At 67.3% G+C, this 57,002-nt stretch carries 53 protein-coding genes (2 of these 53 cut by a window edge); 34 read left to right on the top strand and 19 right to left on the bottom strand.

Going from position 1 to position 57,002, the window contains the following annotated elements:
• The 4 genes from hxsB to VQH23_RS13705 form a co-directional block, all read left to right on the top strand.
• Positions 1-389 carry the 3' portion of a His-Xaa-Ser system radical SAM maturase HxsB gene (gene hxsB, locus VQH23_RS13720; RefSeq protein WP_338661296.1) on the top strand. 1,069 nt of this gene lie to the left of the window's left edge, so only the last 389 of its 1,458 coding nucleotides appear in the window; its start codon lies beyond the left edge, outside the window; its stop codon occupies positions 387-389.
• Positions 386-1,576, top strand: coding sequence for a His-Xaa-Ser system radical SAM maturase HxsC (gene hxsC, locus VQH23_RS13715; protein ID WP_338661295.1), 1,191 nt, complete (start codon positions 386-388; stop codon positions 1,574-1,576). The genes hxsB and hxsC overlap by 4 nt, the downstream gene beginning before the upstream one ends.
• 227 nt (positions 1,577-1,803) lie before the next feature.
• On the top strand, positions 1,804-1,956 hold the full coding sequence (locus VQH23_RS13710; protein ID WP_338661294.1) for a hypothetical protein: 153 nt from the start codon (positions 1,804-1,806) through the stop codon (positions 1,954-1,956).
• 103 nt (positions 1,957-2,059) lie between these two features.
• Positions 2,060-2,569 carry an SHOCT domain-containing protein gene (locus VQH23_RS13705; RefSeq protein ID WP_338661293.1) on the top strand — a complete coding sequence of 170 codons (510 nt, stop codon included), beginning with the start codon at positions 2,060-2,062 and terminating at the stop codon, positions 2,567-2,569.
• Between the two features lie 220 nt (positions 2,570-2,789).
• Here VQH23_RS13705 and VQH23_RS26615 read toward each other — a convergent pair whose 3' ends face one another.
• Positions 2,790-3,476, bottom strand: coding sequence for a DUF4236 domain-containing protein (locus VQH23_RS26615; protein WP_408904208.1), 687 nt, complete (start codon positions 3,474-3,476; stop codon positions 2,790-2,792).
• 175 nt (positions 3,477-3,651) lie between these two features.
• On the opposite strand from VQH23_RS26615, the gene VQH23_RS13700 reads away from it, so the two are divergent.
• The 3 genes from VQH23_RS13700 to VQH23_RS13690 are packed head-to-tail and all read left to right on the top strand — an operon-like array spanning position 3,652 to position 7,621.
• Positions 3,652-4,329, top strand: a complete 678-nt coding sequence (locus VQH23_RS13700) for a VWA domain-containing protein (RefSeq protein ID WP_338661292.1) — start codon at positions 3,652-3,654, stop codon at positions 4,327-4,329.
• Positions 4,326-5,132 (top strand): PP2C family serine/threonine-protein phosphatase, encoded by an 807-nt coding sequence (locus tag VQH23_RS13695; RefSeq protein ID WP_338661291.1) that lies wholly within the window; start codon positions 4,326-4,328, stop codon positions 5,130-5,132. The genes VQH23_RS13700 and VQH23_RS13695 overlap by 4 nt, the downstream gene beginning before the upstream one ends.
• Positions 5,129-7,621, top strand: coding sequence for an SH3 domain-containing protein (locus VQH23_RS13690; protein ID WP_338661290.1), 2,493 nt, complete (start codon positions 5,129-5,131; stop codon positions 7,619-7,621). The genes VQH23_RS13695 and VQH23_RS13690 overlap by 4 nt, the downstream gene beginning before the upstream one ends.
• A gap of 46 nt (positions 7,622-7,667) precedes the next feature.
• Here VQH23_RS13690 and VQH23_RS13685 read toward each other — a convergent pair whose 3' ends face one another.
• On the bottom strand, positions 7,668-8,240 hold the full coding sequence (locus VQH23_RS13685) for a hypothetical protein (protein WP_338661289.1): 573 nt from the start codon (positions 8,238-8,240) through the stop codon (positions 7,668-7,670).
• A 225-nt stretch (positions 8,241-8,465) separates the two neighbouring features.
• Between VQH23_RS13685 and VQH23_RS13680 the strand changes: the two genes are divergently transcribed.
• Entirely contained in the window at positions 8,466-9,182 is a 717-nt protein-coding gene (locus VQH23_RS13680) for a hypothetical protein (protein ID WP_338661288.1), read from the top strand.
• A 149-nt stretch (positions 9,183-9,331) separates the two neighbouring features.
• Here VQH23_RS13680 and VQH23_RS13675 read toward each other — a convergent pair whose 3' ends face one another.
• From VQH23_RS13675 to VQH23_RS13660, 4 genes are all read right to left on the bottom strand, one after another.
• Entirely contained in the window at positions 9,332-9,778 is a 447-nt protein-coding gene (locus VQH23_RS13675; RefSeq protein ID WP_338661287.1) for a CsbD family protein, read from the bottom strand.
• A gap of 407 nt (positions 9,779-10,185) precedes the next feature.
• Positions 10,186-12,165, bottom strand: coding sequence for a nuclease-related domain-containing protein (locus VQH23_RS13670; protein WP_338661286.1), 1,980 nt, complete (start codon positions 12,163-12,165; stop codon positions 10,186-10,188).
• A 626-nt stretch (positions 12,166-12,791) separates the two neighbouring features.
• Entirely contained in the window at positions 12,792-13,292 is a 501-nt protein-coding gene (locus tag VQH23_RS13665) for a lipocalin-like domain-containing protein (protein ID WP_338661285.1), read from the bottom strand.
• A complete protein-coding gene (locus tag VQH23_RS13660; RefSeq protein ID WP_338661284.1) occupies positions 13,289-14,152 on the bottom strand; it encodes an SDR family oxidoreductase in 864 nt (287 codons plus the stop codon). The genes VQH23_RS13665 and VQH23_RS13660 overlap by 4 nt, the downstream gene beginning before the upstream one ends.
• Positions 14,153-14,250: 98 nt before the next feature.
• Here VQH23_RS13660 and VQH23_RS13655 point away from each other — a divergent pair, with 98 nt between their 5' ends.
• From VQH23_RS13655 to VQH23_RS13640, 4 genes are all read left to right on the top strand, one after another.
• Entirely contained in the window at positions 14,251-15,168 is a 918-nt protein-coding gene (locus VQH23_RS13655) for a LysR family transcriptional regulator (protein ID WP_338661283.1), read from the top strand.
• A 247-nt stretch (positions 15,169-15,415) separates the two neighbouring features.
• Positions 15,416-15,823 carry a hypothetical protein gene (locus VQH23_RS13650; RefSeq protein ID WP_338661282.1) on the top strand — a complete coding sequence of 136 codons (408 nt, stop codon included), beginning with the start codon at positions 15,416-15,418 and terminating at the stop codon, positions 15,821-15,823.
• A gap of 541 nt (positions 15,824-16,364) precedes the next feature.
• Entirely contained in the window at positions 16,365-16,916 is a 552-nt protein-coding gene (locus VQH23_RS13645) for a hypothetical protein (RefSeq protein ID WP_338661281.1), read from the top strand.
• A 589-nt stretch (positions 16,917-17,505) separates the two neighbouring features.
• Positions 17,506-19,407, top strand: a complete 1,902-nt coding sequence (locus VQH23_RS13640) for a hypothetical protein (RefSeq protein ID WP_338661280.1) — start codon at positions 17,506-17,508, stop codon at positions 19,405-19,407.
• A 30-nt stretch (positions 19,408-19,437) separates the two neighbouring features.
• Here VQH23_RS13640 and VQH23_RS13635 read toward each other — a convergent pair whose 3' ends face one another.
• Positions 19,438-20,664 (bottom strand): DUF3644 domain-containing protein, encoded by a 1,227-nt coding sequence (locus tag VQH23_RS13635; protein ID WP_338661279.1) that lies wholly within the window; start codon positions 20,662-20,664, stop codon positions 19,438-19,440.
• A gap of 136 nt (positions 20,665-20,800) precedes the next feature.
• On the opposite strand from VQH23_RS13635, the gene VQH23_RS13630 reads away from it, so the two are divergent.
• Positions 20,801-21,919, top strand: a complete 1,119-nt coding sequence (locus tag VQH23_RS13630) for a DUF4062 domain-containing protein (RefSeq protein ID WP_338661278.1) — start codon at positions 20,801-20,803, stop codon at positions 21,917-21,919.
• Between the two features lie 142 nt (positions 21,920-22,061).
• On the opposite strand, the gene VQH23_RS13625 is transcribed toward VQH23_RS13630, so the two are convergent.
• Complete coding sequence (locus VQH23_RS13625) at positions 22,062-23,684, bottom strand: amidase (RefSeq protein ID WP_338661277.1); 1,623 nt, start codon at positions 23,682-23,684, stop codon at positions 22,062-22,064.
• Between the two features lie 46 nt (positions 23,685-23,730).
• Positions 23,731-24,705, bottom strand: a complete 975-nt coding sequence (locus tag VQH23_RS13620; RefSeq protein WP_338661276.1) for a tripartite tricarboxylate transporter substrate binding protein — start codon at positions 24,703-24,705, stop codon at positions 23,731-23,733.
• Positions 24,706-24,849: 144 nt separating this feature from the next.
• On the opposite strand from VQH23_RS13620, the gene VQH23_RS13615 reads away from it, so the two are divergent.
• A complete protein-coding gene (locus VQH23_RS13615) occupies positions 24,850-25,746 on the top strand; it encodes a LysR family transcriptional regulator (protein ID WP_338666101.1) in 897 nt (298 codons plus the stop codon).
• Positions 25,747-25,923: 177 nt separating this feature from the next.
• On the opposite strand, the gene VQH23_RS13610 is transcribed toward VQH23_RS13615, so the two are convergent.
• From VQH23_RS13610 to VQH23_RS13575, 8 genes are all read right to left on the bottom strand, one after another.
• A complete protein-coding gene (locus VQH23_RS13610) occupies positions 25,924-27,138 on the bottom strand; it encodes an MFS transporter (protein ID WP_338661275.1) in 1,215 nt (404 codons plus the stop codon).
• A 23-nt stretch (positions 27,139-27,161) separates the two neighbouring features.
• Positions 27,162-28,058, bottom strand: a complete 897-nt coding sequence (locus tag VQH23_RS13605; RefSeq protein ID WP_338661274.1) for a LysR family transcriptional regulator — start codon at positions 28,056-28,058, stop codon at positions 27,162-27,164.
• A gap of 83 nt (positions 28,059-28,141) precedes the next feature.
• A complete protein-coding gene (locus VQH23_RS13600; RefSeq protein WP_338661273.1) occupies positions 28,142-30,229 on the bottom strand; it encodes a 3-hydroxyacyl-CoA dehydrogenase NAD-binding domain-containing protein in 2,088 nt (695 codons plus the stop codon).
• 87 nt (positions 30,230-30,316) lie between these two features.
• Positions 30,317-30,970 (bottom strand): 3-oxoacid CoA-transferase subunit B, encoded by a 654-nt coding sequence (locus VQH23_RS13595; protein ID WP_338661272.1) that lies wholly within the window; start codon positions 30,968-30,970, stop codon positions 30,317-30,319.
• Positions 30,970-31,638 carry a 3-oxoacid CoA-transferase subunit A gene (locus VQH23_RS13590; RefSeq protein ID WP_338661271.1) on the bottom strand — a complete coding sequence of 223 codons (669 nt, stop codon included), beginning with the start codon at positions 31,636-31,638 and terminating at the stop codon, positions 30,970-30,972. The genes VQH23_RS13595 and VQH23_RS13590 overlap by 1 nt, the downstream gene beginning before the upstream one ends.
• 21 nt (positions 31,639-31,659) lie before the next feature.
• Entirely contained in the window at positions 31,660-32,823 is a 1,164-nt protein-coding gene (locus VQH23_RS13585; RefSeq protein WP_338661270.1) for a thiolase, read from the bottom strand.
• The gene (locus VQH23_RS13580; RefSeq protein WP_338661269.1) at positions 32,820-33,200 is read right to left on the bottom strand and encodes an OB-fold domain-containing protein; all 381 of its coding nucleotides are present in this window, start codon (positions 33,198-33,200) and stop codon (positions 32,820-32,822) included. The genes VQH23_RS13585 and VQH23_RS13580 overlap by 4 nt, the downstream gene beginning before the upstream one ends.
• Positions 33,201-33,208: 8 nt before the next feature.
• The gene (locus tag VQH23_RS13575) at positions 33,209-34,078 is read right to left on the bottom strand and encodes a tripartite tricarboxylate transporter substrate binding protein (RefSeq protein ID WP_338661268.1); all 870 of its coding nucleotides are present in this window, start codon (positions 34,076-34,078) and stop codon (positions 33,209-33,211) included.
• A 344-nt stretch (positions 34,079-34,422) separates the two neighbouring features.
• Between VQH23_RS13575 and VQH23_RS13570 the strand changes: the two genes are divergently transcribed.
• The 6 genes from VQH23_RS13570 to VQH23_RS13550 all read left to right on the top strand — a co-directional run bounded on the left by VQH23_RS13570 (position 34,423) and on the right by VQH23_RS13550 (position 38,407).
• Positions 34,423-35,637, top strand: a complete 1,215-nt coding sequence (locus VQH23_RS13570) for a CaiB/BaiF CoA-transferase family protein (protein ID WP_338661267.1) — start codon at positions 34,423-34,425, stop codon at positions 35,635-35,637.
• A 29-nt stretch (positions 35,638-35,666) separates the two neighbouring features.
• On the top strand, positions 35,667-36,461 hold the full coding sequence (locus tag VQH23_RS13565; protein ID WP_338661266.1) for an enoyl-CoA hydratase: 795 nt from the start codon (positions 35,667-35,669) through the stop codon (positions 36,459-36,461).
• Positions 36,458-37,426, top strand: a complete 969-nt coding sequence (locus tag VQH23_RS13560) for a tripartite tricarboxylate transporter substrate-binding protein (protein ID WP_338661265.1) — start codon at positions 36,458-36,460, stop codon at positions 37,424-37,426. Before VQH23_RS13565 ends, VQH23_RS13560 begins: the two co-directional genes overlap by 4 nt.
• Positions 37,427-37,524: 98 nt before the next feature.
• Positions 37,525-37,992, top strand: a complete 468-nt coding sequence (locus VQH23_RS13555; RefSeq protein ID WP_338661264.1) for a MaoC family dehydratase N-terminal domain-containing protein — start codon at positions 37,525-37,527, stop codon at positions 37,990-37,992.
• Between the two features lie 12 nt (positions 37,993-38,004).
• On the top strand, positions 38,005-38,274 hold the full coding sequence (locus VQH23_RS26610; protein ID WP_408904205.1) for a MaoC/PaaZ C-terminal domain-containing protein: 270 nt from the start codon (positions 38,005-38,007) through the stop codon (positions 38,272-38,274).
• A 1-nt stretch (position 38,275) separates the two neighbouring features.
• Complete coding sequence (locus VQH23_RS13550; protein WP_338661263.1) at positions 38,276-38,407, top strand: hypothetical protein; 132 nt, start codon at positions 38,276-38,278, stop codon at positions 38,405-38,407.
• 511 nt (positions 38,408-38,918) lie between these two features.
• On the opposite strand, the gene VQH23_RS13545 is transcribed toward VQH23_RS13550, so the two are convergent.
• Entirely contained in the window at positions 38,919-39,872 is a 954-nt protein-coding gene (locus VQH23_RS13545) for a LysR substrate-binding domain-containing protein (protein WP_338661262.1), read from the bottom strand.
• A 143-nt stretch (positions 39,873-40,015) separates the two neighbouring features.
• Between VQH23_RS13545 and VQH23_RS13540 the strand changes: the two genes are divergently transcribed.
• The 6 genes from VQH23_RS13540 to VQH23_RS13515 all read left to right on the top strand — a co-directional run bounded on the left by VQH23_RS13540 (position 40,016) and on the right by VQH23_RS13515 (position 45,310).
• A complete protein-coding gene (locus tag VQH23_RS13540) occupies positions 40,016-40,987 on the top strand; it encodes a tripartite tricarboxylate transporter substrate binding protein (protein ID WP_338661261.1) in 972 nt (323 codons plus the stop codon).
• Between the two features lie 89 nt (positions 40,988-41,076).
• On the top strand, positions 41,077-42,045 hold the full coding sequence (locus VQH23_RS13535) for a tripartite tricarboxylate transporter substrate binding protein (protein WP_338661260.1): 969 nt from the start codon (positions 41,077-41,079) through the stop codon (positions 42,043-42,045).
• Positions 42,042-42,539 (top strand): MaoC family dehydratase, encoded by a 498-nt coding sequence (locus VQH23_RS13530; RefSeq protein WP_338661259.1) that lies wholly within the window; start codon positions 42,042-42,044, stop codon positions 42,537-42,539. The genes VQH23_RS13535 and VQH23_RS13530 overlap by 4 nt, the downstream gene beginning before the upstream one ends.
• A 55-nt stretch (positions 42,540-42,594) precedes the next feature.
• Positions 42,595-43,803: a CoA transferase gene (locus VQH23_RS13525; RefSeq protein ID WP_338661258.1), complete on the top strand. Its 1,209-nt coding sequence runs from the start codon at positions 42,595-42,597 to the stop codon at positions 43,801-43,803.
• Complete coding sequence (locus VQH23_RS13520) at positions 43,800-44,573, top strand: enoyl-CoA hydratase/isomerase family protein (RefSeq protein WP_338661257.1); 774 nt, start codon at positions 43,800-43,802, stop codon at positions 44,571-44,573. The genes VQH23_RS13525 and VQH23_RS13520 overlap by 4 nt, the downstream gene beginning before the upstream one ends.
• 254 nt (positions 44,574-44,827) lie before the next feature.
• A complete protein-coding gene (locus tag VQH23_RS13515) occupies positions 44,828-45,310 on the top strand; it encodes a hypothetical protein (protein WP_338661256.1) in 483 nt (160 codons plus the stop codon).
• Positions 45,311-45,431: 121 nt separating this feature from the next.
• Here the strand turns inward: VQH23_RS13515 and VQH23_RS13510 are convergent, their stop codons facing one another.
• Positions 45,432-46,562 (bottom strand): MFS transporter, encoded by a 1,131-nt coding sequence (locus VQH23_RS13510; RefSeq protein ID WP_338661255.1) that lies wholly within the window; start codon positions 46,560-46,562, stop codon positions 45,432-45,434.
• Positions 46,563-46,950: 388 nt separating this feature from the next.
• Between VQH23_RS13510 and VQH23_RS13505 the strand changes: the two genes are divergently transcribed.
• The 8 genes from VQH23_RS13505 to VQH23_RS13470 form a co-directional block, all read left to right on the top strand.
• The gene (locus VQH23_RS13505) at positions 46,951-47,289 is read left to right on the top strand and encodes a DUF6634 family protein (RefSeq protein WP_338661254.1); all 339 of its coding nucleotides are present in this window, start codon (positions 46,951-46,953) and stop codon (positions 47,287-47,289) included.
• A 163-nt stretch (positions 47,290-47,452) separates the two neighbouring features.
• Complete coding sequence (locus VQH23_RS13500) at positions 47,453-49,558, top strand: AAA family ATPase (RefSeq protein ID WP_338661253.1); 2,106 nt, start codon at positions 47,453-47,455, stop codon at positions 49,556-49,558.
• Positions 49,555-49,788, top strand: a complete 234-nt coding sequence (locus tag VQH23_RS13495) for a hypothetical protein (protein ID WP_338661252.1) — start codon at positions 49,555-49,557, stop codon at positions 49,786-49,788. Before VQH23_RS13500 ends, VQH23_RS13495 begins: the two co-directional genes overlap by 4 nt.
• A 1,662-nt stretch (positions 49,789-51,450) precedes the next feature.
• Positions 51,451-52,449: a nucleotidyl transferase AbiEii/AbiGii toxin family protein gene (locus VQH23_RS13490; RefSeq protein ID WP_338661251.1), complete on the top strand. Its 999-nt coding sequence runs from the start codon at positions 51,451-51,453 to the stop codon at positions 52,447-52,449.
• Between the two features lie 310 nt (positions 52,450-52,759).
• Entirely contained in the window at positions 52,760-53,524 is a 765-nt protein-coding gene (locus VQH23_RS13485; RefSeq protein ID WP_338661250.1) for a hypothetical protein, read from the top strand.
• Positions 53,525-53,750: 226 nt separating this feature from the next.
• Entirely contained in the window at positions 53,751-54,356 is a 606-nt protein-coding gene (locus VQH23_RS13480) for a hypothetical protein (protein ID WP_338661249.1), read from the top strand.
• A complete protein-coding gene (locus VQH23_RS13475; protein ID WP_338661248.1) occupies positions 54,353-56,494 on the top strand; it encodes a transposase family protein in 2,142 nt (713 codons plus the stop codon). Before VQH23_RS13480 ends, VQH23_RS13475 begins: the two co-directional genes overlap by 4 nt.
• A protein-coding gene (locus VQH23_RS13470) for a TniB family NTP-binding protein (RefSeq protein ID WP_338661247.1) crosses the window boundary here: on the top strand, positions 56,494-57,002 show its 5' portion. Its footprint extends 457 nt past the window's final position; only the first 509 of its 966 coding nucleotides appear in the window; its start codon is at positions 56,494-56,496; the stop codon falls past the right edge of the window. Before VQH23_RS13475 ends, VQH23_RS13470 begins: the two co-directional genes overlap by 1 nt.

Genomic DNA, 57,002 nt, shown 5'->3' with positions numbered 1-57,002 from the left:
GCATCGGCATCGGCGCCCTTGTCTACAACTACGACGGCAAGGTCTTCGCGTCCGACGAGGGGCGCATGCTGGCCGAGATGGGAGACCGCACCTTTGAACTGGGGAAGCTGGGTGAAACCGACTACGCCTCCCTCGTGACCTCGGAGCGGTTGATCGACCTTGTCGGCGGTACCCTCTCCCAGACCTCGCCCGAGTGTGCCACCTGCGCCTATGAAGCCCATTGCGGCGCGGACCCCGTCTACCATCACGCAACCCAGGGCGACGCGGTCGGAATCAAGCCGCTATCGGGCTTCTGCGCCCGGCAGAAAGGCATCCTCCGTCTCCTCCTCGAGATCTTGGATCGCGGCGGGAAGGACGCCGCTGTCCTTCGGAGCTGGGTGTCCCGATGACTCCGCTTGCGCTACATGGAACTGGTCGATCGAACGGCTTCGCCGAAAGCTCCCGTCGGACGCTGCTGCGCCTTCGCCACCCCGGCGATGCTCCCACCCATGGAGCCGATTCAGCTCTGGTTCAGTCAGCCGAGCAGGCGGTGCTCGCCTCGTCGCAAGGCTTCGAGACATCGGTCGCGATTGACCTCGAGGAACGCGGATCCGGTGATAACGGGCGTCGTCTCTTCCTCGATGGCCGTTTCTCGCATCTATCTCCGGGCGACATCCTCGCACTCGATGTTCCTACTGGCCGTGTGCGTGTCCTGTGGCGCGCCAAGTCGCGGCATAATGCCTTCCTTGTCACGGAGCGCTGCGATCACCTCTGCCTTATGTGCTCGCAACCGCCTCGGAACGTGGATGATGGCTGGATCATCGACGAGATCCGCGACTGCCTGCCCCTGATCGATCCGGCGACGCAGACGGTCGGCTTCACGGGAGGCGAGACCCTGCTGGAAGCTGACCGCTTCATCTCCCTCCTAGGTGAGGTCGGCCGCGTCCTGCCGCGAGCGGGCGTGCACGTGCTGACGAACGGGCGTGCCTTCTCCCGCGCGGAGGTGGTCAAGGCCTGGGCGGCTCTCCGGCACCCCGATCTGTGGGCGGGTATCCCAATCTACTCGGCAGTGGACACGATCCACGATCATGTCGTCCAGTCCCGGGGCGCCTTCGACGAGACGGTCCTGGGGGTGCTTCGGATGAAGGACGCAGGCCAGCGCGTCGAAATCCGGGTCGTGCTCCATGCCCTTACCGCGCCACGCCTCGCGGAGACATGCGCATGGCTCGCACGGAACCTTCCGTTCGTCGATCACGTCGCCCTCATGGGGATGGAGGACACTGGCTTCGCGCTCGCGAACCATGCACGGCTCTGGATGGATCCGCTCGACTACGGACCTGCACTGACGGACGGCGTCGCAGTCCTGACCGAGGCCGGGATCCGAACTTCCATCTACAACCTGCCGCTCTGCGTCCTTCCCCAGCCGGTCCGGCCCTGGGCTGTTCGCTCCATCTCCGATTGGAAGAACGATCGGCCGGAGGTTTGCTCTCCCTGCACCGCGGCCGAACGTTGTGCAGGCTTCTTCACAACGGGGAAGACCAAGTTCAGTCGAGGTATCCAGCCCATCGTCAGTCAGGTGACTTCTTTTGTTTCGTGAAGAACGGCGAGGGCCAGCAACTGGTCGCAATGCGGGCAGGATCCGAATCCATGACTGGAAAGCGGTGTTCGTAACGTCTTGCTCGGACCGGCTCGGCTTGGCGCTGTATTCGGCGAGATAGCCTCAAGCAGCCCTGGTGCCTTGCAAGATGCTGCCAGCCCTCGCGGCCGGATCCGCTGCTGGCAGCAGAACGGGAGAGGGACCTCTGTAAGGGAAATGAATCGGCCGTGCTGCTGCTGCGCGACGCCCTCAATGGAGAAGGTAGCAACGTTGAGGATATCCTCGGCAACGTGGTCATCGTGGCCGCGGTGGACGAGGCTCTCGACCTGCTACTTTATGGTCCAGCAGTAATGGGGAGCGTCGCGAATGGCGTCATCTAGCGCACCATTGCAGCCGCAGCCACGATGGGCCGAATTGCGCGACGTCGAACCCATCGAGCCGCATGGCATTCGACGCGATCATATTCAGGGAGGAGGGAGCATAATGCTGGGTTCGCACAACACCCATCTCGAGCATTTCCTTCGCAACAAGGCGAAGGACGGGGAGAAGGCCCTAGCCACAATGCCAGGCTGGATTGGCGATGTGATGGGACAGGGCAAGAATACCCAGCATAACGGAGCATTCCTGCTTACCGATCAGCGGGTAGCTTTTGTGAGGAAAGGATTCTTTGGGGAGGTGTTCGAGACCATTCCCCTGGACAAAATCACATCGGTCGAGACGCGCTCCTTTATGGGGCACAGGGTGCTCACCTGTCATACTTCCCACGACGAGCTGCGCTTCAAGTCATTCGAGGCGAAGGCAGTTTTTGATGAGGTCCACCGCATGGTCGAGGATCTCCGGCAACCCAAAGCAACCACGCCAACTTCGGCACCGCCGTCAGGCCTAACCACTGACCTTCCAAGTCAGATTCAGCAACTCGCTAATCTTCGGGCTGCAGGCGTGTTGACCGACGACGAGTTCGAGCGCGCGAAGGCTCGCCTTCTCGGCGGCTAAGCTCACGATCTTTCGGGGGCGACCTCCTCACGCTTCAGATGCATGTTCGGAAGATGCCTCCGTATTGCTGAGACGAGGACGCCGCGCCCGAATGATTGGACCATCGGGGCGGTCCGCCGTCTCGTAACGACGAACCTCGTCCTGGCTGTTCGCCCTGCCGCCGTACGAAGCCGTTACTTGCTCAACGCGTCTCGCCACCTCCTATCATGGTCACCGGCCTCTAGCGAAGGATGGAACTATGCACCCATCCCAGGATCTCGCCACCCGGGTCGGCTACCCGTCGCCAGCTTCCCTCCTGGCCCACTACCTGCAGCCGGGCACCAGCATCGAGGACGCGGACGATCGATCCGGACATGGACGCCGACGACCGGACGTTGGCGCCGGTTGTCGTGATGACCTCCCCCGGCGAGGGAGAACTCGGGGGCGCGGGCGAAGGAGCAACCCTCCCTGTTGCCGCGGCAGCGGGAGTCACCGTGGCGGGGATCGACGGTGTCGCCGAGCGCTGGACCTCTGGGGCGCGGTAGCCCGACTGGACCGCCGTGGCCGGAGCCTGAGATGGCAGGTGCTCGGGCTTCAGCACGATGTAGGTGACCAGCGCCGCCACCCCGACCAGGGCATAGACGCCGACCGGGCTTCGCCTGGTCGATGGTGGGGAGGGCGGGGGAGGCGCGGCCACCTGAGGTGTGGCCCGCACCGCCACGGCAGGCTTGGCAGGCCGAGTTCGAGGCATATGGGTCCTGTAGGTCAGTCCCGTCCCGAACAAGTTGTAGGTGGTGGTGTAGCCACGCTTGCTGACGTTGACCCGTGCGCCACGGCCGCCGAAGGACCAACTCGTGATGCCCTTCGATCCCACGTTCACCCGTACCCCGGGCAGGATCTTGAACGACTTCCTGAAGCGCCAGCCCATACGGTTCCTCCGTTGCGAGGTCAGCACGTGCCCCTGGGCGTGACAAGAAGGGCCGCGGTCCGGCGCTCCGCGATGTGACACCCCGGTCCTCTGGAGATCACCCGCCGTTCCACTGCCGACTTATTGCGGAGGTGCGTCGAGCGTCTATCCTGCCCGTCCCCCGGCAGGATTCCCCATGAGCTTCTCGGACCAGATCCCCTTCGTCCCCCCCAGCCTGATCGAGAATCCCGAGCCGAGGTGCCCCTGCCTCCTGCTCCTCGACACCTCCGGCTCCATGAACGGCAGGCCGATCACGGCCCTGAACGACGGCCTCAGGACCTTCAAGGAGGAACTCACCGGCGACGCCATGGCCTCCCAGCGGGTGGAGGTCGCCATGATGACCTTCGGGCCGGTCAACGTGCTCTCGGACTTCGAGACCGCCGACCTCTTCCAGCCGCCCACCCTGCACGCCGGGGGCGACACCCCCATGGGGTCGGCCATCATGCAGGGCCTCGACATGCTCGAGACCCGCAAGGCCGTCTACAAGCAGGCGGGCGTGGCCTACTACCGTCCCTGGGTCTTCCTGATCACCGACGGGGCGCCGACGGACCACTACGCCGCAGCCGCCGAGCGCGTGCGCCAGGGCGACAGCCCAGAGCGGAAGGCCTTCTCCTTCTTCGCGGTTGGCGTCGAGGGTGCCGACATGGGCAAGCTCGGGCAGATCTGCAGCCCGAACCGTCCGCCCCTGAAGCTCCAGGGCCTCAGCTTCCGCGAGCTGTTCACCTGGCTGTCCAGCTCCCTCGGCGGTGTCGCGCGGTCCCAGCCGGGCCAGCTCGTCGCCCTGCCGCCGCCCTCCGGGTGGTCCGCGGTGTGACCACCGGGCGGAACTGGCGGACCGCCTACGCCTCCTCGATCGGCACCTCGCACCAGAAGAACGGCACCCCCTGCCAAGACGCAGGGGGCTGCCGCGTGGTGACGGGGGCCGACGGGACGGAGGTCCTGGTCGTCGCAGTGAGCGACGGGGCGGGCACGGCCAAGCGGTCCGATGTCGGGTCAGCGCTGGTCGTGGAGAGCTTCCTGGGGCGGTTCGCGGAGGCCGCGGCGGCGTCGCCCGACCTAAAGGCCATCGACCGCGACTTCGTGGACGAGTGGTTCGACGACGTCAGGGACGCGATCGGTGCCCGTGCCGCCCAGGATGGTGCCGAGCCGAACGACTACGCCTGTACCCTGCTCGGCGCCGTGGTCGGTCCTGACGCGGCGGCCTACGTCCAGATCGGGGACGGCGCCATCGTGGTCTCCAGCGATGAGGCTTCCGGGTACTCCTGGATCTTCTGGCCCCAGCACGGCGAGTACGCGAACAGCACGTACTTCATCACCCAGGACGGGGCGGAGCGCGTCCTACAGTTCGACGTCCAGCCCGCCATGGACGAGATCGCCCTGTTCTCGGATGGCATCGAGCGCCTCGTGCTCGACATGTCGGCCAGGACCGTCCACGGCCCGGCCTTCCGGCCCATCTTCGAGTGGCTGGCAGGCACCGAGCCGGACAGGTCAGGAGCACCGGCACCGGGGCTGGTGGCCTATCTCGGGTCGGACCACGTCAACCGCCGGACGGACGACGACAAGACCCTGGTCATGGCCACCCGGGCACTGCCGCCCGCCAAGGCCGCCACCGCGTGACACCGGGCCGCCTGCTCGATGCCCGGGGCAATCCCATCACCCTGGGCAAGGAACTCGGCCGCGGTGGCGAGGGGGCCGTCTTCGACGTCGTCGGCCAGCCTGACGCGGTCGCCAAGGTCTACCTCAAACCGCCCAGTAGCCAGCACGCGGCCAAGCTCTCCGCCATGGCAGGGATGGCGACCCCTCCGCTCCTGAAGATCGCTGCATGGCCAACAGGCACCCTGCACGACCCGTCGGGAACGGTCGCGGGCTTCACCATGCCCAAGGTCGGCGGACATGAGCCGGTCTTCAAGCTGTACGGTCCCAAGCTCCGCCTGCAGGAGTTCCCGACCGCCGACTGGCGATTCCTGATCCACGCGGCCGCCAACACCGCGCGCTCCTTCTCGACCGTGCATGCGGCGGGGCTGGTCATCGGCGACGTGAACCACGGCAACCTAGTCGTCGGTCAGGACGCCACGGTGCGGATGATCGACTGCGACAGCTTCCAGGTCACCCAGGGCGGGAAGACGTGGTACTGCGAGGTGGGCGTCGGCACACACCAGCCGCCGGAGATGCAGGCCCGCACCAGCTACGCCGGGGTGACCAGGACGCCGAACCAGGACAGCTTCGGCCTGGCCGTCATCATCTTCCAGCTGCTCTGCATCGCCCGCCACCCCTTCGCGGGCCGCTACAAGGGGGCTGGCGAGCCTCCCTCGATCGAAGACGCCATCCAGGCATCTCGCTACGCATACTCGCGGGACCGGTCCCGGACGGCCATGGAGCCTCCTCCGGGCAGCCTACCGATCGATGCGCTGACGCCGACCATCCAGGACCTGTTCGAGAAGGCCTTTGCCCCCGAGGCGGTCCGCGGCGGGCGCCCCGACGCGGACCGCTGGGTGACCGCCCTGGGCGAACTGGCGTCCGACCTGAAGTCATGCGCTGCCAATGGTGCCCATTTCTACCGGAAGGGCCTGAGCGCCTGCCCCTGGTGCGCCATCGAGAATGCCAGCGGGATCACGCTGTTCCCCGTCGTGTTCAAGCCCGGGGCGACGGTCGGCGCCACCGGCATGGCCGCCCTCTGGCAGCAGGTGTCGAATGTCCCTGATCCGCCATCCCTGGGACATTGTCCACCTCCACCCGGCGCAGCCCCGTCTCCATCCAGTCCGGCCCAGGCACTGGCTGGAGTCGGGGGCAGCCTCAAGACGGCGGCCTGGGCGTCCGTCGGCGGGAGCCTGCTCGCCGCCCTCACCATCGCGCCTCCCGATCTCCGCGCCCTGATGGTGCCCGCCATCGGCGTGCTGGCCTTCATCATCCACCGCAATGGCGGGACGACCCGCCAGAACCCGTTCCAGCAGAAGCTGACTGCCGTGAAGCGGGACTGGGAAGCGCTCCAGCGGGCCTGGATCGCTCCCCTTCCGGGACCGGGTGCTGCCGAGATCCGGGCAGGCCTGCAGCGCCTCAAGGCGCAGCACGATGCCCTGCCGGACGAGCGGGCCAGGCGCCTGCAGAAGCTGAACGAGCAGCGGCGGCAGAAGCAGCTCGAGGACCACCTCGACCACTTCTCGCTGGCCAACGCCAAGGTGCCGGGGATCGGTCCGACGCGGGTGGCCACCCTGGCCAGCCACGGCATCGACACGGCGAGCGACATCGTCAGCCAGCGTCTGCTCGCCGTGCCCGGGTTCGGCCCCGCGACAGTCTCGAAGCTCCTGGCCTGGCGCAAGATGCACGAAATGACCTTCCGCTTCGACCCGAGCCGGGGCGTGTCCCCGTCCGAGATCGCCGTGGTCGAGCGCGACATCGCCACGCAGAGGACGAAGCTGGAGCGGGAGGTCGCGACAGGACTGGCCCGCTTGCGGGCAGCGGTGGCCTCCCACACGACCAGACGGCAGGCCCTCGAAGGACGGGCAGCGGAACTGCGCCCACAGTACGCCCAGGCCTTGGCCGACGCTGCCGTCGTGCCCGAGGATCGGACGACCCACAAGCGGCTGCTCGCCATGTCCGGGGCGGCTGCCGCCCTGGCGCTCGTCACGGGAATCGGAGGGTCGCCATCCACCTCCGGCTACAGTCCACCCCAGGTGGCGACGGTCAGGCCAGCGGCCCCCGTCGCGATGCCATCGCCCTCGCCGCCGCCTTCAGCACCCACTCAGCAGCTTCAGGTCGCGCGTCCCGCTCCGGTGGAACGCGCGCCCCAGGTGACGGAGCCTGCGCGCCCCGCGCAGCCATGGAGGACCGAGCCGGTCGAGGCACCTCCGCCTGTGGCCGGTCCCCCTGTTCCTCAGATCTCCAACCCGGCATCGGCGGCGTCGAGGCCGGGGAATGCCGTCGAGCACGTCGTCATGAAGCAGGCCGGATATGTCCGGGCGGGATCGAGCGGGACGGCAGCCGTGGTTCGGACCGCGCCGAGTGGGGCCAGGTTACGGGTCTTCTCCCGGAGCAGTGGATGGGTCCAGGTCGGAGAGGAAGAACCGTGGGGATGGGTGTACTCGGGCCTCGTCGACGCCGCTCCCTAGATAGCGTCGACGACGCTGACGATGCCATCAGGAAGCCGGTGGCGTCTCAGTTCGGTGCTGCATCCGGCGGCAGCGCGACAGACAGCCTGATGCCTCGCAGGATCCCTGCATCTCCAGCGGAAGGGTCGGCTGGCAGCACCAGGACAGGGGAAGCCTCGCCCATCCCAGCCAGCACCTCCGGCAAGGCGATGGCCGCGATCAGACCCCTCGCGTAGCGGATCTCCTCGTCCTCCTCCTGGATGCCCGCGCCGAACGCCAACGTTGCGGCTCCACGTAGCTCGGGTACGGCCGTCGGGTCCGAGGCGACCTCGAAGCCTCGAATGGACAGGCTGGCCCCCTTCTTCTCGGCGACCCAACCGACGCTACCGGCGTCGTTCTCCCGCCGGGCCTCGATCCAGAACAGCGGCGGCAGGACGTCCAGCACAGCAGGTGAGCGCGATACATCAGAGGTGCCCAGCCCGCGTGCCAAGGCAGCAATCTCGTCGTCGACTGCCACTGCAGGCGCCCCTTCCGAACGCAGACGCCGTGCAGCACGCCGGACATCCATCGGCGCATGCTCGCCGACCATGGCGGACAGGAGGCTGCCCTCGGGAAACGTCGGTCTCGGTGCCGTCCGCATCGTGTCTCTCCTCCATCACCTCTACCAGCGACGATGCATGTGGCTGAGACCGGAGAACGAGATTCTGTCAACAGTGCTGAGCGGTTGGGCCTGGCTGGGCCGACCCCAACAGCACTGTTGTGCACCCCAAGAATGTGGATATTAGAGGCGTCGGCCCCCGTTCAGCGGGGTTCCGACGGCTGAGGTTCGGACCTCCCGTCGTGCACGTACACGAGGAGATCCATCATGATCCGCTTGCTTTCCGCTCCGCCGCCCGATCCGCGCGTCGCCCTCACGCCCCCGGTGCTTCCGACTGCTCCGCGCAGCGCCGCCACGATCCAGACGGATCCCGGCGGGATGCGCGCAAGCCGGAAGACGAAGGCCGCCGTGGCCGACATCGCCGAGCACCTGTATCCGGCCATGCGCTGCACCGAATGGTGGTGTGACGAGGAGCAGGCCCGCTGCGTCTGGTCCTCGGCGACGGCAGCCGAGCTTCTGCGCCGCCGCGGTCTCCGTGCACGTGTCGTGTACGGTGCGTGCCTGGTCGTCCTGCTCGACGCCGATGGGAAGCCGATCTGGCGTGCGGGAAACCTCGGCCTCGGCCTGCCCGACCCCCGTATCGACCACCCGGGGCTGCATGCCATGGTCGAGATCGCCGACGCGAACGGTCCGCTGCTGCTGGATCTCAATCTCTGGCAGACGCAGCGGCCCCGCTTCCCCGAGATGCCGGACGGAGCGCTTGTCGGCAAGGATCTCGATCGGCGGATCGATGCTTATCCCGCGTACCGTGTGAGCGGGGTCCTTCCGCGTGACGCCCACGGCTATCGGGTGCACCTGCTGACCGTCCCCAGCCGTCCCTGGAAGCGCGGAGACTACGGAGACCTGCAGCACGGCCGTGCCACCAAGGTGGCCGACATCGTTGAGGTGCGTATCCGGGCGGCCTGGAATGCACAGGCGGCGTAGCGCCGACGATCGGCGCCCGCCTAGTCTGCCTGACGAGGACATACGGCAGACCAGTCCAGCAGAATCCCGGATCGGCCCCGCTTAGGGCGGAGACCTGATCCGGGTTGTCTAGCCGTGAGCCTTTACCCTGATCGGGAGAATGCCTCGCCTCAGGTCCAGTCGCGGCGGTACCAGGGCTTCGGTTCGGGCGCGGTGACACGGCCGATAAGGAAGCACAGCACGCCAACGAGGCCGACCGTTACGAGCGGGTAGCCGCGCACCACGCTGGACGCGCTCTCCGCGCCCGAGGCGACCACGTCCCGCGCATGGCTGCCGTACTCGGATGCCTTCCGGCCAACCTGATCCAGCAGCGGACCGGCGCCTCCTTCCATGGCGCGGCTGGCGCGCTGGCCCAGGTCGGAGACCTTCTCCGACACAGCCTCGGCGGCGTCGCTCGCCGCGTCCCTGGCGCCGCCGACCGTGTTGCGGACCGTGCCGACCACCTTGTCCTTGGTGCCCTCGGCCTGGAGCTTGGCATCACCCGTGACGTCGCCCGCGGCCGACTTCACGGTGCCCACGGCCTTGTCGGCCATGCCGCCGATACGATCCTCGTCCATACTCCCGGTCTCCCATCCATCCTCGACAGCAGGTGGCCACGATCGGCCGAGGCACCCGCCAGCCGCTGCGCGGCTGCCTCCCGCGAGCGCATATCGGCCGCACAAGTTGCCTCAGTCGTCTTGGCTGGGTCTGGCCGAGAGCAGACTGGCCGCTTCGTCGCGTATGAAAGACCGAAGCGGACTCGAGCGGCCAAAAGCACTTCGACATCCTTCCACCCGACGCCGTCGTGCGGAGGTAATGTCGACAGGCTCGAAGGCAGGCGTTCGGCCAGAAGCAGCTGCACATTATGCAGCCGAGCCGCATTCCGAGCCGAAGCTCTCACCATACCTTTCGAGTCAGACCTCGTATGTCGTCTAGTTTCAGCCTCGCTTTTCCGCGGGGATCACTGGCGAAGTGAATGGCGAGTTCACGTCGGCGTCTCCGGCTCGTTCTTAATGCCTTCCTCGATATTTTTTCTCTCCTTGAGGATCTGCGCATCCACCTTCGCCAATTGATCCTGGACGGCCTGTCCAGATCCACCGAGCGCCTCGGCCATACTCGCGACATCGGCTGGCCGCCGCCTAAGGAGAGTGTCGACGGCCATCGTCGCCTCGTCGAGCGGGAAAGCTACCTGTTCTAACTCTAGATGGTGCGAGACAACGCGGAATTGGGCTGGCTCTTCCAACTGGGCGATCAGATCTTTTGGCGCCGGACGATCGCCGGACCATATAGGGGCGACGCTAACGCGGTTCTGCAATCTGATATTGTCTGGGAACTGGTGGGTATGAGACACCCTGAACCATCCGTCCTCGAAGAACCGTGTCAGGGCCGACCAGTCGTAGACGTAGATGCCGTCAATGCCGCCTGGGATGCAGTAGGTCTCGTTCTCCAGGATGCAGTGGATGACCTCCTTCCCGGCCGCATTAGCACCGAAGGTGCCGATGAGGATATCCGGCCATTTAGCAAGCGCGTTCCGCAGCCTTTCAACCTGTTTTATGTCGGAGACGATTTCCTGGAAGAAGTGGTGAGCCTGGATCGGATCGTTACCGGATAGGCCGTGGTTCTTACACTCGAAGTGAAAGATGTGGTCACCCCAGGGGAACACAACGTCATAGTCGTATTCCTCGCCGCCACGCTTGACCTTGATATTCCTCGCGTCGAAGCCCTTCCCTTTAAGGAAGGTTAGTACGCGTTTCTCAAACGCGGCGCCCTTGCGCCGGAGCTGGACCTTTCTAGAAGCAAGCAGTGACGGGACAATCTTGGCCATGCGAGGGGCTGACAGCGCTGGGCCAATGAGCAGCCAGTCTGTAGCGGTACGCACGATGGGCGCGTCAAAGAGATCGCGCGAGGAACGGCCGAAACTGACCGCGTCGAGAAAAGTTGCGGCTTCGGAAGAAGAAAGGGACGCGCGCGTAAGTATATCGGTCAAGGTCTCTTCTGGCACGCGGATGAGCTTGGGAGGCGTGCTCTCGGTAAGAGCCGAGGCGAGAGAGGCTAAACAAGCGTAGCCGCGGACCCACTGGACGAGCCGGAGACCACCCGGACGCTCGGTGTCGCCAACAATTTCGTAGCCGACTGTATCACTGAGCGAGAGACTGTTGGTCAACTCTTCGGATGAGATCCATTCGGTGGGGGCTGCGGCAATTGTCCCCTCGATACCCTTGCAGACGTTGGAGAGGTCGGAAGTGTTATGAAGTGCCGCGATCGCGATAGCTTCCCGGTCGATTGTTCTGGCATTGGCGATGTAGTCCAGCGTATCGCGACTTGGCTCCCGCTCATAAACGAGCTTGATTGATGGCGGGGCCTCGCTGGGGAGGTTTCCGCCCTCGAGAACTTCGATATCGGTGAGGCCGTAGCGGGCAGTCTCGTGCATCCTCGTCCACCTGATCCAGGAGGCCGAAAGCGCTTCACTCTGACCTGCGAGCATGATGTCATTGTTATCTACCAAAGGTAGGTCCGGCAGGATAAGATGCCCATCTGCGTCGAACCAACCGTTGGCGTAACCTTCCATGGACAGCGTGCCGCCGAGTGACACGACCATGTTGGTCACCACGTCGTCAGCATGGAAGATCCGGCCTGTTGCGTCCTGCAACACTGGGCCGCCCGGCATCATTATTCCCCTAGTCGCGTGCACGGCAGCGTGCAAGTCGGCCATGAGAGCAGCGAGATTGACTTCCATACGGCTTACAACCGCTGCCGCGCGTATTTCCGGCGGGTTCTTGGAAAACGGCATGCGCGACAGGCAAGCGAGAATCCGATGGTGCCCGTCTTCGGCCACACGCAAGAGCCTCAACGCCTGATCGAGAATGACAAGGTCGGCTGCGGGATGGTGATCGGCCAAATAGCTGCGAAGATCGCTTAGGAACACGTCACGCTCTGTTTGGGCCGCAGCGTCGGAGCGCTGCAAGATGAGAGTCCCGGAAAACCTCACAAGGTGGGCCAATTGGTCGATGTGCGCCTGAGTGAGCTCTAAAGTCCTTAGATGCGCGAGGAGGGGGGCGGACTTCCTCGTCCTGGCTGCTGCGCTAAAAATGGACTCTCGGACCATCGATTTTTTGTCTTCCTTGCTTAGCCGCGGTATCTGTAGCGCAACTCTGGCTTGCTTGCGATATAGCTCGAGTTGGGAGGGGCGTGCATGACGCCGTTCCTTGGAGCACTCGACTGTTCCATCCTAGCTCAACGTTACCGTCTGCATCGATGCGCGCGCGCTGAGCCACGCCTCCCCGATCGTAAAATCACCTCCAATGGCCAAGACCGGGACGAACTGTAATCAGCCGTGTACAAATCGGACTGGAATGTCTGCTCCCCTTTCACTCCCTCCAGAAGGGAAGGACAACACGTTACCCGACCCCTGTTATTTGATGAGCTGCGAGCAACGGCCGCTCTCTGGGAGTCGACGGTGCAACACAAATGACCGGCATGGGCGCTAAACAGCCGACTGATCCGATCGCTATCAGAGTGGTGACCCTCTCCACCCGCGCGGTGGCCTGGGCTGGATCAGCAGCCCTCGATTGAGCGCCGGATAGAGCACTCTCACCAGACACGCTCCCAGATGATCCGGATGACGGTTCCTTCCGGTCGCCGGAAATCCTCCACCATCCGGTCGCCCTCCACGGTCAGCCGCAGGTCGTCCCGCGTGCGCACACTGCCAACCCAGTTCGGGAAGGTCGCGCCCTCCACGCGGTTCCCGGTGAAGGCCCCGTTCTCGTCCACCGTGTAGCGGCCGAAGCAACCGATGCTTCCGGCCATGGCGGCGCGGTTCTCCTGGTCGGTGCCATGACCCCGCGTGTCGGAGGAGAACCGCGGGACACGAGGGTCGGTCAGGACCTCGACGAAGGTGAGTTCCGGCGTGAACACCAGCCATCCGTGCGGCTCGGGGCCGTAGGCGGGCGTGTTCGCCCCGGAGGGGTCGATCTGCGCCGACACCATGCGCCACGTGCCGACGAGCTGGTTGGACGGGGTGGGCTGGGCACTGGCGGCCGGGACGAGGACAGCCATGGCGCCGATCAGGCAGGCAGGGAGGAGGCGCCTCATCCCTGACCCTCCTGTTCAGCCTGCACCGCATCCCCGGTCCGGTCCGCGGAGAACGCCACCGCCCGTTGGGCAAGGAGGGCGTCCAGCCTGCCCCGGAGGGCTGCGCTGATGCTGTCGTAGGCCGTGCTTCCCAGGGTCAGCCGGAAGGCAGGCCGGGGGCTGTCGGCGGCGGCGACGATGGCCTGGACGGTGCGTTCCGCGTCCCCCTTGATGGGGAAGGCGCTGGTGCCGATCGCCCTCCGGACCTCGCCAGCAGGCGTCTGCTCGTAGGCCTCCATCGGCGGCGCGTGGTCCAGCGCCGCGCCGAAGCCGGTGCCCGTCGGGCCAGGTTCGGCGATGATGAAGTCGATCCCGAAGGGCGCGACCTCCTGGGCCACGGACTCGATGAAGCCTTCGATCCCCCACTTGGTGGCGTGATACAGGCTGAAGTTCGGGTACGCGATCTGCCCGCCTTCCGAGGACACCTGCACGATCCGCCCGCCGCCCTGTCGGCGAAGGTGCGGCAGCGCCGCGCGCACCAGCTGGATGGAGCCGGTCAGGTTGGTGGCGATCTGGCGCTCGATCTGCGCGTCGGAGACCTCCTCTGCCGCCCCGAAGAGACCGTAGCCCGCGTTGCTCACCACGACGTCGATCCGGCCGCAACGGCGCACGGCCTCGTCCACCGCGGCGCGGATGCTCGCCGCATCCATCAGGTCGAGCCGAACCGCCAGGGCCTGTTCGCCATGGCGCGCCTGAAGGTCGGCGACCCCGTCCGGGCGGCGGATCGCCGCGACCACCCGGTCGCCGCGTGCCAGCAGCTTCTCGGCCATCTCCCGGCCGAGGCCAGACGATGCGCCGCTGATGAACCAGGTCTTTGACATGGAGATGCTCCTCGTCTCGTTGCCCGGCCAAGGTGGATCCCTGAGACTGGTGGGATAAGACAGCTAGTCCGGGATGAGATCGTGCAAGGAATTCACCAATGCCGCGGCCGACGCTGAACGACCTCGCCGCCTTCTCCGCGGTTGCCAGCCAGCGGAGCTTCCGCAGGGCAGCAGACACGCTCGGCGTCTCGCGGTCGGCCCTCAGCCATGCCCTGATCGGGCTGGAGCAGAACCTCGGCGTTCGCCTGCTGAACCGTACCACTCGCAGCGTCTCCCCGACCGAGGCGGGGAACCGCCTCCTCGAACGGCTCGGTCCCGTGCTCCAGGACCTGGATGCCGCCCTTGATGGACTGACGGAGACGGGCGCCACGCCCTCCGGCACATTGCGCATCAATGCCAACAAGAGTGGCGCCCGACTGCTGCTCGGCCACGTCGTGCCGAGATTCCTGGAGCGCTATCCCGGGGTGGAACTGGATCTCGTCTCCGAAGGACGCCTGGTCGACATCGTCGAGGAGGGCTACGACGCCGGAGTGCGGCTGGCGGAGGCGGTGCCGCGGGACATGATCGCGGTCCCGCTCGCCGGTGAGGTGCGCTTCATCGCGATCGCATCCCCGGCCTACCTGGGCGGCCATCCCCCCGTGACGACACCGGACGACCTGCGCCAGCACAGCTGCATCCGCCAGCGCCTGCCCAGCGGCAAGCGGTATCGCTGGGAGTTCAGCCGTCGCGGCGAGGACATCACCATCGATGTCCCGGGACCGCTGACGCTCGACGACAATGACCTGATGGTCCAGGCGGCGGCCGCGGGCCTGGGCATTGCCTACGTGCCGGAAGCCTTCGCCAGGAAGCGGCTACGCGCCGGGCAGCTTGTGACCGTGCTCGATGACTGGTGCCCGCCGGAGCCTGGCCTCATGCTGTACTACTCTGGCAGGCGCCACGTGCCCGCCGCCCTGAGGGCCTTCATCGACATCCTCAAGGAAGCGAATCCAGGCCTCGTCGACGAGGGCAGAGGCTGACCATCCGCTGCATCAACCTACGAGAAGACAGGGTCTCGCTCACCACGATCACCGACGGTGGCTTCTACGGCCGAGGCTTGAGTCTGGAATTCTGTCAACAGTCTTGAGCACAGCGGTCCACCCCGTGCTGGCCTCACGGCACTGTTGTGCACCTCCGGAATGTGGATATTAGAGACGTCGGCTCCCGGTCAGCGGGGTCCGACGGCTGAGGTGGTCCTCTCCGTCGTCAAGCACGAGGAGATCCATCATGACCAAGCATTCCATCACCCGCACCCTTCGTCTGCCTGTCTCCGGTGTGAACAAGGTGAAGATCCGTCTCTGCGTCGATGCGATCGGCCTCGGGCACCGGATTCCTGATCTGCCCGAGGACGAGCGCGACACCTACGTGATGGTGGTGCAGGGAATGGCCGACCTGCTCCTTCGCCGGGCCTTCGAAGCCCAGCTGCGTGGCGTCCGCTACAGCGTGGAGAACATTCTCGGGGCAGCGCAGCCCATCGAGGTAACGGTGCGCGGCCCGCAGGATGGTGGGTGGAAGGCCCCGTTCGACCAGGTCCAGGCGCTCGCCGAGGTCTGCGGCCATCTTGCCGCCGACGCTCTCTACAAGGCGTTCGACTTCGCCGACACGGTTCAGGCCTCGCTCCCCAAGGCGGCCTGATCCGGGATCAGTGACGTCGACCACGAGCGACATCGCTCCGCCGGTAGCACGTCCGGATATCCGCACGCACCCAGCACGATCCACCCTCCGGCTGCCACTGACCCCTCGGTGAGTGGGGGCGGTGCGTCGGGTGCCATTCCCAGTACGCGCCAGAGTGGGTCTCACTCCTTCCCTGGCGGGGCTTCAGTGACGTCACACAACTATCGGAAAGGATGCAGACATGCCGCCCGGGATTCCTCGAAACTCGAACGCCGGGCCGCGACCCGAATCCGAGCACAAGGGGTTGAGTGACGCCACCAAATCCGGCGGCAGCGTCCCGACGCCGCCGATCGCTGTTCCGGAGCTGAGTGACGTCACGCAACACGGAGCGGATAGCATCGGACGGCCGATCACCAAACCGATCCACGATCTAGACGAAGTACTGGGAGAGCATCCCACGGAAACCTCTGAGGTGCCCCGTCGCCGCCGCGGTAGGCCGCTACTTGACCCTACGGCTGGACCTCAGAGCCAAGCCCAGCGCGCGGCTGGACACCGGCGGCGCGTGAAGGAGGAGATCGTCACCCTCGCCAACGCCCTGAGGTCATGCATGCGGACCATGGAGAGGGCGGGATTCATCTACGAACTCGCCAACATGTTCCGAGGACATGATGGCGCCGCCCTGAATGCCGCGATCCGGCATCTCGACAGCGAGTACGTAATCGAGATGGAGACCCGGGAAAGGCGGGCGCAGGCCCGGTTGCTCGAGTTCGAGAGGCGGTACCAGGAGGAGCAGATCGTGAAAGGTCCGAAGGCCGATACGATCCACTACAAGGACCACTGCTATCGCTGCGACCGCAAAGGGTTTGTCCTCCGTGACGGCGTTAAGACGGGCATGCGGATCGACTTGAAGGATCCCTACTACGTCCTGGCCGAGACCAAGCGCCATGGCATAAGGCCTCGCAGGCACCAGGTCGAGAAGCGCGGCATGGAGATGGCGCTGCTGGATGCTGCCATGCTCATCCTGGAACGGCAGCGCGGTGTCCTGACGTTGGAGCCCATCGACTTCGCGCACCGGATGAGCACTCCCAAGCGGCGCAAGCTGCCGCCTCCCTAGCGTCCGGCAGACCATGCACTGAATGGACGGAGCTGATCATCGTCGCGCCACGTCCACATCCTCGCCCTATCGACCGTTCACCCTATTCAGAAAGGACATTCCGCAGCGACGTTCAGGATCGTTGCTTCCTGCCTGCCCGGTACGGATCATTGGGAAGTGGGGACGTCCCGACCGTGCAGCGGCCAAGCATCACGGTCCATGGCGCCTCATGACATCTGGAGTAGGCATCCGATGCTGTGCGCAGGACGTCCCGCGAGGACAAGCATAAGGCTCCCCTTGGGAGAAGCCCAATCTTTTCGTGCCGCATCCGGCACACTCCGGTCCTGCGCCGTCCCGCTTCCACCATGTACGCCCCCGGTCCGGGAACTCTCCCCGCTCCAGGGTGGCCGCTATGCCGTTCGATAGCACCGACACCGTCAACGCTTTCATCCTGCCAACCCATGCTGGGTCTTGGTGGCGAGGGCACGAAGCCGAACTTCATGACGCCCTCCAGGTCGCGGACCAAGCTGCGCCGCACCTAGCCTATCTATCTCAGATGTTGCTGCCGAGGCTTCCTAGACGCGTCCTCGCCTCCTCCAGCATCAAAGGCATGGCCGAGCACGCCTCATCGAGGATCGTGCCTCTGGCCGAGGCTCTCACGCACCAGTGGGTCGCCTTCAATGGCCGCGGCTTTGTCAACACAGAGACGGCCGACATCGACGAGCCGCTTCAGTGGCGCACGACCCTGTCCGACATGGTGGAGCGGCATGGCATGCCGATGCCTGCCGCCGTGGTCGCATCGCCCTGGAAAGGCACGGTGCACCTCATCTGGATCTACGCGACGCCCATCTCGAACCGGAGCAGTGCGGAGTCCAGGCTGCGTCGCGGGATCCGGCGCGGCCTGGTCATGTCGGGAAGCTGCAGCCGGTTCGCGAACCGGCTGCAGAAGAATCCCTGGCACGTGGCGAGCAATCCCCAGCTGCCCGATGCCGCCGAGCAATGTGGCGATCCGGCGATATGGAACAGATATCGTGCCGAGCGTTCAGGCCTCACCTACCACACCGAGGTTCTCCAACTCGGCATGGTTCGCGCACGCGACCTGTTCCTGCCTCTGGCGGCCAGGGCGACGGAACAGAAAATCACTCTGCTTGAGCCGAAGCCCGACCGTGTCGCTGTGCGGCACATCCCCCTGGGCGTGCAGGACGGCACCTCCGACCGGAAAGGGTCGAGGCTCTTCCATGCTGCCGCTCGTGCCGTCCGGCGGGCATGTACAGGCGATGCAGGCCAGATCCATGACCTCGTCACCCGAACGGCGGCCGCGCTATCCAGTCCAGCGACCCCCGGCGAGGTCGCCAAGATCGCGGAAGCCATCACGGCCTGGATGAACTCGAAATGGCGCGGACCGCTGAGTGGTCGTCCAGGGGTTCGTCACGGCTCAGGATCGCGGCCGATCAATGAGGGTGTGATGCGGAGTGAGGCGGCCGACCGTGGTCCGCAGGGTCTGACCGCCTGGCGCAGCCTGAGCCTGCAGGGGAAACGTCAGGCCGCCGCTGCCAGGACGAACGCGGAGAGGGTCCGTAGGAGCGACGATGCCGTCCGGGAGGCCGTGGCTGCCTTGATCCGGGAGGGAGAGGATGTCACCCAGGCGGCCCTGGCCAGGAAGGCGGGGATTTCCCTGTCGACGGTGCAGCGCCGGTGGAGGTCGCTCCAGGTCGTCCAGAACACCCCCACGGAGAACCCGTCACACGGTCTAATCCGCCTCTGCGAAGCCTCCCCTACCAGAACAGAGTCCATATTCCACACCACCGCGGCACGCTCGGTTCGCGACTTGGCGAGGGAGATCCAGGCATCGCGGGCAGAGGACCGTCGCACTGATAGGCGGGTCATCCGCCTGTACAACACACAGGCGGCCCGCCTGCGCCGCAGGGGTGCCCAGGACGAGGTCGTGGCCCCCCTCCGTCCGGGAGCCAGGGCATCTGTCCGTGCTGCTCATGGGGACGTCCTCAAGGCTCAGCATGATGTCCGGCGCCGTGTCGCGGGACGCCAGCAACGGGAGAGGCAGCTCAGGTCTGCGGAAGAGCGTGCCGCTTGGCATGCCGCGCATGTCGAAGACGAACTGGCATGGACCAAACGCCTCAGCGATCTCGGACGACGCCGAGATGAGGCGGTCCAGGCTGTCAGAGCGCGAGGGATGAGCACGACACGGATTGAGCACATGTACGGATCCATGTTCGCGGCCGAATACCGCGCCTACTGGCGTGCACGGGGGGAACCAGAACGTGCCGTCCGGGAGGATCGCCGTCCCACGCGCCGGTCGCCCCCTGCCCGGAACGGCACGGTGAAGCAGCCTCCCCAGCACGAGACCAAGCCCGCGCCCACAACCACCAACCCGAGCTACATCATGCCCGCCTTCATGCGCCGGATGCCGCCTGCCCCAGGTACAGGGGCAGGATCCTCCTCATCCGCGGTGGCGGTCAGCGCCAACAGGGCTGTGCTGCTCGTCCAGGGCTGACGAAGGCGTCCTCTTGTACCGCTGACGGGATCAAAGGGAGGCTTCGGCAGGAACGGCCCTGCCATACCGTTCCGGGTTCTCCCGGCAATGCTCCAGGACCCTGTCCAGCCAGGCCTGATACCACCACCACTCCTTCTTCTTCGTGTCCACGAAGGCCCCGAACGGCTTCTTGGGGTCCTTCGCGGCTAGCTCCTTCACCAGGAGGGTATGCTGGTAGGCGCCGAAGCCCGGATGCCCGGCGCCACGTGCGGCCGCCACGATCTCCATGGTGCGGTACTTCCTCTTCTCCAGCTCCTTCACCAGGACGCGCTGGATCTCTCCCTCGACATCGGATCCGGGCTTGATGAACTCCACCATCTCGTCGGCGGCGCCCTTCGAGCCTGTGCTCCGGTGGACCATCATCACACGCCAGGCATAGCGCTGGTCCCGGGCGACATCCTCGGGTAGCTCGCGCTCGAACGCGGCCTGGGCCGCCGGTAGGGAGGGCGGGAGGTCCATGTCCCGCAGCAGCATGTTCCGCTGCTCCCGCTCAATCCCCGCGAGCTGGATCGCGATGGAGACGTCGCGGTCCAGGCCGCACCGGTCCCCGCAGAGCCGCTTCAGGGTGGCGTTGAAGTTGAGGACGCAGGCCTGGACCTTGGCGCTGAGGGCCTCGTCGATCCGGCGCGTCATCTGGTGCTCCACCTCGTGCCGGATCGCGATGAGGAATCGAAGGTTCGCCTTCACCACGTCGTCCACCGGGCACTCCGGCGCCCGCAGGCAGGTCTCCAGCTCCCAGTGCTTCTGCGCCCCGTGGCTCGTGACGAGGAGCGTGCCGTCCTCCTTCCTGGACCGGTAGTCCACCCCGGCCTTCCGGTAGTGCCAGTGCAGGAGATACGTCCAGGCAATCACGGCCAGGACGATGAAGCACTCCGTCCGGAACAGGGCACGGGGGTTGTTGTATCCCCCGATGGCATTGAGCATGGCCTCCCGCGCCTTCACGACGAGTTCGTCGTCCACGGGATGCAGGCCGGTGACATGGTCATGCTCCGGCCACCGAGCCAGGAACGCCTTCAGCTCGGCCGGAGAGGCCGCCGCCACCTTGGTGTGGAGCTTGCCCTTCCGGATGTCGACGATGCGCCCCTGGTTGATGCTCCGCCCCGGCCGGGAGAAGAAGGCGGTGATCTCCTGGTTGGAGCGGTCGCCTGCCGCCAGGAACGCCTTCACGAGGGCGGCCTCGGCCACTGTCAGGGAATTACCAACTGCCTTCTTCGCCACGGCCTTACCATCCGACGCTTCCCCGCAACCGGGTCAGGTCGGGGGTGTCCTGGAACGACGGGCAGTGGAACATCCGGGGAACGTGGTAGGTTTCCGGCCCACCATCGATTCGTTTGCCGAGGAACCCCCACCTTCCATGAGGATCTTCGTCAGTTCGCCCATCACCGGCCACGAGGACCTGCGTGCGGCTGTTATGTCAGCCATTCGCGGCCTAGGCCACGAGGTCATCTGCGCCGAGGACTTCCCCGCCATGGCATCGTCGCCCCAGGTGGCATGCCTTGACGGCGTGCGCGCGTCCGACGCGGTCGTCCTGATCCTGGCTGAAAGGTATGGCGCCAGACAGGCCTCGGGGAAGTCGGCCACCCATGAGGAGTTCCTGGTCGCGCGGGACACAAGGCCCGTCTTCGCCTTCGTCAGGAACTCACGGACAGGCACCCGGGAGCCGGAGCAGGACGCCTTCGTCCGCGAGGTCCAGGCCTGGGTGGACGGGCTGTTCACCCAGCCCTTCCAGACGCCGGACGACCTCAGGGAAGTCGTGACGAGGGCCATCCACCAATGGGAACTGTCGCGCGCCCGGGTGGCTGTCGATCCGGCGGAGCTGCTCGAGCGGGCCACGGGCCTGCTTCCCCGCCAGAGCCGCCACTACCACCATCATGGTGTCTCCGTGGCGGTCGGCATCTCGGGTGGCCCACGCCAGTCAGTGCTCCGGCCCGCCCGCCTGGAGGACCCGGCGCTAGCGGACCGGCTCCAGCAGCTCGCCCTCTTCGGCCCGTCCAAGTTCTTCACGACACGTCGTGGCACGGAACACGGCCTGAAGGGTTCCGCGCTGGAGATCGGCCAGGAGCGCGGGGCTTCCTTCTCCGTTGACGAGTTAGGAGGTGTCCGGGTGATCGTCCCGCTGGAATCCGACGCTCGTGGTGCTCCGCAGGCGCTTGTCGAGGAGGATGTCTCGGCAGCAATCCGGACAGGCCTGCAGTTCGGGGCCACGATCCTGGAAGAGGTCGACCCGACCAGGGCGTTGCGCCAGATCGTCCCCGTGGTGACCATCCAGGGTGCCAGCTACCACCCCTGGATGCGAAGGGCAGAGGTCGAGCGCAGCAACGGCGGCATGTCGATGAGGATGGGCAGCGAGGCCATGCCAGTCACCCACCTGACACCGCCGGAGCGCAGTCGGGCCGCCCTGGTCCAGGAACTGGACGTCTTGGTGGAAGACCTGACCACCCTCCTCAGGCGTGCCTACCGGACCGAGCGGTAGGCGCCCCAACTCGGTGGATGCCGTCGCATCCGTGATGCGCGCTGTTCCATGCGCCGGGCTGGGCAAAATGCCCGGTGTTCCAGCCCAAGTGCAAAAGTGTCTCCTCCTCCGCTGGCAGGCAGGAGCCCACTCCAAGGTCATGTCAGCTGGTCTGGTATGCAGGTTCCTGCTCCAGCGGCATCGGCCCCCGGAGCCGCTCCACCATAGACTTCGCGTACGGCGCCGCCGAGCACAGGTGCTGGAAGGCACGGTCCGGGAGGTCCAGCCCGGCGCCCCGCGCGAGATCGTGCAGAGCATCCACCTCGCCCGGCGTCAGGGACGACGCCTCGGGGTCCGGCACTGACGGCGTGACAGGCGGCGGAGCATGCCGATCGAGACATGGCCGGGCCGAGCGCCAGTCCGTCGCCCGCTCGTAGGCGTGCGCTACCCGCAGGACCGTGGCCTCGTCGAAGGGACGGCCCGCGACCTGCATGGAGAGGGGAAGGCCCTCGTGAAAGCCGATGCACTGTGCCAGGGCTGGGCCGGTCGGGATATTGAAGGGCGTCACCAGAGAGGTCGTCTTCCGCCAGAACTGGATCGGCCGATAGGCGTCCAGGCGCGGCGCGAGACTCGGCGCGGCGGTAACCAGGACGTCGAACCGCTCGTAGAGCCGGTCGAACTCCTCCATCATCGTCCGACGGAGCCGCTGCGCCTGCACGTAGTCGGCACCGCTGAACAGGATGGCGGGCAGGATGCGCGCCAGGAAGTCCTCGCCGAAGTCGCCGGGGCGCTCCCGGAGCGCCTGGGCATGGACGGCGTGGATCTCGCTCTCGCCGATTACGATCTTCACGTCGTTGTAGGTGGTCGAGGGGCGGATGCGGACATCGTCCAGTCTGGCGCCGAGACCGCGAAGCACGTCGAATGCTTCCTCCAGCGCCTTCGCCGTGGCGGGGGCCGTTCCTCCCTCCTCCTCGTAGAGATGCCGCAGCACGCCCACGCGCAGGCCTCGGATGTCGCCCGTCAGGGCGGCGCGGTAGTCCGGTGGTGAGGAGACCGCGCTGGCGGGATCGCGCGGGTCGTGCCCGGCCAGGGCCAGGAGGGCGATGGCACAGTCCTCCACCGTCCAGGTCAGCGGGCCGACGTGGTCGAGGCTAAAGGAGTTGGGCATCACCCCGCGCCTGCTGACGAGGCCCGAGGTCGGCTTCAGGCCGACCAGCCCGCAGAACCCCGCGGGATTCCGGATGGAGCCGCCCGTGTCGCTTCCGATCGCGAGGGGCATGAGCCCTGCCGCGACGGCTGCTCCGGAACCGGAGGAGGAGCCGCCGGTGAAGTGATCTGTGTTCCAGGGATTGCGTGCGGGCGGCCAAGCCAGGTCGAAGGAAGGCCCGCCATGCGCTCCCTCATGGGTCGTGAGCTTGCCGAGGAGGACGGCTCCGGCCGCTCGTAGCCGGGCCGTGACATGGGCGTCCTCGGCCGCGATGCGGTCGGCGTAGACCCGAGACTGCCCGGTGGTGGGCAGCCCGGCCGCGTCCACGACATCCTTCAACCCGTAGGGGATGCCGTGCAGCGGTCCCCGGACACAGCCCGACAGGATCTCGCCCTCGGCGCGCCCTGCCTCCTTCAGCGCCGCGTCGAAGGTCGGGCGCAGGTAGGCGTGCAGCTGCGGCTCCAGTGCCTCCGCCCGCACGATCAGCGCCTTCACCAGATCGACCGGCGAGAGGGCGCGTCGGGCCATCAGCCGCCCGGCCTCCGCTACCGTGAGGAAGGCGAGTTCGTCGGCGCTCATGATGCTTCCTTCCGGCGAACGGGGGCCGAGCAGCGCGGCGCCCGCGTCAGTTTTGGGTGATGCCCGCCGCCTTGATTAGGGCGGCCCACTTGTCACGCTCCGACAGGACGAAGGTGCGAAAAGCCTCCGGCGTGTCCGCCTTCTGCTGAGCGCCCTGTTGCAGCAGCGCCTGCTGGGTCGCCGGTTCGGACAGCGCCCGGACCAGCGCGGCGTTCAGCCGGGCGACGATCGGCCCGGGCGTGCCGGAGGGTGCGAAGAGGCCGTACCACCCCTCCACCGCGTATCCCGGCAATCCGGACTCGGCGATCGGCTTCAGGCCGGGAAGCAGCGGCGACGGGTAGGGGGCCGTCACCGCCAGCGCGTGGAGACGCCCGCCCTGGATGTGAGGCAGGCAGGTAGCGATGGAGTCAAACATCACCGGCACCCGACCGCTGAGCAGGTCCGGGTAGGCGGCGGCGCTGCCGTTATAGGGCACGTGCACCATGTCCACGCCTGCGAGATTCTTGAACAGCTCGCCCGAGAGATGGATCGTGCCGCCCGCACCGCCCGAGGCGTAGGAGAGGTCCTGCCGCTTCGCGAGGGCGATCAGCTCAGCGACGGTCCTCACCGGCAGGTCCGGATGGACGACCAGCACGTTCGTCACGGAGGCGACGTGGATTACGGGCGTGAAGTCCCGGATCGGGTCGAAGCGCAGGTTGCTGTAGAGGCTCGGATTGACGGCGTTGGTGCTCGCCGCCCCGAGAAGGAGCGTGTAGCCGTCCGCCGCGGCGCGCGCCGCGACCTCCGTGCCGATATTGCCGCCCGCCCCGGCCCGGTTCTCCACGACAACCGGCTGGCCGAGCTCGTCGGTCAGCTTCTGCGCGACGAGGCGGGCGAGGATGTCGGTGGTGCTGCCCGGACCGAAGGGAACGATCAGGCGGATCGGACGCGTGGGGTAGGCGTCCTCCTGCGCCAGGGAAGCGGAGGCGCAGGACAGGAGGGCAGCCGCGCCGAGAAGGCCGCGACGGGACAAGGCTTGCATGGGGACACCCCTGCTGGACGTGGGCTCGTGTGCCGATTTCCTTGCGAGACACCTACCCGTTTCATTCGGACCCTGCCAATTGTAATTACGACCATATTAGGTGGTGGACGCACTCAATCCTAGTTGGAGGGTGAGGTGATCGAGATGCGACACATCCAGGCCTTCATGGCCCTTGCGGAGGAGTTGCATTTCGGCCGGGCCGCACGGCGCCTGAACATGACCCAGCCGCCGCTAAGCCAGATCATCCGGCAGCTGGAGCACCTCGTTGAAACGCCGTTGCTGAGCCGCACGACCCGGTCCGTCTCGCTGACACCGGCAGGTGGAGCCTTCCTCGAGAAGATCCGTTCCGTTCCGGAGATAGTGGAACTCGCGGCACAGGCGGCCCGCCGGGCGGCCGAGGAGGGGCCATCGCGCCTGTCGATCGGCTTCACCGCCAGCACCGCCTACGACTTCTTGCCCGAGATGATCCGCGCCTTCCGCGCCGCCCGTCCCGGGATCGAACTTGACCTGCGGGAGATGACATCCATCCCGCTGCTGGCCGGTCTTCGCTCCGGATCGCTCGACGTCGCCCTGGTCCGGCCGTTGCTGGAAGGGCCTGACATCAGCTCATGCGTCGTCCAGCGCGAGGAGCTGATGTTGGTCCTGCCGAGTGACCATCCACTGGCGGCGCGGCGCCTGATCGGAATCCCGGATCTCGCGGGCGAGCCGCTCGTTGCCTTCTCCGAGGAGGCCTCGCCATACCTGTCTCAACTGATCCAGTCTGTCCTGCGGGATGGTGGCGTACAGCCCCGGATCGTGCAGAGGGCCGTCATGCCGACCCTGCTCTCGTTCGTCGTCGCCGGAATGGGGGTGGCGCTCGTTCCGGCCTCCGCCAGGCGCCACGCCATTCAGGGTGTGGTCTTCCGAAACCTGAGCGACATTGCGGGTGACCAGCGTGTCGAGCTGCTGGCAGCATGGCGTGCGGACGACCAATCGCCACTCGTCGCAAGCTGGCGCCGCCTGGTTGAGGCGATGCGCTGCCCAGAGCTTGCCCCCTCCTGATGCTGCACCTCCTTGCTACGCGGCATGCTGTCGTGGCTCACGAGAAGCAGGTCATAGAGCATTCTCCCACGAGCCGCCGGACATCGGAACTGCTGCTTCCGGCCAGATACGGCGATGCCGGTTGAGCGCCTAAGACGGTCTTCGCTGACCTTTCCAATCGGGTATCCTGACTTAAATCTACGCGGCAGTAAGGCGAGCGCGGCTGCGCAACACCAGCGTCGTGATGATCAGCACATTCGCCATGTTCCAGACGACGCCGTTGAGGAAGGCCGCGGCGTAGCTGCCGGTCACATCGAAGATGACGCCGGAGAGCCAGCCACCCAGGGCCATCCCGGCGAGGGTCGCCATCAGGACGATGCCGACCCGCATCCCGGCCTCGGAAGCGGGGAAGGTCTCCCGCACGATCACGGCGTAGGACGGCACGATGCCCCCCTGGACCAGGCCGAAGAGGGCGGACAGCACGAAGAGCGAGGCAAGGCCGTCGAAGAACAGGAAGAGCGACAGGGCGGATCCCTGCAGGACGGAGCCGAGCAGCAGCGTGCGAAGCCCGCCGATGCGATCGGCGACGAAGCCGGATCCCAGGCGGGACACGATCCCGCAGGCGAGCATGACCGAGAGCATCTCCGCGCCCCGCGCGACGCCATAGCCGAGGTCGCCACAGTAGGCGACGATGTGGACCTGGGGCATGGCCATCGCGACACAGCAGGCCACGCCAGCGGCGGACAGTATGACCGTCAGTCCCCCGCGCGAGAGGCCTAGGGGCCTGACCCCGTCCGAGGCCTCTCGCGATACCCCGCCCCCGAACCCTGGCGCACGCGCCCGCAGCATCAGGGAGAGAGGCAGCATCATCACCAGGCATGTGGCGCCGACGATCAGATGTGCCATGCGCCAGCCATGCGCCGAGATCAGCCAGCTCAGGATGGGTGGCCAGACGGCGCCCGCCAGATAGTTGCCGGACGCTGCGATGGCCACGGCAATGCCCCGGCGCCGCTGGAACCAGAGAGACGCCTCCGCCATCAGCGGCCCGAACACCGCGGAGGCGCCGAGCATCCCGATGAGCAGGCCCTGCGCCAGGGTGTAGGCGGTGAGGCCCGGCGCTAGTCCCGCGAGGGCATACCCGCAGGCCAGCATCACCGTCGCGCCCAGCAGCGGCCTCATCGGGCCGAACTGGTCGGAGAGGCGGCCCATCAGAATGCCACCGGCCCCGGAACCCAGCATGGTGAGCGTATAGGCGAGGGATGCGGCCCCGCGGGACACTCCGAACTCCGCTTGCACATAGGGCATCGTCACGATGGCTGACCACATGCCCACCCCGCCAATCGTCGAGAGCGCCACAATGACGCAGAGACGGACCCAGGCGATCCGGGAGTCAAGCCGCTGATCTTGGGTCATCTCTGCCACGCCGAAAGATGGCCTCATCCTCTCTCCGAGAATTTCAGAAGGTGCTCGAGAAGGGACCGCATGAACGGCGGCTGGCGATCGACGTCCCGCGTCACGATCTTCAGCGAGCGGCGTGCCCAGGCGTCCACCAGTTCAATCGCAACGCAGCCTGAAGAGGCGTTGAGGTTCTGGTAGATGCTGTAAGGTACGAGACCTATGCCCACGTTGCTGGCGACAAACTGCAGCAGCACCTGGAAGCTGTCCACGTGGATACGGACGTTCGGGTGACGTCCAAGGCGGGTTGCCGTCTGTACCAGGAACTGGAAGTTGCTGCTGCTGCGGCTCATCCCAACGAAGTCGTGGTCCAGGGCATCCAGCAACCTGATCTGGCCAGCATCCGCCAGGGCGTGCCCCTTGGGCGTGACGATCACCAGGCGGTCCTGGGCAAACGGGAACGACTGGAGGCCGCCGGACTCCGTCTCGCTCGCAAGGACACCCAAGTCGGCAGCGCCATCACGCACTGCCAGCACGATCTCGTCGCTGTTCTGCTCGTCCAACTCGATGTTGACCTGAGGGTTGTCCGCCAGGAACGTCGCGAGCGCCTTGGGGAGATGGCTGCTGATCGAGCTGCTGTTGGCCTGCAGGCGGATGCTGCCCCGCATCCCCTTGGCGAAGGCAGCCAGTTCTCCGTGCATCACCTCGAGATCGGAGAGAACCCGGGCGACGTGCTGCAGCAGCATCTCGCCTGCCGGGGTCAGGTCCATCCCGCGTGTGGTCCGGTGGAAGAGCTGGGTGCCCGCGGTATGCTCAAGGTTCTTGAGCCGCGCACTGGCGGACCCGGCGGAGAGGTAGACCTTCGCCGCACCGACGGAGAGGCTGGACGCCTCCGCGATGGCGCGGAAGAGCCTCAGGTCCGTCAGGTCGTACCGCAACGCTTCCTCCCACCCCAGTGTTCTTGGCAGGAGGATGACAGGCCAGCCCGAGGCGGGCCAGCCTGGGAGGTACTGGTTGCGATCTACGCGTTGAAGCGCCCGTTCGCCTCGCCGAGGCGCCTGAGAAGGGCCGAGGGCTTCCAGTGCTCGCCCTCGGTCCGGCACCACCCGTCGATGCGGTCCAACACCGCCGGAAGGCCGAGCGTGTCCGCGTGGAACATCGGACCACCGCGGAATGCGGGAAAGCCGTAGCCGTTCACATAGACCAGATCGATGTCGGACGCACGCTGGGCGATGCCGTCCTCCAGAATGTAGGCGCCCTCGTTCACCAGGGCGAGGACGCAGCGGTCCACGATCTCGGTATCCCTCATGGGCCGACGCACGATGCCTGCCTCCCGGGCACATTCCTTGATGATGTCGTCCACGACGGGGTCCGGCAGGGGCGTGCGGCTTCCCGCCTCGTAGCGGTAGTATCCCGCCCCGGTCTTCTGGCCGAAGCGGCCGAGTTCGCAGATGCGGTCCGCCACCCTGGAGTAGCGGAGGTGCTTGGGCCGTGTCGGCGCAAGGCGCTTCCGGGTGGCCCAATTGATGTCCATCCCGGCCAGGTCCGCCATCGCGAGCGGCCCCATGGCCATACCGAAGCCCTGCATGGCGGCGTCGATCTGCGCCGGGCTGGCGCCTTCCTCCAGCAGGAAGCCAGCCTCGCGCCAGTAGGCCGTCAGCATGCGGTTGCCCACGAACCCCTCGCAGACACCGACAAGGACAGGGATCTTGCCGATCCGCTGGCCCATCGCCATGGCCGTCGCGATGACCTCCGGAGAGACCCTGCTCGGCTGGACGACCTCCAGCAGGCGCATGACGTTGGCCGGGCTGAAGAAGTGCAGCCCGATGACGGACTCAGGACGCGACGTCGCCGCGGCGATCTCGTTCACGTCGAGCCGCGAGGTGTTCGTCGCCAGCACCGCGCCGTCCTTGCACAGGCGGTCCAGCTCGCGGAACAGGTCCTTCTTGACCGCCATGTCCTCGAACACGGCCTCGATCACCAGGTCGGCGCTGGACACGTCGCCCAGCACGGTCGACCCGGTGATGAGTGCCTCCCGCTGGGCCACCTGCTCCGCTGTCAGCTTCCCCTTCGCGGCCGTGATCCGGTAGTTGCGGCTGATGGTGGAGAGACCGCGCTCCAGGGGCGCCTGCTCCCGCTCGACCAGCGTGACGGGGATCCCGGCATTCGCGAAGGCCATGGCTATGCCGCCGCCCATGGTTCCGGCCCCGACGATGGCGACGCGCTCGATCGGGCGCGGCTTGACCACCCCGGTGACGCCCGGGACCTTGAGCGCCTCCCGCTCAGCGAAGAAGAGGTGCCGGATGGCCTTGGATTCCGGGCTGGCAACCAGCTCCTCGAAGCGGGCGCGCTCGTAGGTCAGCCCATCCTCAAGCGGCAGCGCCGTCGCCTTCTCCAGACAGTCCAGGCAGGCCAGCGCCGCCTTCGAGGGGTGACGCTGCCGGGTCATGCGTGCCCTCTCGGCCGCGATCAGACCTCCGTCGTCGGCGGGCGCGGGCAGCCGCCCTGCGATGGGGTGCTCGGCCGTCAGGGCCACCTGCGCAGCCAGGGCGAGTGCCTCCTCCAGGGCGTCGTCGCCGAGGCGGTCCAGCAGGCCGAGTTCGAGCGCGCGGCTGCCATCCACCTGGTCCCCCGTCGTGATCATGGCGATGGCCGCCTTGAGGCCGATCAGGCGCGGCAGCCGCTGGGTGCCTCCGCCCCCTGGAAGCAATCCGAGGCGAACCTCAGGCAATGCGAGCCGCGCCGCGGGCGTGCCCACGCGGTAGTGGCAGCCCATCGCCAGTTCGAGCCCGCCGCCCAGGGCGCTGCCATGGATGGCGGCGATCACCGGCTTGGAGGAGGCCTGGATCGTCTCGATGACGCGGCGCAGGAGGGGCTGCGCCACCGCAGCTGGCGTGTTGAACTGGCGGATGTCGGCGCCGCCGCAGAACATGCGACCAGCCCCGCGGATGACCACGGCGTCCACCCCCTCGTCCGCGAGCGCTCGCCCCAGCCCTGCCTCCAGTCCGAGCCGGACCTCGTGCCCGAATCCGTTGACGGGCGGGTTGTCGATGGTGAGCACGGCGGTCCGACCGCGGAGCTCGAAGGAGACAGGTTCGGAGAGGGTCATCGACGCGGGCTGCATGACGGACGGAGAGTTCCTTCTATGGCTAGCGGCAACCGCGGGCGCCGGTGCGCCTCGACGGCCACACCACGATCAGGCGAAGCGCAGCGGCGCGCCGGTACAGGACTGCAGCGCCTCGGGTGTCAGACCCTCGGCCATGTCGCGGACGAGGAAGCCCTGCGGCGTGACGTCCAGCGTCGCGAGATCGGTGTAGACACGGCGCACGGCGCCGAGGCCGGTCAGCGGCAGCGTGCACCGCTCCAGCAGCCGGGGCGTACCCTCCCGCGTCTGGTGCTCCATCATGACGAAGACCTGCTTCGCCCCGACGGCCAGGTCCATGGCTCCACCGACCGCGGTGGCGACCCCCGGCTCCCCGAGTGACCAGTTCGCCAGGTCGCCCGTGGCCGAGACCTGGTAGGCACCAAGGACGGCGTAGTCGAGGTGGCCGCCGCGCATCATCGCGAAGGAGTCCGCGTGGTGGAAGAAGCTGGCGCCAGGGCGGATGCCGACCGGCAGCTTCGCCGCGTTGGTCATCTCCGGATCGACCGGCTCGTCCTGCCCGAGCGGCCGCATGCCAAGGACGCCGTTCTCGCTGTGCACCATCACCTTCCGGTCCAGGCCGAGGTGGTCGAGCACGAGGACGGGCATGCCGATGCCGAGATTGATGAATGACCCGTCGGGGATGTCGCGCGCGACCATCGCTGCCATGGCGCCACGAGAGCGGCGCTGCACCTGGATATCCGACATCACGCCGCCTCCACGACAACGGCCCGCCTGACGAAGATTCCCGGGGTGACGACCTGTTCCGGGTCGATGCCGCCCAGCGGAACCCGGCGGGCGACCTGCGCGATGGTGCAGGCGGCCGCCATGGCCATGACAGGCCCGAAGTTGCGGGCCGTCTTGCTGTAGGTGAGATTGCCCCAGTCATCGGCGCAGTCGGCCTTGATCAGGGCAAAGTCGCCCGGCAGCGGCGCCTCGAAGACATGACCGCGCCCATCGATCATCCGGGTCTCCTTGCCCTCGGCCAGGGCCGTCCCGAAGGCAGTGGGAGTGAAGAAGCCGCCCAGCCCGGCCCCGGCAGCCCGGAGCCGCTCCGCGACGGTGCCCTGCGGGACGCACTCGAGCTCGATCTCGCCCTGTCGGAACAGTTCCTCGAAGACGTAGGCCTGCGGGCCGCGAGGGTAGGAACAGATCAGCTTCCGCACGCGCCGGAGCTTCATCAGGAGGGCAAGGCCTTCCTCCCCTGTGCCACCGTTGTTGCAGACCACCGTCAGGTCACGTGCTCCCTGCCGCGCCACGGCCGCCAGCAGCTCCATCGGCTGACCGGCCGTGCCGAAGCCTCCGACCAGCAAGGTCGCCCCGTCTGGGATGTCGGCCACTGCCTCGTCCAAGGAGGCACAGAACTTCTCGGGCATCGTCACTCCCCTCGGCGGCGCTCAGGTCGAACGGGACAGGATGGCGGTGGCCTGGGCCGAGAGGACCCCACCGTTGCCGTGCACCAGGGCGACCTCCGCTTCCGGCACCTGGCGGTCACCCGCCTCTCCGCGGAGCTGGCGCACCGCCTCGATCACCAAGAAGATGCTGTACATGCCAGGGTGCCCGAAGGAGAGGCCGCCGCCGTTGGTGTTCATCGGCAGCGCCCCGCCCGGCGCCGTCCGCCCTCCCGAGATGAAGGCTCCTCCCTCGCCCTTGGCGCAGAAGCCGAGGTCCTCGAGGAAGAGGACGGGGTTGATGGTGAAGGCGTCGTAGAGCTCGACCAGGTCGATGTCGGCCGGACCGAGGCCTGCGGCCGAGAAGGCGGCCTGGCCAGACTGGACGGCGGGCGTGACCGTGAGATCGTCCATGCTGGAGATCTGGCGGTGCCAGTGCGCGACGCCGGTGCCGAGCACGTGGACCGGCTTGGGATGGACGGCACGGGCGTCCTCGGCACGCATGACCACGAACGCTCCGGCACCGTCAGTCACGAGGCAGCAATCCCGCACCGTCAGGGGGTCGGAGATCATCTTCGAGCCGAGCACGTCGCCGATGCCGAGCGGATCGCGCAGGAAGGCTTCGGGGTTCAGCCGCGCCCATTCCCGCGCCGCGACGGCTACCTCGGCCAGCTGCTCGCGCGTCGTGCCGAACTGGTGCATGTGGCGCGCGGCGGCCAGGGCGTAGCTCGTGACCGGGTTGAACGGCTTGTAGGGGTGCTCGTAGGGCTGGGGATCGAGTTCCGCCCGCATGGCATTGATCCGGCTGCTGCTCGGCGCACTCCGCGGCGTCGCCCCGTAGCAGATCAGCACCGCGTTGCACTCGCGCGCCTGGAGCGCCAGCGCGGCCATGTGCAGCTGGGCGATGAAGGACGACCCGCCGTGCATCGTGTTGTCGGAGAAGCGCGGCCGGATACCGAGGTACTCGGCCATGCGCATCACCCACCACGGCGAGGTGAGGCTCGAGGTCATGATGCCGTCGATCTCGTCCTTGCGGAGACCGCTGGCCGCGATGGCGCGAGTTGCCGCCTGGGCGATGATCTCCTGCTCCGAGAAGCCTCGGGCATCGCCGAGACCAGCCTGCTCGGCGCCGAGGATGGCGATGGAGCGGTGGGGGAAGGTGTCGATCATTGCGCCGCCTCGAACACCAGCAACGCGTCGTCGCCCCGTCCCTCGACCTTGGCGCGGACGGCCATGCCGATCCGGACCTCCTCGGGCGGGAGTCCGACGACGCGGCTCATCAGGCGCGCCCCCTCGGCGAGGTCGATGAGGGCGACGTTGTGCGCCCCCTCACGGCCCCGGACCACGGTCGTCGAGTAGACGGTTCCATTGCCCGAGGGCTGGATCCAGGCGAGCCGCTCCGACCCGCAGTGCGGGCAGACCACCCGCGGATAGAAGATGACCTTCCGGCACTCCCTGCACTCGGGGATGGCGAACTCGCCCCGCCCCAGGCGTGCCCGGTACTCGGCGTCGGCGCCCTGCGCCTCGGTCGCGTGAACGTCGTCCATGACCGGCATCACTCCACCCGCACGCCGCTCTCCTGCACGACCCTGGCCCACTTCCTCTGCTCCTCGTCGACAAAGGCCCGGAACTGCACGGGATCCATGCCGCCGCCAGGCTCGGCGTTGCTCTGGCGGAGCCACTGCACGGCGTCGGGCGAGGTGACGATCCGGTTGGCCTCCTGGTTCAGCCTGGAGACGATCGCCTGGTCAGTACCAGCAGGGGCATAGAGGCCGAGCCAAGTGTAGAGGTCGAAGCCGGGGAATCCGGATTCCGCCAGGGTCGGCACGTCCGGGAAGAGGGGAGACCGCTCGAGGGTGGTCACCGCGATCGCCCTCACGTCGCCGCTCGCGAGGAAGCTGGAGACGCTCATGGAGTCCTGGAAGGCCATCTTGATCTGTCCCGCCACGAGGTCAGAGATGGCAGGTGCGGCCCCGCGGTAGGGAACGTGCACAAGGGGCAGCTTGCCCTGTACCCGCAGGGTCTCGCCGCCGAGGTGGGTCGAGCCGCCCGCACCAGCGGAGCCGTAGGGCACCTGTCCCTGCGAGCGGACCCAGTCCAGGAACTCCGGCACAGTGCGCGCCGGGACGGACTTGTGCACCAGGACCATGTTCGGCGCCCGCGCCAGGAGCGCGACCGGCGCGAAGTCCGTCACCGGGTGGTAGCGCACGGCCTGCACGGCGGGGCCGATCACGTGCCCTGTCGCGCTGACGAGCAGCGTGTAGCCGTCGGGCGGACGCCTTGCGACGTACTCGGTGCCGACCTGACCAGCTGCGCCGGGACGGTTCTCGACGACGAACGACTGGCCCATGGCCTTCGACAGCTCGTTGCCCACCAGCCTGCCGACCACGTCCGTCATGCCGCCCGGCGCGAAGGACACCACCATCGTGACTGGCTTCTCGGGGTATCCGGCAGCGCGGGCCGGGGAGGACGGCAGGGCCGCGGCTCCCGCCACCGCAGCCGACGCGGTGCAAAACATCCGTCTGGAGATCATGGAGACGTCCTCTTCCGGCGCGCCTTGCCTGGCGGCGCTCGTGCTTGTCTGACACCTGCCATACCGCCGCCCTTGCACCTCGGGCCATGCGAATGGCCGGAAGTCAGGTTTTGGCTGCTCCGAAGGCTTCGGTGCGGGCCAATCGTCGGTTCGGCATTTCCGCATGGCCAAGCGTCACGGGGGGAGCGAAATGGGCGGAACGAATGATCGGCCCAGGCCGGGGAGCGAACGTCGCCGTGAACGCCGCACTTTCAGGGATCAAGGTCCTGGATCTGTCCCGCATCCTGGCCGGACCCTGGTGCACCCAGAACCTGGCGGACCTTGGCGCGGACGTCGTCAAGGTCGAGGGGCCAGGAACAGGGGATGATACCCGTGGCTGGGGTCCTCCCTACCTGACGAACGAGAGCCAGGACCGGCTCTCCGCCTACTTCCTCGCCTGCAATCGGGGAAAGCGCTCAATCGTCGTGGACTTTGCACGGCCAGAGGGCCAGGCGCTGATCCGGCGTCTTGTCGACTGGGCGGACGTCGTGGTCGAGAACTTCAAGGCAGGCTCGCTGGAGAAGTTCGGTCTCGACCACGTTGCCCTGCGGGCACTCAACCCGAGGCTGATCTACGTCTCCATCACCGGCTTCGGCCAGGACGGCCCGCTCGCCGCCCGGCCTGGCTACGACTACGTGTTCCAGGGCATGGCGGGCCTGATGAGCTACACGGGCATCCCGGACGGGCAGCCCGGCGCCGCACCCCTGCGGACGGGCGTCGCCATCAACGACCTTATGACCGGCATGTACGCGACCAGCGCGGTGCTGGCGGCCCTCATTGAGCGTGGCCGGACGGGCGAGGGCCAGCACATCGACCTGGCCCTGCTCGACGTGGCGGTCGCGCTGAACGCGAACCAGAACATGAACTATCTGCTCTCCGGCCAGCCACCTCGCCGGAGCGGGAATGCCCACCCCAACTGCGCGCCCTACGAGGTGTTCCCCTGCCGGGATGGACACCTCATCCTTGCGATCGGCAACGACTCCCAGTTCGCGAGGTTCTGCCGGGTCGCAGCTCGGGAGGACCTCGCCGAGGATCCACGGTTTCAGCGGAACTCCGGCCGGATCGAGAACCTGCCGGTCCTGCGGGAGGAGGTCACCTCCATCCTGAAGCAGCGGGACCGGGACACCTGGGGTACCGCCTTCGAGGCCGCTGGCGTTCCCTGGGGTCCGATCCGCGCCCTCGACGAGGTCTTCGCGGACGAACAGGTGAAGCACCGCGGCATCCTGCAGACCGTAGAGCACCCGGACTTCGGCAGCATTCCTCAGGTCCGCAACCCTATGGTGACCGGCGAGGAGGCCGCCCAGGCCGCCCCTCCGCCACTCCTGGGCGAGCACACGGACGCCGTTCTCCGGCAGCTCGGACTGTCCCCGGACGAGGTCGGCTCGCTGCGCGCCTGCGGGGCCGTCGCCTAGCACACCGACAAGAACAGGAGGGAACATCCATGAAGCTCAACGCGCACTGCTCGATCGAGCGGGCGGCGAACGGGGTGGTGCGCCTCACCATCGCCGATGCAGGCAAGGCGAACATCCTCTCGACGCCGGTGATCGAGGCTCTGACCGATGGTCTGGCCGAGCTGTCCCGGGAGGCCGGGCTGCGTGCCCTCGTGCTCACCGGCACTGGTGACCGGAGCTTTATCGGCGGGGCCGACATCGGGGAAATGGCGCGTCTCGAACAGGCCAGCGGCGAGGCCTTCATCCGTCGGCTGAGCGGCCTGTGCGAGGCCGTGCGATACTTTCCAGCCCCAGTCGTGGCGCGCATCCAGGGCTGGTGCCTTGGAGGCGGCCTGGAACTGGCCATGGCCTGCGACATGCGGATCGCGTCCCCCGGGGCGCACTTCGCCATGCCGGAGGTGAAGGTGGGGATCCCCTCTGTCATCCATGCCGCCCTGATGCCGCGCCTGATCGGCATGGGGCGCACGCGGTGGATGATCCTGACCGGCGCCGCCATCGATGCGGCGAAGGCGCTCGACTGGGGCCTCGTGGACATGGTGTCGGGAGAGGCGGGGCTGGACGCCGCCGTGGCGGACGCCCTCTCCCCCATCCTGGAGTGCGGCCCCGAGGTGATCGCCTCCCAGAAGGCGTTGATGCGGGAATGGGAGGAGCTGCCCCTCTCGTCCGCCATCGAGGTCAGCGTGCCGGTCTTCGGGCGCGCCTTCACGACGGGGGAGCCGCAGCGCGCCATGCAGGCCTTCCTGGACGCGAAGGCCAAGCGCCGCGCCGCGGAAGCCGTGGCATGAGCGCGCCGCGTCTGGGGCGCCGCGCTGCCCTCGCCCTGCCGTCCCTGCTGGCCATGACGGGTGCTGCCCGCGCCGACTGGCCGGAACGCCCGGTCCGGCTGATCGTGCCCTTCACGCCGGGCAGCGTCACCGACGTCGTCGCCCGCATCGTGGCGGACTCCCTCTCCCAGGTGGCCGGAAGGCCCGTGGTGGTGGAAAACCGCCCGGGTGGAAGCGCCGTGGTCGGGACCATGGCCGCGGCGGGCGCCGCCCCGGACGGCTACACCCTTGTCATGCTCACGCCGACCTCGGCAGCCCTGAATCCGCACCTCCTGCGGCGTCTCTCCTACGACCCGATCCGGGACTTCGCGCCCGTGGGGCAGATCTGCGAGTGCCCCTACCTCCTGGTGATCGACCCATCCCTCCCGGCGCGAAACCTGAGGGAGTTCCTGGAACTTGCCCGGCAGCGGCCCAGCGAGTTCACCTACAGCTACGGCAACCAGAGCGCCCAGATCGCGGGGGCGGTCCTCGCGAAGGAAGCGAAGGTCCAGATGCTGGGCGTGCCCTACCGCGGCGGTCCGGAGGCTCTGACGGACGTCATGGCGGGCCGGGTGCACGCGACGTTCACGGACTTCAGCAACGGCCTCGCCAACGCCCGCGAGGGCAAGGTCCGCGCCCTTGGCGTCACCTCCCGCGAGCCATACAGCCTGGCTCCGGACATCCCTCCCATCGCGGAGGTCATACCCGGCTTCGAGATGATCATTTGGTTCGGGCTGTCAGCCCCGGCCGCCATGCCGCCCGCGATCGGGGAGCAGATCGGCAGGGTGCTTCGCACCGCGCTTGAGCAGCCCACCCTGCAGCGTCGCCTCGCGGAGCAGGGCTTCCGTCCCAAGGGTGGGTCTCCCGATGACTGGACCTCGCTCCTCCGATCCGAACTCGTCCGCTGGGGCGGGTTCGTACGGGATGCCGGGATCGAGCCGCAGTAGCGGCCAACCCCGGTCGTGCTGAACCCATCCCTGTGGGCAGGCTGGGCGACCGCGTGTCCACCAGCCTGCCCCAGGGATGGACCCTGAGGAGCACCTGCGTGTCCGGGATCAGTCGGGACTACGTCGGCATAGCCGACAAGAGCTTCATCGTGGACGTGGAGAAGGGTGCCATCCGCCGCTTCTGTGAGGCACTCGGCGAGACGAACCCCCTGTACCTCGACGAGGAGTTCGCGCGGCGGCATGGCTACTCGGGCGTCCTGACGCCGCCTACCTTCCCAACGACGTTCCGGCTTCCTGCTCCGCCGCCCTGGCTCGCCCCTCTCACAAATGGCGCGATCCTGGCGGGTGAGCAGGGCTTCTCCTACGCGCGCCCGATCGTCGCGGGCGACCGTCTGGAATGCACTCTCTACCTGAAGGACATCCAGGAGAAGGTGGGACGCAGCGGCATCATGCAGGTGTTCGATCAGGAGCTTTTCGCCGTGGACCAGTTAGGCGCCCTGGTCGTGCGGAACAGGCGTGTCGTCCTGTACAAGCCAGCTGCCGTCCCGACCTCCTCTCCGGCCTGAGGGGGCGGGAAAATGACCCGCGTAGGGGATGTGCACCGCTTCCAGCGTGGTCCCGTCACGACGACCCAGCTCGTGATGTATGCCGGTGCGTCAGGCGACTTCAACCGCATCCACTTCGACCTTCCTTATGCCCAGGAGGCCGGACTGAGTGCTGTCCTCGCGCACGGGATGTTGACGATGGGAATCAGCGTCGGCTGCGCGCTGCAGGTAGCAGGTAGCAGGTTCCCATGCGATCACAGAGGAAGTCTCGGCTCGCTTCCTCTCGCCCGTCATGGTCGGTGACGTGATCGATGTGACCATCACGGTACGTGATGCCACGGAGCACTCTGCCATCATGGAAATCGAATCGATGGTTCGGGGAGAGGTCGTCCTGCGAGGCACGCTCTTCCTGCGCCAGAACTCCACTCTTGTGTGACTGATTGCCGCACCCCTGTCGGACCGGCACTCTCCCGGCCTGCTCGGGGGTGGGGGCCTGCTGGCCCTGTGCGGCATCGGGTTCGGCTTCTTCCAGGCTCCGAGCGTGAAGGCGATCATGGCCAGCGCGCCCCGGGAGCGGGGCGGCGGAGTTAGTGGCATAGTCGCGACATCGCGTCTCCTGGGCCAGGCACTCGGTGCGGCCCTGGTGGCGCTCTGTCTCTCCGCATTGCCGACGGGAGGAGCCGGACTGGCCGTTTGGGTCGGCTGCCCCATCGCCGTACTCGGCAGCCTGATGAGCCTGTCGCGGCTACTCCCTGCCGTGCGCGGACAGGCTTGGTCCCTGACCGGTCCAGCTCCTCTGGCACTCTGTGAGCCATGACCGCCCAACACAGCATTTATTGCACAGCCACGGTGCGAAGGCTGGATCTGGGTGAGTGCCCCATGCGCACATCGTCTTTCGCCAGGGCACAGAAGGCCGATCGTTGGCTGCGTGACGGCCGAGGACGATATCAGGGAGCAGGCACCAGCGTCGCTGGCCAGCTGCCATCCTGCACGAGTTCACCGAGCACCCGCCGCAGAAGATGCCCTACGGCCCGTACTGCATGGGTGCCGGGCCGGTCCGATGGGCGGCAGAGATAGATGGACCGGGTGATGGCAGGATCCTCGATGCGCCATGCGCCAATCCGGCCAGCCTCCAGTGCCTCCCGAATGGACGTGAAGGAAAGGATCGACCATCCAAGTCCCGCGCTGGCCGCGGCAGGCAGCTGGGCCAGGGCGTCCACCTCGGCCACGACGTGGAGCTTCATCCCGCTCCGGCGTGCACGCTGGTCGATCAGCTCCCGCAGCCCGTGCGGCACGCCGGGCAAGATCATCGGCAGGTGCATCATCTCCCTGAAGGTGACGTGACCGATCTGCCCGTCTCCTGACGCGGACGGCGCCAATGGCGAACCGGCTGGCCCGACCAAGAAGAGCTGCTCCTCCAGCAAGCGGTCCAGGACGAGGCCGCTGCCGACCTCGGCGCGAAATACCATCCCCAGGTCGAGCCTTCCCTCGCGGACCCAGTCCGGGATGTAGCCGGTCATGCTCTCGATGATCCGTAGCCTCACCTGGGGCAGTTCCGTCAGCACGCGGCCCAGCAGGGGGATGGTCAGCATGGCCGCTACGGACTGCGGGAGGCCGACCGTCACCTCTCCTGTAGGTTCCGCCGCCTCGCCGCGCAGGTCGTCCCGGGCGGCGGCCGCACGGGCAAGGAGATCGCGGGCGTGAGCGAGCAGCTTCAGCCCGGCGGGCGTAGGCGCCACGCCACGTGGCAGGCGCTGGACGAGTTGGCAGCCCAGTTCCTCCTCCAGCTTCCGTAGCTGCAGGCTCAGTGCAGGCTGGGCGATCCGCAACCGCCCAGCTGCCGCGGAGAAGGAACCCTCCTCCACGACCGCCACGAACACCCGCAGGACCCGGAGATCCATGACCACCTATAACGGAGACATCTACTACCTAGATATACCATGTCTTTGTGTTCTGGGAGGATCTGGCGGAGGTTCCCCGCCACTCCCGCTCGGGAGCACAGCGCCGCGGCAACGACCGGAGGGCGCTCGCAGGGGAACCGACCATGATCACCCGCCGTCTCACGCTCGCGCTCGGCCCGGCGCTCCTCGCTGCTCCGGCCATCCATGCCCAGCCTGCCTGGCCGTCCAAGCCCGTGCGCGTCATCGTCCCTTTCGCGCCGGGTGGCCCGACCGACCTGATCGGACGTCTCGTCGCCGAGCGGCTGGGCCAGGAGATCGGCGGTACCGCTATCGTCGAGAACCGGCCTGGTGCGAACGGCAACATCGGCTCGGCCGTCGCCGCGAACGAGACCGATGGCCACACCGTGCTGTTCTCCACGGGCACGATGTACACGCTGAACCCGACGCTCTACGGCACGTCGCAGGTCGATCTCTCCCGTGACTGCGTCGGCCTGGCCACGGTCGCCGCCCTGCCGAACGTGCTGGTGGTGAACCCCAGGAAGCTTGACGTCACCTCGGTGCAGCAGCTCATCGAGCGCGGGCGCAGGAGTGCGGGCGCACTGACCTACGCGACTTTCGGGGTCGGCAGTTCGCCCCATGTCACGGCCACCCTGCTGCAGAAGCTCGGCGGGTTCGAGGCGGTCAACGTGCCCTACAACGGCAGTGCCCCGGCGCTGAATGCCGTGCTGGCGGGGGACGTGGACTTCCTGTTCGACAACGTCACCACCTCGACGCCACAGATCCAGGCCGGGTCCGTTCGCGCGCTGGGTGTCACCTCCGCGTTCCGCACCTCCGGCCTGCCCGACGTCCCGACGCTGCAGGAAGCGGGGCTGGCCGACTTCGAGTTCAGCGGCTGGTTCGCGGCCTTCGCCTCCAGGAAGACCCCGGCCGAGGTCCTGCCGCGACTGCGTGCCGCAATGGCGGCCGCAGCCCGTGCGCCCGAGTACGCGGCGAGCCTGCGCGCGCGGGGTGCAGAGCCGTTCGTGACGCCTGACGCCGACCTCGAAGGCTTCCTGGCCCGGGAGAAGGACCGCTGGGTCAGGCTCGCCGAGGAGGCCGGGATCCGGCGCGAGTAGCACCACTGCGACGAACCGGATGTCGCCTCCGCGCTGCCGGACCTCCAGGACCGCAGGCGCCGACACTCTCGACCAGGGATGACAAGGCTTTGCTGACCAGACGCTCCATCGTGGCGGCCGGGACCGGTATCGGTCTTGGTACTGCCCTCTCTCCGGCGCGGGCGCAGTCCGGCGCGGTCCGGATGATCGTGCCCTATGCCGCGGGCGGGCCGACCGACATCCAGGCGAGGATCCTCGCCGAGACGATGGCGGAGCCGCTGCGCCAACGTGTGGTGGTGGAGAACCGGACCGGCGCCGGAGTGGTGGTTGGGACGGAGGCGGTAGCGAAGGCGGCGCCGGACGGCCAGACCATCCTGCTGACGACGGTGGCCCACGCCATCAACCCCACCCTCTTTCCGAACCTGCCCTTCGATACCGAGAAGGACTTCGCCCCCGTCGCGCTGATCGCGAAGGTTCCCCTCGTCCTGCTCGTGCGCAAGGACCTTCCTGTCCGCGACGTCGGCGACTTCGTCGAGTGGGTGCGGTCCTGCAAGGGGCAGGCCACCTACGGGTCTGCTGGCGTCGGCAGCGCACCGCATCTCGGGGCAGCACTGCTGCTGATGATGGCCAAGCTGGACGCCGTCCACATCCCCTACCGCGGCTCCGGCCCGGCGATGAGCGACCTGGCGGCCGGGCGCCTGGATTTCTACGTCGACGCGGCCACCAGCGCCCTGGCGCAGGCCAAGGCCGGAACGGGACGTGCCCTGGGCTGGTCCATGCTGAAGCGCAGCCCGGCCGCCCCGGAGCTGCCAACGTTCGACGAGAGCGGCATCCCCGGGTACGAGGCCTACACCTGGTCCGGCGTCTTCGCCCCCGCCGCGACACCGCGGGAGATCGTCCTCCGGATCAACGCGGCTGCCCGAGAGGCCATGGCGGCACCGGCCCTTCAGGCGCGCTTCGCCGAACTGGGTGCCGAGCTTGCGGAGCCGGGTCCGCCGGAAGACCTGGCCCGCTTCGTATCGTCCGAGATCGAGAAGTGGCGCAACGTCGTCCGCCAGACCGGGATGAGCACGCAGTGACTGTTACGGACAACCCCTTCGACCCTCGCTCCCACCGCATGATGCCGGAGCAGCGCTGGTTCGAGGACTTCCGCATGGGGGAGCGCTTCCCCCTTCCCAGCCGCACCATGACGGATGCCGTCTTCCTCGCCTTCCAGGCAGTCAGCGGCGACAACCACCCCATCCACTACAACCGGGAATTCTGCCGGGCGCACGGGATGCCGGACATGCTGGCCCATGGCTATCAGGTGGCAATTCAGACAGCAGCTGGGGCGGGCATCTTCCCGCACCTCGTCGAGGAGTCCCTCAAGGCCTTCCTCGAGCAATCCACCCGCTTCCTCCACCCGGTCTTCGCCGGGGACACGCTGTACCCGGCGCTGGAAGTCGACGAGCTGTCGCCGAACCGGACGACCGGCGTCGTCGGCCTGCGCAGCACTGTCCACAACGGCGACGGTGTCCTCGTCCTGGATGGACGCCACCGCTACCTCCTGCGGCGCCGCCCGGTAACCCCGTGAACGGCCGCGCGCCTCTTCGCCCCGCAGCGGGCCATCGCCATCCCGGAGCGCCGTCATGAAGCCCTTGCGCGACGTCAGGATCCTCGACCTCAGCAAGGTCTTCGCGGGTCCCCTCTGCGGCCAGTACCTCGGTGACCTCGGCGCCGATGTCATCAAAGTGGAGCCGGTGAAGGGCGGCGACGACACCCGCGCCTGGGCGCCCCAGAAGGAGGGCCAGTCCGCCACCTTCATGGCGCTGAACCGCAACAAGAGGAGCCTCTCGCTCGACCTGAAGTCCGAGGCGGGCCGGGCAATCGTCCATAGACTGGCGGCCGACGTGGATGTGGTGATCCAGGGCTTCGGCGGCGGCACCGCCCGGAAGCTCGGCGTGGACAGCGACACGCTGCGCGCCCTGAACCCCCGACTGATCTACTGCGAGATCTCCGGCTTCGGGCGCAGCGGCCCGCTGGGCTACCAGCCTGGCTACGACGTGATGCTGCAGGCCTTCAGCGGCATGATCAGCACCATGGGCCAGCCCGGCGGCCCCTTCGCGCGGGCCAGCTTCTCGCCGGTGGACCTGGGGACCGGCATGTTCGCCCTCAGCGGCATCCTCGCCGCCCTGCTGGAGCGCGAGAAGACGGGCCAGGGCGCCTACGTGGAGCTGTCCCTCCTCGACACCGCTATGGGGCTGATGACCTACCTGGCCCAGAATTTCTGGCTCACCGGGAAGCCGCCCCAACGGATGGGCACTGCCCACCCCTCCCTCGCCCCCTATCAGGCCTTCGACGCGGCCGATGGCAGCCTCATGATCGGGGCGGGCAACGACGCCCAGTGGCGCCGCCTCGCCGGGCTGCTCGGGCTGGGGGACCTGGCCGAGGACCCGCGCTTCGCGACCAACAACGCCCGCGTCGCCAACTTCGACGAGACGGTCCGCCTGGTGCAGGAGCGCATCGCGGGGCAGCCCGTCGCCCACTGGCTAGAGGCTCTGGCCGCCGCAGGCGTGCCCTGCGCCGCCATCCAGACCCTCGACCAGGCCCTGGCCCATCCCCAGCTCGCCAGCCGCGGGCTGGTTCTAGAAACGGACCACCCCGTGCTCGGCCCCATGCCGCAGATGGGCTTCCCCGTGGCCTTCGATGGGGCGCCGCGCGAGGGGCAGCGGCCCCCGCCGCTCCATGGCCAGCACACCGCGGAGATCCTGCGGGGCCTCGGCTACGACGACGCCGCCATCGCTGACCTGGCCGCTCAGGGCGCCATCCACCTGCCCCAGGAGGAGGTCTCCGCATGACGGATGAGGTCACCTACTCGGCGGCGGATGGCATCGCCGAGATCACCCTCGCTCGCGGCCCGGTCAACGCACTCAGCGTGGACTTCCTGGAGGCCATCCTGGACGGCTTCCGCCGTGCCGCCGCCGACGACGCAGTGCGTGCGGTGATCCTGCGCAGCGCCCTGCCGCGCCGCTTCTCCGCCGGGCTGGATCTCGACATCCTCATGGGTAAGAGCGGCCTGGAAGTACGCCGCTTCCTGGAGCGCCTCTATGTCGGGCTGGCCGACGTCCAGTACGGGATGGGCAAGACCACCATTGCCGCGGTGAACGGTGCCGCGCGCGGTGGCGGGATGACGCTCGCCATCTCCTGCGACGTAATCCTGGCCGCCGAAGGGGGGAGTTTCGGCTATCCGGAGATCGAGCTGGGCCTTATCCCGGCCATCCACTTCGCCCACCTGCCGCGCATCGTCGGCCGCCACCGTGCCTTCGACCTCCTTTTCACGGGACGGCGTTTCGAGGCAGCGGAGGCCGCGGCTATGGGGCTGGTCAGCCGGGTCGTGCCCGACGACGCGCTGGACGGTGCGGCCCGCGCCCTGGCCGCCGAATTCGCCGCCAAGCCGCCGGTCGCGATGCGCCTCGGCCGAGCCGCCTTCATGCGCGCCAACGACCTGGATTACCGCCGCAGCGTGGCCAACGCGGTCGAGGACTTCTGCAATCTGGCAACGACGGACGAGGCCCAGGAGGGACTGGCCGCCTTCATTGAAAAGCGGGAGCCGTCCTGGAGGCGCTGAACAAGTGTACGTCCCTGGTGACACATGGCGCCGACCTGTGCGGTGGAGCTTCCCCAGCCCCGCCGGTTGCGTCGTCGGGACGGCTGTGCGGTCCAAGGCCTGCGCCTGAGGCATCCTGCGGAGCTGCACCCGGGAGCGGAACCGCGACACTGCCGCGTGAGGCAGACCACCTACATCCGGTTCCCGGCGGGAGTGGTCTTCACCTTGGTAGTCCGGCGTGGCCCTATGCTGTGAAGGTCCATGGTGGAGACCACATGAAGCTGCTTGCTGCCCTAGCCATCGCACTGATGCCCACGATGGCCTTGGCGAACTGCCTCCCGCCCTGGCAGACCCAGTTCGCCTGCAACATCCCTGAGCGGAACGCGCGTGTGGAATTCTGCCGCATTGCCGATGCGCGGCTGCGCGCGGGCCGGGCGGAAGTCTACTACACCTTCGTGACGGGAACTCAACCTGCGGAGCTGTACTTCGAGGCCGATCACTACATCTTCTCGACCAAGCAGATGGGTGCCGATCGCCCCTCCGAGATCACCAGCGGCATCGGCTATCCTCGCGGGAACTACGTCTACAGCTTCTTCATCACCGACGACCGCCGCAGGCCCGGCAATGTCAGAGGTGCCGAAGTCCGTGCCTACAGCTCGATCGAAGCCTTTACGAACAGCAAGCGAGGCAACGAGATCGTCAGGCTCCGCTGCGATCCGTCGTCGATCGTGGCCGATATGGGCAGCATTGCACCATGATCTCGCAGACTGCGCGGTATCCTCTGCTGATCCAACGCTGTTTCCGTGATGCAGGTGGCCTCCTCGTAGGAGCATTCCCGTCGGGGCGAATGTCTGCTTCTCGGCATGCTGTAGGACACGCTCATACCCGCACGCTGCGCGCACTTGCGGCAACTCCGACAAGCATGGCCGCTACCAAGAGGAAGGCCGCAGATAGGTCCGTGGCGTGGGCAAGGAGGCCGATACCTGCGGGGCCGATGAGGACGCCCGCATACCCGAGGGTTGTCACCGCGGCGACTGCGGCACCCTCGGGCATCAATCTCTGCCTGCCGACGGCGGTGAAGAGCACCGGCACGATGTTGGCGCAGCCGATCCCGACCAGCGCGAACCCCAGGACCGCGACCAGGGTTGCGGGCAGGATCGCGGCCATCGCCAGCCCTGAGGCTGCGCACAGCGCCCCAAGCATGATCACGCGGGTCCGGCCGACCCTTGTCACGATGAGGTCGCCCGTGAGACGGCAGATGGTCATGGTCAGCGAGAAGGCCGCATAGCCAAGCCCGGCCCAGGCGGGGTCGAGATCGCGCTCGGTGGTGAGGAACACCGCGCTCCAGTCGAGCATCGCTCCCTCGGCCAGGAACACCGTGAAGCACAGCAGCCCGATCAGGAGGATGGGACCGCGCGGGATGGCGAATGCAGGACCGCCTCCGGCAGATCCGTAGGTCAGCATGCCCGGCCAGGCGGCCAGGAGTGCAACGGCCAGGACGGCCGCGGCGCAGAGGCTGGCTGCGAGCGGCGAGGTACCCAGGCCGAGGATGCCGCTGACGCCCGCCGCACCGAGGATGCCGCCCAGGCTGTAGAGGCCGTGGAGGCCTGACATGATGGGACGGCCTGCGGCGCGCTCGATCAGGATGGCCTGGACGTTCATCGCGCAGTCGAGCGTTCCGACGCCGACCCCGAACACGAGCAGCGCAAGCGCCAGGACCGTGAAGTCGGAGAGCACGGCCAGGAGGGGCAGCACTAGGATCATGCACACGACCGCCGGGGTCGTCACCCGGCGGCAGCCCAGCCTAGTGACCAGGGCACCGGCGACCGGCATGGCGACGATGGACCCAAGGCCGAGGCACAGCAGGAGCAGCCCGAGGGTGCCGTCGTCCAGCCCGGCCCTGGTCTTGGCATAGGGGACCATCGGCGCCCACGCGCCAGTGCCGAGACCTGCGATCAGGAAGGAGAGGCGGCTTGCCAACTGTTGGGCATCAATCGCGCGGTCAGGCATGGCTCGCGTGGAGGACGACATCAACACCCCTCTGACGGCAGTCGAGCAGGAAGTCCTCGGTATCGTGCGAGTTGCGCGCTGGTTCCCTTGGTCGGGGATGTCAAAGCCGCATCGCCTACGGTCTGGATCTTGCCCAGCTCCGACCGGACCGGACCCACGCGTCCTCCTGAAGCCAGCATCTCGGGAGGTCAGCCATGGCCATGGCCGATCCGCCCGCAGGACGGCCGCACGCGGAAAAATCCCGGAAATTAGGGTTGGCGCCACCGCACCGAAGTTCCCTATCTGTTTCCCATGGAAGCGCTCTCCACCGCCCGAATAGGATTCCCGTAGCAGGGGTCGGCAGACCCTCTCCTCGACGGCATCCAATCCCTCCGACAGGACCTCCCTGATGATTCACGTCCATCCCGGGCGGGAACACGCACGCCTGCTCCTCCTCCTGGAAGCGGACCGTCTCGCCGCCCTGGCACGCGACCTCCGCGCCATCGCCGAGGGCACCGCTCCCACCGCCTCGGAACTCGACAGCGCCCCCGTGCTGGATCGGTGGCAGTTCAGTCAGAGGACGATGACGACGATGGTCGGCAATCTGGTCGGTCATCCCCGGCTGCCCGATGGATCCGTGCACACGACGGAGATCTGGGCCATCAGCACCACCCAGGGCTGGGCAAGGACGCTGTCCCGCTACTATGCGCTCGGCAACCAGCGGTCGGATGGTGGCCATGCCGCGTAGGGTCAAGCAGTCAGGCGCCGTTTCGTCCGTCGAGGCAGCACTGGAAGGGATCTCTGCCGACCTTCTCCGGGCAGTCTACGACGACGATGACCTGATGCTCGCCCCCGGCCGTGACAGCGGGACCACGAGACGCCCTCGGAGTATGCGTTCACCAGGTCCCGAGGTGGCCGAGGGCGCAGTCGAGCCGTGGGGCCAGGTCGGGCCGGAGGTCGATCCACTCCGTCGATCGCTCGAGCATGAACCAGCGACGCTGTGCGCTCTGCTCATGCTCCGGGATGCCCTGCTGCAGGCGCCTGACTTCCTGACCGGTGCCATGCAGCCCGGCACAGTCAGCATCATCCAGGTTCCCGATGTGCTGTGGGGAAGGAATGTCGCACGGGCCTTGGATCTGGTGGTCGAAGCACTCGACACCCCTCCCAAGAGCGACAGCAGGGCACCGGCCTTGGGTACGTCCGGGATCAGTCGTCAGGACGCCCGTTCCAGTGCGTCGTCACCGTCAAGGGATCTCCGCGGCCCCGACCAGTTCCAGATCTTCGACCTGCCTGTACGCCCTGCGCACAATGTCGAAGTCTTCCGCGATGCCGTTGGCCGAGGGACAGCCATCCACGTCCTCTCGCATGCTCCTGACACGCTGCTCTCGCCTGACATCCTGCTCGCCGAGGACGCAAGGCTGGTGGTGGAGCCTCCTGGCAGCGGTGTCCTGGCGCTGCTGGCGGCCGCCCTGGAAACGGGTGCAACCGTCCCATTGTGCTGCCTGCCCGATGTCACCGGATCGTCCCCGGACGGGACGGACGTGTCGCCTATTCTTGTGAACCTGGCTCATCGGAGAGGACAGGATGCAGCGACCTTCCTTGGCCGTCTCTGCACCTTGGTCGACAGGTCCAAGGCACGTCTCGCCGCGGCGAAGCAGGAATCGACGTTGACCCTAGACGACCTGCCCGGACAGGGTGAAGCCACGGCCTGGGGACGACAGCTCGTCACGGATCTGACTGCCTTCGCGCGCGGGGAACTCGACTGGTCGGATGTGGATCGTGGCGTGATCCTCGAGGGACCGCCGGGCTGTGGGAAATCGAGCTTTGCCAGGGCGTTGGCAGGATCGGCCGGGGTGCCCTTGGTCAGCGCATCCCTCGCGCAGTGGCAGGGCGCTCGCGAGGGGCATCTCGGGCACCTACTGAGCGCAATGAAGGCTACCTTCGACGAGGCGCGGCGGAAGGCGCCAGCGATCATCCTCATCGACGAGGTTGACTCGTTTCCCAGCCGCGCATCTGTGACGCACAAGCACCGGGACTACGTCGTAGAAGTCATCAATGGGCTGCTCGAGCAGCTTGATGGGGCCGTCAAGCGGGACGGCGTAGTGGTCATCGCCACGTGCAACGACGCGTCCAACCTCGATCCTGCCATGACCCGGGCGGGACGTCTGGAACGCATCATCCGGCTGGACCGACCCGATGCGCCTGCTCTCCAGCAGATCCTGCGCGTCCATCTCCACGGCGCTCTCCAGACGGAGGACCTCCTGCCCGTCGCAAGGACGGCTGCTCTCCGGCAGGCTGTAGGTGCTGACATCGAACGCTGGTGCCGTGGAGCAAGGCGCCGAGCCAGAGCAGCAGGCCGCTTGATGGTCGTGGACGATCTCATCCAGGAGGTCGGACCCGCGCCATCGGTGCATCATCCAGATGCAGTCCGGCGGATGGCGGCCCACGAGGCGGGGCACGCTCTCGGCTTTGCTTCGCTCGGCGTCTGCCTCGTGGAACAGGTGGTCGTCGAGCCTACGGTGGGCGGCCTCTCCTCGACCACCGTTGACATTGCCGAACTCGTGCGCGGCATGCCCTACGCAACGAGGCGGGACGTCGGCGAACAGCTGCGCGCGATCCTTGCAGGGCGCGCCGCAGAAGAAGTGCTTCTTGGCGCCCCGAGCGGTGGCGCTGGCGGTTCCCAGGGTTCGGATCTCGCGCGCGCGACGCAGCTGGCCTGCGCGATCGTGGTATCGTCCGGCCTGGATGACCACCCTGAAGCGCTACTATTCCTTGCCCCTGCCGATGATCCGGTACGGCTGGGGCATCTCCTGCTCGTACCGGAGATCCGCCACCGGGTCAGTGCCGTCATCTCGCAGGGCTATGCGGAAGCCCTGGACCTCGTCCGGAAGCACCGTGACGCCGTCGAGCGTGTGGCTGCTGCTCTCGTCGAGATGGGACACCTGTCAGGTCAGGAGGTGGAGGCCATGCTGTCGTTGCGGGCACCCGCCAGCGATGTCGTGGACGGCCTGTCGTGAGCACGCTGCTCGCCGGACGTCACGTCGAACCCCTGGAGGAGGGATCCCGCATCGGCCGCTACGTGCTGATCCGGGATGTCGCGGGCGTCCTGCACGCCATCTCGCCCCTGTCGGTCGCAGCAGTGTGCGAGGACGATGGAGGAGCACTCCTGCTCCTGCCCGGCGGCCGTCTTGTCCAGGTCTCGCAAGGACTGGCGACTGTCCTGGCATGGCTGGATGTCCGCGGCTGACCCGCCACGGGTCGTGAGGGCATGCGGCCTCCTCGGGATCGCGGTGGGTACAGTCCCTCCGGCGCAGACGGTGACGATTGCCCGGGCGAGACGGCACGAATCCTTCCTGCAGGACTCATAAGCCGTTCCTCGGACGTCGGACTGGAGGCTGAAGGATTCGGTGGCGATCCTCCGGCGTCCTTGAGGGTCATTACAGAGGACTGTTGCGGTCGTTCCCGACAGGAACCAATATTTCCGCGCAGGACAGCATTTCTCGTAGGGGATCCATGTCAGGTGCTCGACCACCTGAGGGCATGTCGCAGCGAGCCATGCTGGAACGGCTCCTGTCGGATGGATGCGTCCGCCGGTCGGCGCAGCTCATCGCGGAGGGTGTGCAGCCCCAGGCTATCTCCGATGCCGTGAGGGCGGGCGTGATCACGAGAGCAGCTCCCGGTGCCTACCATGCTGCTTCAACGACGGCACCGCCCGAGCTGCTCGCCATCGCCGTCGCATGTGCGAGGGCACCACGGGCGGTGGTGTGCCTACTGTCCGCGGCATACCTGTGCGACCTCGCCGACGCTCTCCCTGATGTCACATGGCTTGCACTGCCCGTGGGATCACATCCTCCCAAGCAGGGAAGCAGGCGGGAGCAGGTGCTCCACTGGAGCCATCCCTCGGCCTTCGAGGCAGGTGTGATCGAGGCGGAGGTCTGCGGAGTACCCGTACGGCACACGTCTGCCGCGCGAACGGTCGTCGACCTGTTCCGATACGCCCGCCACCTCCAGGGCGAGGACGCCAGTCTCCGGGCTGCCGACCGATATCTGCGTCAAGGTGGGGAGCAGCCCGCCCTGCTCAGGGTGGCTGAGGAGGTGGCGGCTCCCTCCAGGACGGTGCGTGCGCTGACAGCGGCCCTGGGCGACCTGCAGCCCGCGCCCGGTCACCGTCGGTAGGACATCCCTGCCTCGCCCTGGACCAGAGGCCAGGAACAAGGAATGCGCCTGCCCGGCCGCACGGAATAATCTGCTAAATTTTGAGTCGACCTCCGTACCTCCCGCACGTCACGATCCCAGAATGAAAGGGAGAGCCGACGATGGACTGGGCAAGCGACAGCAGGGCGTGGTGGTCCGAACCGCTCTTCCGAAAGCCTGCACAGCCGGATCTCTTCCGCCCAGCACAGGGATGCGCCCCTGGCCAGGACGAAAGGCCAGGGCCTCCAACGGTCCACCTCGAAGCGATCGCCCAGGCGATCCGGGACCACTATCCCAGGAACCGAGGTGCCGTGATCTGTCTGGTATCGGCGGCCGAGATCCATGGCCTTCTGCCTCACGCCGATGGCCCACTATGGCTGGCGGCTCCTATAAAGGCGCACGTCCCCAAGCGCGATCCATCTGCCCTTCGCACGCTTCGCTGGAGCAACCGGCCGAGCTTCGAGGCCGGGGTCGAGCAGTTCCTCTACTGTGACGTCACCATTCTATGCACGACCAGGGAGCGAACGGTCGTGGACCTGGCCCGCTATGGCCGTCACCTGGGTGGCCCGGCAACGGCCGCGCGTTGCCTCAAGGCCTATGTCGCCAGCGGCGGGAGCCTTGAGGCGATCCGAGAGATGGCGGACTCTGTCCGTATCCCCCACCCGGCTCGGCTGGTTCTGGATATCCTGCTACCCAGCGTGAGTGCGCCGTCGTGATGGCCGACGGGACCTCCTGGGGAGGATGTCCCTCGGCCACGGGGGGTCTGCCGGGCAGCGACGACCTGGCCCACGCGGCGGCGGAGATCGCCATCACGGAGCTGGGCACCTCCCCATACCGCGCCCGGTTTCCCCTGCATGGGGCGTGGGCGGTCGGGGCATGGATCGGAGAGCTGCCGCGGCCGACGCAGGGCATCGATCTCCTGGATCGAGGGCGCGGATCCGCGGACGAGGTAGTCGAAGCCCTGCAGTCGGCCCTGGGACCGTGCCCTCGCGGCCTGCTCCTGGACTGGGCCGACGTGCGGGTCCGCACCAAGGCCGCCCGCCGGTCTCCCCTCCACCGGATCAGCATACCGGCGTGGCTGGGAAGGCGACGGCTCGACCTCCGGATCGACGTCACGGTAGCGCGCACGGCCGTCTCGGAGATTGAGTTCCGCCCCCTGCGCTCCCGTTCCACACGGTCGGCCTCGATCTGGGCAGCGTGCTGCCCGGCCGAGGAGATCGTGGCCGAGAAGGCCGCCCTGCTCGTGACGTACGGGGCCGACCACACGCGCCTCCAGGACGTCTTCGACCTCCGGCTCCTCTCGCGGCGGATCCGCTTCGACGGGTCAGCCCTGGTCGACGCGATGGCGGCTGTGTTCGAGGGACGGGATGCCGCCCGAATGCTCGGCCGTGACGACGGCTACTGGCAAGGCGCCTTCAACCCTCGCCGCGTGACGCCAGCCGATGAAGCCCGATGGGCCGACCTGTCCGGGACGGCGGGGCCAGATGCCCGGCCCAGGAGCCTGGCGGCCACGTTGGGGAGCCTGGCGCGGTTCCTGGTCCCGGTCCTCCAGGCACTCCGACATGGGGCCGACCTCGGGACGGGGTGGGAACCGGGGACCGGCTGGGTGGCGACGACGGCTCGTCGGCCAGGGCGGACGTGGCACCCCGACACGGTGGCGAGATCAGATTTCCGGAAAGCCGCAATAGTGATGATGGGGGTCGGCCGAAAATAAAGTTTGCCCGAACCCCTCAAGTCTTTCTTCCACGATTCCGGAAAGGGCTCCATCACGATGGACATGAGCCATCGAGCTGACCAGCACGAGGCCCCCGCCCACGAGATGCGGGGAGCCTCCTTCGCCCCCGCCACGATAGCGGGCGAGTGAAGAGGGGCCGCCCCCGCGGCCCATCCCTCCACTGATCTGACAACCAGGGCAGGACCGAGCCAGCGTCGCACCCCGCGACGCTCGGCGACGTACGTCCCTGCGTCAGGTCATCCCCATTCCGCGACATCGGAGATCGCCCTCGAGGCGACAAAGGAGACCTATGCCCGTCAACGTCCTTACGCACCTGGACAACTCCCCGTTCAGCATCGCCCGGCATCGTTCCGGCACCTTCGCTGACCAGTCTCCTGCCGAAGCACGGGCAACGCTGCGGGATGCCATCCGCAGCCGGGGAACGGCCCGGACGGCCGCGAGCTACTCCCATGGGGCGATCACCGGCTCCTTTCCGAGCAACAAGATGAAGGCCGCCTTCGTCGTGGAATCCCGCAAGGAGCACCGCGCACTGCTGCTGGCCGATGTCGCCGAATGGGTTCTCCACTTCAGCGTTCAGGCAGTCCAGGTGCGCTTCCTGCACAAGGGCAAGGTCTGCAACGCCTACCCCGATGTCGCGATCGAGACGGTCGATGGGCAGCTCGAGATGTGGGAGTGCAAGGCCAACCCCGCGCTCCGCGCCGAGGTCCTCGATCGGCTGGTCTCGCTGCACTGCGCCCTCGACGAGATCGACATCCACTACCGGATCCGGTTTCCCGGCTGGCTCCTCCAGGAGCCGCGCGCATCGAATGCCCAGACGATCTGGCGCCATGCCGACCGGATCATCACCGAGAGCGTCGGTCGGGCGGTCCTGCAATCCGTCGGTTCGGGTGCCGAGACCCTGGGCCAGATCAGCGAGCAGCTGGACTGCCCGATGACCTCGCTCGTCGCGCTCGTCGGCCAGGGCGGGCTGGCGGCAGACATCCACACCGCTCCGCTCGGCCCTGACACGCGGGTCCGCGCGCCGCGTCCGGGCGCGACGTCCGGCGGCTTCTGACACCAGGCAGACCAGGAAGAGATCGTCCCATGCACCTCACCATCACGGCGCGGCCGATACGTCGCTCGAACCCGATCCACCCACGGCCCCGAGGAGGGACCGAACGAGCGACGCTATCCATGCGAGACCCGCCATGTACCCCGCCCTTCAATCCTCAGCCCCTTGCCCCGTCCCCGTTCAGGACGACCCGCCGCCCTTCGTCCTCCGGTGCCGCCACCGCAACCTGATGGGTCGCGCACCGAGCGAGAAGCTCGGCTACCCCACCACCTGGACTACCCCCAGCCAAGCCCGCCTCGGGGGTCTTCTCGAGGTGACGCACGGCGCCGTCTCCTACGGCCCTTGGCCGTTCAAGGTAACTCTGCGGGCGGGATGGAGCCAGCCGTTCGAGTACTGGCCCGCCATGGGCTTCACGACCATGGACGGAAGCCAGGTCGCCATCGACGTGGTCCACGACCATGACATGGACGACCGGATCGCCATGGACTTCGACCACCTCCTGGAGGAGGCGCTCGATGCGCGTGGTATCCGTCTCGTACGGATGCGGGAGATCCATCTCGCCACGGATCGCAAGGTCGTCATCGCGCGGCAGATGGCCCGCTACGTCGGCACGTCGGTGCCTGCCGAAGATGCCGAGCAGCTCCGTGGTCTGATCGGGCGTCATGGCGGCCGGATGACCCTGGGGCAGATCCGGACCTCCGGCGAGGACGGCGTGCTCCGCATGGCACAGGCCTGCGTGCTCGGCATGCGGCGTCGCCTCCTTCTCGGCCTGGACGTTGGAGGCCTAGCGGCATCGACGGTCAGCCTATGCGGCTTCGAGGGAGGCGCCGCATGACGCCCTCCGTCACGATCCTGCCCGGCCAGATGTTCGTCTACGGCGGCGCCACCATCGCCTTCCGCTACCGCGCGAAGGACGCCGACCGTTCCTACGTCTTCGAGGACGAGAACCGGATCCCTTACGCGCTGCCTCCTGACGAGGTGATCCTCGCCCGCGCCGAGGACCGCCTCCGCGACTGGTCCGGTGTCTCCGTCGCCACTGTGGGAGGCGACCGGCAGATCCGTCGTGCTCGCGTCACCTATGACAGCGCAACCGAAAAGGAGCGGTTCCTGGTCGAGCGTGCCCACGAGTACGTCATGGAGTGGGTGAACAACCAGCATGTTCCCAGGACGGACAAGGAGCTGAAGAAGCTCTGCGAGGTCGTCCATGCCCGCCGCGTGGAGAAGGCCGCGAAGGACAAGCGCAAGTTCGCCGAGCCGCTGTGCATGTCCGGGAGCCGCCTGCGCCAGCTCATCCGGATCTGGAAGATGGGGGGAGAGAAGGCGGACGCGATCGTCACCCAGCAGCGATTCCGCGGGAACTACCGAACCCGTCTCAGTGCGACGGTCACCGAGATCATGTGGCAGGTGACGGATGCCATCTTCCTCAAGCTGAACGGCGTCTCGATCGCGAAGCTGCATCGCGCGATCGGCAAGGAGATCGAGAAGAAGAACGCGGATCTCGCCCCCGAGGCCCGGCATGCCGAGCCGAGCTACGAAGCGGTGAACGCCCACGTGAAGCGCATCTGCGCGTACACGCTGGTGTTCTGCCGTGAAGGCAAGACGGTAGCCGACGAACGATTCCGCCTCGATCAGGGTGGATGGCTGACCACCCATGCCAACGAGATCTGGGAGATCGACGACACCCGCGTCGACCTCATCTGCCTTGGCAAGGACGGCAAGACCGTCATCGGGCGCCCGTGGCTGACCTTCGTAATCGACCGGCATACCCGGATGATCATGAGCTACGTGCTGACCTTCTCGCCGCCCGATACCGAGACGGCGCTCGAGGCAGTCCGGCTCGCCATGCTGCCCAAGAAGTTCTTCTCCGGGCGCGAACCGGGTCTGGGCAAGTTCTGGCCCGCCCAGGGACGTCCGGACGAGATCCACGTGGATCAGGGAAAGCCCTACAACTCGAAGGGCTTCAAAGCGTCCATGATGCGCCTCGGGATCCCTCACCATACCCTCCCGCGACTCAAGGCTTGGTACAAGGGAACGGTCGAACGCGTGTTCGGGACCGCCATGCGGGAGGTCTTCCATCTCGTGGCGGGGTCCACTCGCTCCAACTTCTACGACCGAGACGCCGACGAGATCGCGCCGGAGCTGGTCGCCGAGGCGACCCTGGAGGAGGCGGAGATCAAGCTCCTTGGCTGGCTCCTGAACGAGTACATGCGCCGTCCCCATCGCGGCATCCAGGACACGCCCTTGAACATGTGGGAGAGGAGCATGAAGGACCACGACCAGCGCATGCCCCTGACCCGGGCGGACATTATTAACGCGACCTCGCTCTCGGTCGGCCGCAGGATCCGCCGAGGAGGCATCGTCGTCGACGAGCTGCGCTACCTGACCCCGCACGGCCTGCGTATGGAGATGAAGGCCACGTCTCCGAGCGACCGCGAGGTGGTCGTGCGGCGCGATCCGGGGGACCTGACGACCATCTCCTTCCTGGATGCCCGCGTCACGGAACTTTCCGAGGAGCGCTGGCATGTCGCGACGATCTGCCCGGAGCACCGCCCCCGTGTCGAGGGTCTGACCCTGCTGGAGTATCGCCTCGCGCGGGCGCTGCGCCGCCAGAACCCGGACGCCTTCGCGAACGACGACCCGGAGTGGACGTCCGCCCGCGAAGCTGCCCGCCAGACCCTTGAGGACGATGCCGCCAGCCCCAAGCTGACCGACCGCGTGCGGGCGGAGGGGCGGCTGGAGAAGAAGGTCAAGCAGGCCGAGTACACGGTCGCGCGCCTGAACGAGGTGGCGGAGGGACCCACCGGCGACGACCTCCAGTCTACCCTGGGTGTCGCGACCCCGGCGAAGCTGCCTTCTTCCACGGATCCTGTACCTCCCGCGACGTCCGGGAAGACCTCGACGGGTGACGGTGCGGTGTCTGCCGAGTTCGGCAAGGGCTTGTCTGTCCGGCGGCGGGATGGGAAGCCCCGTTGATGCGGGACTTCCTCGACACGAGCGATCTGCCCTCTGACTCCCTGGGGCACGTCTTCGTCGACACCCTGGAGACGAAGGCGGTCTTCCGAGGCCTGGACGACCTGTTCGACAGCCCCCGGACGCCGACCAACGGGCGCGGCATCGCCGTGCTTGGCCCTCCACGCTGCGGCAAGACGCTCCTGGTCCAGGAGTACCTTCGGCGGTGCATGGAGGGGGATGCCGAGGACCGGGAGGGCGAGGACGTCGTCCGGCGCCCCCTGAAGTATCTTTACGTTCGACTCCAGCCGGGCACCCGCCTCGCCACCATCCCGTCCCAGACCCTGCATGGGTTGGGGCATCCCGCACCCTTCGCTGGTAAGCCTCACGCGCAGACGCAGGCTGTCATCGACATGATCGGGGAGGGTGCCTACGACGTCGTGGTCTACGACGAGGTCCACCACCTCACGAGTTCCGACACCAAGCGTGTCCGGGACAACGGCTCGCATTGGCTGACCCTGGTCATGGACGG

This window comes from Pararoseomonas sp. SCSIO 73927, assembly GCF_037040815.1.
In the GTDB taxonomy this organism is placed as follows: domain Bacteria; phylum Pseudomonadota; class Alphaproteobacteria; order Acetobacterales; family Acetobacteraceae; genus Roseomonas.
Note: the sequence above shows the minus strand (reverse complement) of the source record. Positions and strands in the feature narration are given on the sequence as shown.

What these genes read in the sequence shown, in the direction of transcription:
- VQH23_RS13565 (WP_338661266.1), top strand. Translation starts at nt 35,667, where the DNA reads ATGAAGCTCAACGCGCACTGCTCGATCGAGCGGGCGGCGAACGGGGTG.
- VQH23_RS13625 (WP_338661277.1), bottom strand. Translation starts at nt 23,684, where the DNA reads ATGAGCGCCGACGAACTCGCCTTCCTCACGGTAGCGGAGGCCGGGCGG.
- VQH23_RS13580 (WP_338661269.1), bottom strand. Translation starts at nt 33,200, where the DNA reads ATGGACGACGTTCACGCGACCGAGGCGCAGGGCGCCGACGCCGAGTAC.
- VQH23_RS13655 (WP_338661283.1), top strand. Translation starts at nt 14,251, where the DNA reads ATGCCGCGGCCGACGCTGAACGACCTCGCCGCCTTCTCCGCGGTTGCC.
- VQH23_RS13685 (WP_338661289.1), bottom strand. Translation starts at nt 8,240, where the DNA reads ATGCGGACGGCACCGAGACCGACGTTTCCCGAGGGCAGCCTCCTGTCC.
- VQH23_RS13480 (WP_338661249.1), top strand. Translation starts at nt 53,751, where the DNA reads ATGGGTCGCGCACCGAGCGAGAAGCTCGGCTACCCCACCACCTGGACT.
- VQH23_RS13575 (WP_338661268.1), bottom strand. Translation starts at nt 34,078, where the DNA reads ATGGTGGTGTCCTTCGCGCCGGGCGGCATGACGGACGTGGTCGGCAGG.
- VQH23_RS13490 (WP_338661251.1), top strand. Translation starts at nt 51,451, where the DNA reads ATGGCCGACGGGACCTCCTGGGGAGGATGTCCCTCGGCCACGGGGGGT.
- VQH23_RS13680 (WP_338661288.1), top strand. Translation starts at nt 8,466, where the DNA reads ATGATCCGCTTGCTTTCCGCTCCGCCGCCCGATCCGCGCGTCGCCCTC.
- VQH23_RS13610 (WP_338661275.1), bottom strand. Translation starts at nt 27,138, where the DNA reads ATGACCCAAGATCAGCGGCTTGACTCCCGGATCGCCTGGGTCCGTCTC.
- VQH23_RS13540 (WP_338661261.1), top strand. Translation starts at nt 40,016, where the DNA reads ATGATCACCCGCCGTCTCACGCTCGCGCTCGGCCCGGCGCTCCTCGCT.
- VQH23_RS13595 (WP_338661272.1), bottom strand. Translation starts at nt 30,970, where the DNA reads ATGTCGGATATCCAGGTGCAGCGCCGCTCTCGTGGCGCCATGGCAGCG.
- VQH23_RS13700 (WP_338661292.1), top strand. Translation starts at nt 3,652, where the DNA reads ATGAGCTTCTCGGACCAGATCCCCTTCGTCCCCCCCAGCCTGATCGAG.
- VQH23_RS13590 (WP_338661271.1), bottom strand. Translation starts at nt 31,638, where the DNA reads ATGCCCGAGAAGTTCTGTGCCTCCTTGGACGAGGCAGTGGCCGACATC.
- VQH23_RS13505 (WP_338661254.1), top strand. Translation starts at nt 46,951, where the DNA reads ATGATTCACGTCCATCCCGGGCGGGAACACGCACGCCTGCTCCTCCTC.
- VQH23_RS13615 (WP_338666101.1), top strand. Translation starts at nt 24,850, where the DNA reads ATGCGACACATCCAGGCCTTCATGGCCCTTGCGGAGGAGTTGCATTTC.
- VQH23_RS13640 (WP_338661280.1), top strand. Translation starts at nt 17,506, where the DNA reads ATGGCCGAGCACGCCTCATCGAGGATCGTGCCTCTGGCCGAGGCTCTC.
- VQH23_RS13660 (WP_338661284.1), bottom strand. Translation starts at nt 14,152, where the DNA reads ATGTCAAAGACCTGGTTCATCAGCGGCGCATCGTCTGGCCTCGGCCGG.
- VQH23_RS13520 (WP_338661257.1), top strand. Translation starts at nt 43,800, where the DNA reads ATGACGGATGAGGTCACCTACTCGGCGGCGGATGGCATCGCCGAGATC.
- VQH23_RS13525 (WP_338661258.1), top strand. Translation starts at nt 42,595, where the DNA reads ATGAAGCCCTTGCGCGACGTCAGGATCCTCGACCTCAGCAAGGTCTTC.
- VQH23_RS13510 (WP_338661255.1), bottom strand. Translation starts at nt 46,562, where the DNA reads ATGCCTGACCGCGCGATTGATGCCCAACAGTTGGCAAGCCGCCTCTCC.
- VQH23_RS13665 (WP_338661285.1), bottom strand. Translation starts at nt 13,292, where the DNA reads ATGAGGCGCCTCCTCCCTGCCTGCCTGATCGGCGCCATGGCTGTCCTC.
- VQH23_RS13585 (WP_338661270.1), bottom strand. Translation starts at nt 32,823, where the DNA reads ATGATCGACACCTTCCCCCACCGCTCCATCGCCATCCTCGGCGCCGAG.
- VQH23_RS13545 (WP_338661262.1), bottom strand. Translation starts at nt 39,872, where the DNA reads ATGGATCTCCGGGTCCTGCGGGTGTTCGTGGCGGTCGTGGAGGAGGGT.
- VQH23_RS13515 (WP_338661256.1), top strand. Translation starts at nt 44,828, where the DNA reads ATGAAGCTGCTTGCTGCCCTAGCCATCGCACTGATGCCCACGATGGCC.
- VQH23_RS13600 (WP_338661273.1), bottom strand. Translation starts at nt 30,229, where the DNA reads ATGACCCTCTCCGAACCTGTCTCCTTCGAGCTCCGCGGTCGGACCGCC.
- VQH23_RS26615 (WP_408904208.1), bottom strand. Translation starts at nt 3,476, where the DNA reads ATGGGCTGGCGCTTCAGGAAGTCGTTCAAGATCCTGCCCGGGGTACGG.
- VQH23_RS13705 (WP_338661293.1), top strand. Translation starts at nt 2,060, where the DNA reads ATGCTGGGTTCGCACAACACCCATCTCGAGCATTTCCTTCGCAACAAG.
- hxsC (WP_338661295.1), top strand. Translation starts at nt 386, where the DNA reads ATGACTCCGCTTGCGCTACATGGAACTGGTCGATCGAACGGCTTCGCC.
- VQH23_RS13485 (WP_338661250.1), top strand. Translation starts at nt 52,760, where the DNA reads ATGCCCGTCAACGTCCTTACGCACCTGGACAACTCCCCGTTCAGCATC.
- VQH23_RS13560 (WP_338661265.1), top strand. Translation starts at nt 36,458, where the DNA reads ATGAGCGCGCCGCGTCTGGGGCGCCGCGCTGCCCTCGCCCTGCCGTCC.
- VQH23_RS13620 (WP_338661276.1), bottom strand. Translation starts at nt 24,705, where the DNA reads ATGCAAGCCTTGTCCCGTCGCGGCCTTCTCGGCGCGGCTGCCCTCCTG.
- VQH23_RS13650 (WP_338661282.1), top strand. Translation starts at nt 15,416, where the DNA reads ATGACCAAGCATTCCATCACCCGCACCCTTCGTCTGCCTGTCTCCGGT.
- VQH23_RS13630 (WP_338661278.1), top strand. Translation starts at nt 20,801, where the DNA reads ATGAGGATCTTCGTCAGTTCGCCCATCACCGGCCACGAGGACCTGCGT.
- VQH23_RS13675 (WP_338661287.1), bottom strand. Translation starts at nt 9,778, where the DNA reads ATGGACGAGGATCGTATCGGCGGCATGGCCGACAAGGCCGTGGGCACC.
- VQH23_RS26610 (WP_408904205.1), top strand. Translation starts at nt 38,005, where the DNA reads ATGACCCGCGTAGGGGATGTGCACCGCTTCCAGCGTGGTCCCGTCACG.
- VQH23_RS13475 (WP_338661248.1), top strand. Translation starts at nt 54,353, where the DNA reads ATGACGCCCTCCGTCACGATCCTGCCCGGCCAGATGTTCGTCTACGGC.